A 53,067-nucleotide genomic window follows, 5' to 3' on the forward strand; every position below is an offset into this window, starting at 1 on the left:
CCGCTGAAAACAGATTTACTGTGAATGGCTGAATAGTATCAATAATTGACTTCTCCCCATATTCTCCATTCGGATATAACGCAACAGCCAATACACTGTACTGAATATCATGACCAGTTGCGCGTTGCCAATCGAGCAAATCATTTAGCGCAAAAGATTTATATTTAATTATTTTCTCTCTTGTTTTTTCCCACGTTGTTTTTATTCTGACTGGCTGTTTCTCAAAACCAAATTTCATACGCCACTTAGGCAGCAAACCCCTTAACTCACTAATTATGCGGTCATCACTACTGTAAAGATCAATTTTGCAAAAAACTTCACCGAACATACTCGCACCATCTATAAGCCCGTTAACATGACTATATTCATGGGCCATATTTTCACTATCTAATTCAATTTGTTCTAAGATATAGACAACATCACTCACACCCAGCGCAATTACTACCGACCCACTATCAATCAGCTTTTGCTTCGACCTCCATTCTTTTAAATTATCCTCCTGCATTAAATTCAAGCCAAATCCACTTTTCAAGTCATGCGTAAAATAATTATTATTTTCATATCTCTGCGTTAGTTTAGAATTATATCTACAACTAAGCTCATGAAATAAATCATCATCACTGTACTCCGCGAATTTCTCATAGTAATTCAGATCAAACCATGCAGGAAGATTTCTTTTAGATGTTATTTTCACTTCGCCACCTTAAATAAAACAACATTGTCATTATTATTTGCTAACACATCGAGGCGCTCCATCCAGATATTAAGAGCTTCCAGTTTTTCGGGTAAATACTGGCTTTTGTTATACACAGCCATTACACCGGGCATGGTGTGACCAAGGAGCTGCTCAACCACATGTGGAGCTATACCTAAATTATTTAACGTAGTGGAGAAAGTCCGGCGCAAGTCGTGAAGTGACCACGGCGTCTTATGGCCTAGCCGTTTATAAATACCTCGTCCCCACTGACTCACTGCGGATGATTCTTTTACTTCACCGAGTAGAAAACCACTTTTTTTGTGCTGTACATGTAGCGCCTCAATAAATGGCCGCACCGCTTCAGGTATTGGCCTGATAATTTTTGCACCACCCTTGCTATGCACTTTTGGAACCGTCCAGACCCATTTCTTTAAATCCCACTCATCCCATGTAGATAAGCGCGGCTCCTGAGAACGGCACCCAAAAACCACCAGCAAACGCAAAATATTTGCGTAATAGGGTTTAAATTTTCTCTCAGCACATGAGCGCCAAATGTCAGCGATCTCGTCTTCGTCATGCTCCCTGTCGCCTACCTCCTGTTTTTTCCCCACATCTGGAATAGTCAGATCGTCCAGGGCGTTACTGGTGGCATATCGGCGAACCCGGCAAAACTTTAGCGCCTGTTTACTCATCTGTAGGATGTAACCGGCTGCAACGGGGGATTCTTTCTTAATTCTGTCAAAACACTCTAACCAATGATGTGTTTCACACATGGTTAACGGCAGAGAGCCAATGTATGGATAAATATGTTTTTCTAACTGTGCCTGGTGGCGCACCACGTTTGCGCGATGTGCTGTTGCGTACTCTTTTATCCAATACTTGAGCGCATCGCTCACGGTAACAGGCTTAAGCGTTTCCTGAACCGTTACATTGAGCTGGTGCTTTGGATTGCTCCCCTCGGCTAGCCAAGTCCTGCATTGCTCCCGCTTCTCTCTGGCAACTTTAAGAGAAAGCTCTGGGTAGTTGCCCAACTTGATCCGCTGCGGCGTTGCTTCTCTTCCACCAGTTCGATATGTGAAGAACCAAGTCATTAGCCCTGCTTTTGAGACTTTTACACTCAGCCCTTCACCATCGGCATAAAAATTATCTCCTGGACTATTTCGGCCATTCATCTTACGTAATGACGCATCACTTAACTTATTCGTTCCACCAGCCATATCAGACCCAAAAAAATCAGTTCATATGCAAAATAGACTACACCATAGACTACACATGCGCATGAACCCCCATAAACAGAGGTGAACGAATTTAAACCAATAATTATGATATTTGTTTTATATTCAATAAATTATGTGAACATAAAGGAACAAGGAAAAACTGCAAAAAACACTATTTTGCAAAATACGGCATGAACTGATATTAATCAGTTAAGTTGTTGTTTAAAAAGGCGCTACTCGGCATGGGGAAGCGCCTTTTTTAATTTTGGTGATGCGCGTGTGTAGAAACTCACACTAGCGCTCTGAGTTCTTCCCGCATATAGGAAGAAAAGTATTCAGGGTTTTTAATAACAATACGATTTTCGGACTCAACTTTTTCAGCCCAACCGGCCACCTTTTTCGTGAACTCAGTATTCCATCCCTCCTGATCACCGCGAGCCGTCACATCGGCAGCACTAACCGGTACGCCCAACTCTTTCAGATACTTAAAAATTCCTTTAGTTGTACTTTCGTCCATAGAATCTGGCGTTGATGCGGATGTATTCATACCGCCAATGTAGTCCAATGCTTTTTCAATGACAGTTGGCATATTCTTGTCCTTAAAATTGTCCATGTTTTAAACGAGTCGGTGCATGCACCGACTCCCTCAGTTAACCATATGATTTAAAAGGTTACCATTATGGGTGAGCACCCTTTTAAATAGTTGTGACACACTGAACGCTTCCTGAGGAAATGGTCACTTTTAAATCTGAAAAGTGGTTGCTGCTGGTGCAAGAACGAGCATGGCTGGAAGCGTTGCCTGTTGAATTATAGGCACGCCTTGAGAAGCACTGTGTGAACCACGATAACTTTACTTTGCTATGCCGGATTAAAATCCGAAAATGCTCAAATTCATTTTCTCTCCACATTTATTTGCTTTTGCCCCCTTCTCTCCACTTTGTTTACACAGCACATGAATTGCAATTATTCCCTTCTCTCGCAAGGGTGATGACGGTGATAAAATCACCATATTCACGCCGGTTCAGGTTTGTAGATTTCCCGTAGCCCACAGCGCGAGTTATCCCTCACCGGGGTTTGCTTCAATGAGGTTCCAAATGAAAAAGCTAATTGCTGCTGCGTTGCTTTCAACACTTCTGGCAGGTTGTGCAACCGAGTCACCTTGCGTGCCTGTTTATGATGATCAGGGTCGCCTGGTGCACACCAATACCTGCATGAAAGGGACGACTCAGGATAACTGGGAAACCGCAGGCGCAATCGCCGGTGGTGCCGCTGCGATTGCAGGCTTAACGCTTGGTATCGTTGCATTAACTAAATAAGCATTCCGTTCGAATTACAAAAAGCGCGCCCAATCAGGGCGCGCTTTTTTATTGAGAAAATCCCTCTGCATCTTTTAAGTGCAAGCAAAGATACCCCCCTTCCTTTTTAGGTCGCCCCTGCAGCCCTTTTAGCGTGAAACGAATCACTCAGTTTCGTGCTTTTTTGTTTTGTTGCATCAAGAGCCGTGATGCTTCTCACACCCCAACATTAATAGCACCCAAGCTAATATTAACGTCAGAAACTACTTCTTTTCATATGATCTAAAACTGAAACTTTTTTGTGCTGAAATGTGGCGTAGGTTTCATTTTTGCACCGTTTCAGGGCGCTGCGAGCGATTTTTCCTGTCTACACTCAGCTAACTGCGACGAGTGGTACACGCATACCGCGACTCGCAATCTTGGCACTCCCTTTGCTTTAACAAGACTGGCAGATGCCACAGACAGGAAAACGGCGCCACGCAAGCGCCAATACTTATAACGATAATTTCGCCACACAGGATGCATTATGAAAAAGACGCTACTCTCCACTCTGGTCGCAGCCGGTGCATTATTCGCAATCGTCGGCCATGCTCACGCAGGGACCACGTTTGAAGCGGTAAAAAAGAAAGGTTTTGTGCAATGCGGGATTAGCGATGGCCTGCCAGGTTTTTCCTATGCTGATGCCAACGGGAAGTTTACCGGCATTGATGTAGACGTTTGTCGCGGTGTTGCTGCTGCGGTATTTGGGGATGCCTCGAAAGTTAAATACACCCCGCTGACAGCAAAAGAGCGTTTCACCGCCCTCCAGTCTGGCGAAGTGGACATTCTGTCGCGTAATACCACCTGGACGTCCTCTCGTGATGCTGGCATGGGCATGATGTTTACTGGCGTCACTTATTACGATGGTATCGGCTTCCTGACGCACAACAAAGCAGGTCTGAAGAGTGCGAAAGAGCTGGATGGCGCAACAGTTTGTATTCAGGCTGGGACAGACACAGAGTTGAACGTGGCTGACTACTTCAAAGCCAACAACATGAAGTACACCCCAGTGACCTTCGACCGTTCTGATGAATCAGCCAAAGCGCTGGAATCAGGCCGTTGCGATACGCTGGCTTCTGATCAGTCTCAGCTTTACGCCCTCCGTATCAAATTGAGCACGCCAGGCGAGTGGCTCGTTCTTCCTGAAGTCATCTCCAAAGAACCTCTTGGCCCGGTAGTTCGTCGCGGTGATGAAGATTGGTTCTCCATCATACGCTGGACGCTGTTCGCTATGCTGAATGCCGAAGAAATGGGCGTTGACTCTAAAAACGTTGACCAGATGGCCGCTAACCCGACAACACCAGATATGGCGCATCTGTTAGGCAAAGAAGGCGATTTCGGTAAAGACCTCAAGCTCGATAACAAATGGGCTTATAACATCGTTAAGCAAGTGGGTAACTACGCTGAAATCTTTGAGCATAACGTGGGTTCTGATAGCCCACTGAAGATTAAGCGCGGGCAAAATAATCTGTGGAATAAAGGTGGCATTCAGTACGCACCACCGGTTCGCTAAGCGAGACGTCAAAATGGGCACTGCCGCGGTAGTGCCCAGGGTTTGAGTTCATGTTATTGAGGTTCGCTTATGTCCCATCGCCGCCCACTCCTAAAAGGAGATATCTCCTTTTCAAATCCTGCGGTTCGTGCGTGGCTGTATCAGATTATTGCGGTCATCATCGTCGCTGGCATTGCCATTTACCTGATACACAACACCGTCACCAACCTTAGCAATCGTGGCATTACCTCCGGTTTTGCATTCCTGGATCGCAGCGCAGGCTTCGGTATTGTTCAGCATCTCATTGATTATGAGCAGGGTGATACTTATGGCCGGGTGTTTATGGTCGGCCTGCTGAATACCCTTTTGGTTTCTGCGTTATGCATCGTGTTTGCTTCATTTATCGGCTTCTTCCTCGGTTTAGCCCGGCTTTCCGATAACTGGCTTCTACGCAAACTTTCTACTTTTTATATCGAGACGTTCCGCAATATCCCTCCTTTATTACAGATTTTCTTCTGGTATTTTGCAGTACTGCGCAACTTACCCGGCCCCCGTCAGGCGGTTAATGCCTTTGATCTTCTCTTTCTGAGCAACCGTGGGCTCTACATCCCTTCTCCGCAAATAGGTGAAGGAATACTGGCCTTTATTGCTGCTATTGCGGCTGCATTGATCCTTTCTGCGGGCCTGTTTCGCTACAACAAAATGCACCAGATAAAAACTGGGCAATTGCGCCGTACATGGCCCTTTGCTTTGTGTTTATTGATATTGCTGCCGATTGCTGCTCAATGGATTTTCGGCGCGGCACTGCACTGGGATGTCCCAGCTTTGCGTGGGTTCAACTTCCGCGGAGGTATGGTGCTTATTCCTGAGCTTGCGGCATTAACTCTCGCATTGTCGGTTTATACATCCGCTTTTATTGCCGAAATTATTCGTGCCGGAATCCAGTCAGTGCCTTATGGCCAGCACGAAGCGGCGCGCTCATTAGGCATACCTAACCCGGTCACATTACGCCAGGTCATCATTCCTCAGGCAATGCGCGTCATCATTCCACCGCTTACGAGTCAGTATCTCAATATCGTGAAAAACTCCTCTCTGGCGGCCGCTATTGGATATCCGGATATGGTTTCTTTATTTGCCGGAACGGTGCTGAATCAGACGGGTCAAGCCATTGAAACTATTGCCATAACGATGTCGGTATATCTGATTATCAGCCTGACAATATCTCTCTTGATGAATATCTATAATCGGCGAATAGCCCTGATTGAGCGCTAAGGAACCACGATGACAAAAGTATTGATGTCACATCACACGCGCCCAAAAGCTGTTCGGTCCGGAGCTGTGCAGTGGGCACGCAAGAATCTCTTTTCAAGCTGGTCTAATAGCTTACTGACTATTTTCTGTTTGTGGATGATGTGGAAGCTGATCCCGCCATTGTTAAACTGGACGATTTTCCAGGCGAACTGGATAGGTGATAGCCGTGCTGATTGCACCAAAGAAGGTGCTTGTTGGGTGTTTATTCATGCACGTTTTGGGCAATTTATGTACGGACTTTATCCTCATGATCAACGCTGGCGTATCAACCTGGCGCTTTTGATTGGCCTGGCTTCCATCATTCCTATGTTCTGGAATGCGATGCCGCGCCGGGGGCGTTATATCGCGGTGTGGGCTGTCGTCTATCCATTAGTTGTTTGGGGTTTATTGTACGGTGGGTTTTTAGGGTTGGATCGTGTCGAAACACGTCAGTGGGGAGGGTTAACTTTAACGTTAATCATTGCATCCGTTGGGATCGCCGGAGCATTGCCGCTGGGGATCTTATTGGCATTAGGCCGCCGTTCAACAATGCCTGTCGTCAGAATTTTGTCGGTGGTGTTTATTGAATTCTGGCGCGGTGTGCCGCTAATCACCGTATTGTTTATGTCATCCGTCATGCTGCCGTTATTTCTATCCGAAGGGACAAGCATTGATAAATTGATCCGCGCATTGGTTGGTGTGATTTTGTTCCAGTCGGCCTATGTGGCAGAAGTCGTACGTGGCGGCTTACAGGCGCTACCAAAAGGGCAGTATGAAGCGGCGGAATCTCTGGCGCTAGGATACTGGAAAACACAGGGGCTGGTTATCTTACCTCAAGCCCTAAAAATGGTCATTCCAGGCCTGGTTAATACCATTATCGCCCTATTCAAAGACACCAGTCTGGTGATCATTATTGGCTTGTTTGATCTCTTCAGTAGCGTGCAACAAGCCACGGTTGATCCCGCCTGGCTAGGCATGTCGACCGAAGGATATGTTTTTGCCGCGCTTATCTACTGGATTTTCTGCTTCAGTATGTCGCGCTACAGCCAGCATCTTGAAAAACGTTTTAACACCGGAAGAGCACCGCACTGAGGATGAATAAATGAGCCAAATGACTATGCAACCCGCTGATGCGATGATCATGCTGGAGAATGTTAATAAGTGGTACGGGCAATTTCACGTACTGAAAGATATTAATCTGAAGGTCAAACAAGGTGAACGTATTGTTCTATGCGGCCCTTCCGGTTCAGGTAAATCAACAACAATTCGTTGTATAAACCACCTGGAAGAGCATCAACAAGGGCGTATTGTCGTTGATGGAACCGAGCTGAATGATGATTTGCGCAATATTGAGAAAGTGCGGACTGAGGTTGGCATGGTATTTCAGCACTTTAACCTTTTCCCACATCTGACCGTACTGCAAAACTGCACGCTTGCCCCAATTTGGGTGCGCAAAATGCCCAAGAAAGAGGCCGAAGCACTCGCAATGCATTACCTGGAACGCGTGCGAATTGCCGAGCACGCGCATAAATTCCCAGGACAAATCTCTGGTGGGCAACAGCAGCGCGTGGCGATTGCTCGCTCGTTATGTATGAAGCCCAAGATCATGCTGTTTGATGAACCCACTTCTGCACTCGATCCTGAGATGGTTAAAGAAGTGCTTGATACGATGATTGGCCTGGCAGAATCTGGCATGACGATGTTGTGTGTAACGCACGAAATGGGCTTTGCACGAACGGTAGCTGATAGAGTTATCTTTATGGATCGAGGGGAAATTGTTGAACAAGCGCCCCCCGATGAGTTCTTTGCACATCCGAAGTCAGAGCGTACCAGAGCTTTCTTGTCGCAGGTTATTCATTGATATTCAAAGATAAAGGCCACAATAGTGGCCTTATTTTCCTGACAAAAGTCCATAACAAAAAGGCCATCCTTTCGGATGGCCTTTTTGTTTATTTGAAGCCTGGCAGTTCCCTACTCTCGCATGGGGAGACCCCACACTACCATCGGCGCTACGGCGTTTCACTTCTGAGTTCGGCATGGGGTCAGGTGGGACCACCGCGCTACTGCCGCCAGGCAAATTCTTTATCCAGCGCCGAACTTTAAACCTAAAAACTGGTGCTGATACCCAGAGTCGAACTGGGGACCTCACCCTTACCAAGGGTGCGCTCTACCAACTGAGCCATATCAGCACACTTTAATTTGGAGCCTGGCAGTTCCCTACTCTCGCATGGGGAGACCCCACACTACCATCGGCGCTACGGCGTTTCACTTCTGAGTTCGGCATGGGGTCAGGTGGGACCACCGCGCTACTGCCGCCAGGCATATTCTGTTTCATCAACCGTTATGCTGTTCACACAACCATTGACTTAAAATCTCGGTTCAAGCTGAAAATTAAATATCTTAGTCTCTCAACCAAAACACCTTCGGTGTTGTAAGGTTAAGCCTCACGGATCATTAGTACTGGTTAGCTCAACGTATCGCTACGCTTACACACCCAGCCTATCAACGTCGTAGTCTTCAACGTTCCTTCAGGACCCTTAAAGGGTCAGGGAGAACTCATCTCGGGGCAAGTTTCGCGCTTAGATGCTTTCAGCGCTTATCTTTTCCGCATTTAGCTACCGGGCAATGCCATTGGCATGACAACCCGAACACCAGTGATGCGTCCACTCCGGTCCTCTCGTACTAGGAGCAGCCCCCCTCAATTCTCCAGCGCCCACGGCAGATAGGGACCGAACTGTCTCACGACGTTCTAAACCCAGCTCGCGTACCACTTTAAATGGCGAACAGCCATACCCTTGGGACCTACTTCAGCCCCAGGATGTGATGAGCCGACATCGAGGTGCCAAACACCGCCGTCGATATGAACTCTTGGGCGGTATCAGCCTGTTATCCCCGGAGTACCTTTTATCCGTTGAGCGATGGCCCTTCCATTCAGAACCACCGGATCACTAAGACCTGCTTTCGCACCTGCTCGAGCCGTCACTCTCGCAGTCAAGCTAGCTTATGCCTTTGCACTAACCTCACGATGTCCGACCGTGATTAGCTAACCTTCGTGCTCCTCCGTTACGCTTTAGGAGGAGACCGCCCCAGTCAAACTACCCACCAGACACTGTCCGCAACCCGGATCACGGGTCTACGTTAGAACATCAAACATTAAAGGGTGGTATTTCAAGGTTGGCTCCATGCAGACTGGCGTCCACACTTCAAAGCCTCCCACCTATCCTACACATCAAGGCTCAATGTTCAGTGTCAAGCTATAGTAAAGGTTCACGGGGTCTTTCCGTCTTGCCGCGGGTACACTGCATCTTCACAGCGATTTCAATTTCACTGAGTCTCGGGTGGAGACAGCCTGGCCATCATTACGCCATTCGTGCAGGTCGGAACTTACCCGACAAGGAATTTCGCTACCTTAGGACCGTTATAGTTACGGCCGCCGTTTACCGGGGCTTCGATCAAGAGCTTCAGCTTGCGCTTAACCCCATCAATTAACCTTCCGGCACCGGGCAGGCGTCACACCGTATACGTCCACTTTCGTGTTTGCACAGTGCTGTGTTTTTAATAAACAGTTGCAGCCAGCTGGTATCTTCGACTGCCTTCAGCTCCATCCGCGAGGGACTTCACCTACCGACAGCGTGCCTTCTCCCGAAGTTACGGCACCATTTTGCCTAGTTCCTTCACCCGAGTTCTCTCAAGCGCCTTGGTATTCTCTACCTGACCACCTGTGTCGGTTTGGGGTACGATTCGTTGTTACCTGATGCTTAGAGGCTTTTCCTGGAAGTGCGGCATTTGTTACTTCAGCACCGTAGTGCCTCGTCATCACACCTCAGCGTTAGATAAGAGTCCGGATTTACCTAAACTCTCCGCCTACATGCTTAAACCGGGACAACCGTCGCCCGGCTAACATAGCCCTCTCCGTCCCCCCTTCGCAGTAACACCGAGTACAGGAATATTAACCTGTTTCCCATCGACTACGCCTTTCGGCCTCGCCTTAGGGGTCGACTCACCCTGCCCCGATTAACGTTGGACAGGAACCCTTGGTCTTCCGGCGAGCGGGTTTTTCACCCGCTTTATCGTTACTTATGTCAGCATTCGCACTTCTGATACCTCCACCAGACCTCACAGTCCAGCTTCAACGGCTTACAGAACGCTCCCCTACCCAACAACGCATAAGCGTCGCTGCCGCAGCTTCGGTGCATGGTTTAGCCCCGTTACATCTTCCGCGCAGGCCGACTCGACCAGTGAGCTATTACGCTTTCTTTAAATGATGGCTGCTTCTAAGCCAACATCCTGGCTGTCTGTGCCTTCCCACATCGTTTCCCACTTAACCATGACTTTGGGACCTTAGCTGGCGGTCTGGGTTGTTTCCCTCTTCACGACGGACGTTAGCACCCGCCGTGTGTCTCCCGTGATAACATTCTTCGGTATTCGTAGTTTGCATCGGGTTGGTAAGCCGGGATGGCCCCCTAGCCGAAACAGTGCTCTACCCCCGAAGATGAGTTCACGAGGCGCTACCTAAATAGCTTTCGGGGAGAACCAGCTATCTCCCGGTTTGATTGGCCTTTCACCCCCAGCCACAAGTCATCCGCTAATTTTTCAACATTAGTCGGTTCGGTCCTCCAGTTAGTGTTACCCAACCTTCAACCTGCCCATGGCTAGATCACCGGGTTTCGGGTCTATACCCTGCAACTTAACGCCCAGTTAAGACTCGGTTTCCCTGCGGCTCCCCTATACGGTTAACCTTGCTACAGAATATAAGTCGCTGACCCATTATACAAAAGGTACGCAGTCACCCCATAAAAGAGGCTCCCACTGCTTGTACGTACACGGTTTCAGGTTCTGTTTCACTCCCCTCGCCGGGGTTCTTTTCGCCTTTCCCTCACGGTACTGGTTCACTATCGGTCAGTCAGGAGTATTTAGCCTTGGAGGATGGTCCCCCCATATTCAGACAGGATACCACGTGTCCCGCCCTACTCTTCGAGTTCACAGCATGTGCATTTTTGTGTACGGGAGTATCACCCTGTACCCTGCGACTTTCCAGACGCTTCCACTAATACACAAACTGATTCAGACTCTGGGCTGCTCCCCGTTCGCTCGCCGCTACTGGGGGAATCTCGGTTGATTTCTTTTCCTCGGGGTACTTAGATGTTTCAGTTCCCCCGGTTCGCTTCGTTAAGCTATGTATTCACTTAACGATAGTGCAACGAATTGCACTGGGTTTCCCCATTCGGAAATCGTCGGTTATAACGGTTCATATCACCTTACCGACGCTTATCGCAGATTAGCACGTCCTTCATCGCCTCTGACTGCCAGGGCATCCACCGTGTACGCTTAGTCGCTTAACCTCACAACCCGAAGATGTCTCGTGAGACACAATCGATGTTGTGAAAATTTGAGAGACTCGAACATATCGTATTCCCATTCCTTATTACGGAGGAATGAGACGACATGTCGTTTCAATTTTCAGCTTGTTCCGGATTTTTAAAGAGCAAATACTTCTCAGCACACTGTTAAACAGTACACTTAGAAGTATTGGGTGAGCATGAAATGATGGTGGAGCTAAGCGGGATCGAACCGCTGACCTCCTGCGTGCAAGGCAGGCGCTCTCCCAGCTGAGCTATAGCCCCATCGATTTCGTAAAACCTTTGATTTACCGTGAATTATTCGCTAGTCAAGGCGCAGCGTCACGAAGCATATTGAAATATGCGAGTGATGCTGTAACGCAGGATAGCGGAGAATCTGGTAGGCCTGAGTGGACTTGAACCACCGACCTCACCCTTATCAGGGGTGCGCTCTAACCACCTGAGCTACAAGCCTATAAGGTTTTACTGCTCGTTTTCTATCAGACAATCTGTGTGAGCACTACGCAAGTTCGTATCTTTCAGGTAAGGAGGTGATCCAACCGCAGGTTCCCCTACGGTTACCTTGTTACGACTTCACCCCAGTCATGAATCACAAAGTGGTAAGCGCCCTCCCGAAGGTTAAGCTACCTACTTCTTTTGCAACCCACTCCCATGGTGTGACGGGCGGTGTGTACAAGGCCCGGGAACGTATTCACCGTAGCATTCTGATCTACGATTACTAGCGATTCCGACTTCACGGAGTCGAGTTGCAGACTCCGATCCGGACTACGACGCACTTTATGAGGTCCGCTTGCTCTCGCGAGGTCGCTTCTCTTTGTATGCGCCATTGTAGCACGTGTGTAGCCCTACTCGTAAGGGCCATGATGACTTGACGTCATCCCCACCTTCCTCCAGTTTATCACTGGCAGTCTCCTTTGAGTTCCCGGCCGAACCGCTGGCAACAAAGGATAAGGGTTGCGCTCGTTGCGGGACTTAACCCAACATTTCACAACACGAGCTGACGACAGCCATGCAGCACCTGTCTCACGGTTCCCGAAGGCACTAAGGCATCTCTGCCGAATTCCGTGGATGTCAAGAGTAGGTAAGGTTCTTCGCGTTGCATCGAATTAAACCACATGCTCCACCGCTTGTGCGGGCCCCCGTCAATTCATTTGAGTTTTAACCTTGCGGCCGTACTCCCCAGGCGGTCGACTTAACGCGTTAGCTCCGGAAGCCACTCCTCAAGGGAACAACCTCCAAGTCGACATCGTTTACGGCGTGGACTACCAGGGTATCTAATCCTGTTTGCTCCCCACGCTTTCGCACCTGAGCGTCAGTCTTTGTCCAGGGGGCCGCCTTCGCCACCGGTATTCCTCCAGATCTCTACGCATTTCACCGCTACACCTGGAATTCTACCCCCCTCTACAAGACTCTAGCCTGCCAGTTTCGAATGCAGTTCCCAGGTTGAGCCCGGGGATTTCACATCCGACTTGACAGACCGCCTGCGTGCGCTTTACGCCCAGTAATTCCGATTAACGCTTGCACCCTCCGTATTACCGCGGCTGCTGGCACGGAGTTAGCCGGTGCTTCTTCTGCGAGTAACGTCAATCACTGCGGTTATTAACCACAATGCCTTCCTCCTCGCTGAAAGTACTTTACAACCCGAAGGCCTTCTTCATACACGCGGCATGGCTGCATCAGGCTTGCGCCCATTGTGCAATATTCCCCACTGCTGCCTCCCGTAGGAGTCTGGACCGTGTCTCAGTTCCAGTGTGGCTGGTCATCCTCTCAGACCAGCTAGGGATCGTCGCCTAGGTGAGCCATTACCTCACCTACTAGCTAATCCCATCTGGGCACATCTGATGGCAAGAGGCCCGAAGGTCCCCCTCTTTGGTCCGAAGACGTTATGCGGTATTAGCTACCGTTTCCAGTAGTTATCCCCCTCCATCAGGCAGTTTCCCAGACATTACTCACCCGTCCGCCGCTCGTCACCCAGGAGCAAGCTCCCTGTGCTACCGCTCGACTTGCATGTGTTAGGCCTGCCGCCAGCGTTCAATCTGAGCCATGATCAAACTCTTCAATTAAAAGCTTGATTTGCTTCAACTCGTGAAGCGGTGCTCAAAAATTAACTTTCGTAATAATTCAACTAAATGAATTACTGCTTGGTCACTCTTCAAGACTTGATATTTTTTTGATACCCGAAGGTATCTGAGATATCAATCCTGCGAGTGCCCACACAGATTGTCTGATAAATTGTTAAAGAGCAGTGAGTTACGCGCTTTCGCTTGCTAACTCGAGGTGGCGTATATTACGCTTTCCTCTTTCAGAGTCAACCCTTAATTTCAGGATATTTGACTCTCATCGCCGCCGTGACTCTGTGATGTTGTTCACATGTTCCGTGTCGATGGAGGCGCATTATAGGGATCTCTTTTTATTGCACAACCCTTTTTTCGATCTTTTCAACTGACTGATTAGTTTTCGCCCTTTTCGCTGCGATCGTGTTCGATCCGCCCTGTTTTTGACGGTTTCCCTCCTTGCCATCGGTTAAGAAAGCAGCCACAGTCTATCTACGAAGAGAACTTCCAGAGGTGTTTATGTCCGCAGTATTACGACCTTTTCAAAAAACTTACCCTAAAGTCGGCCAACGAGTGATGCTTGATAGTTCAAGTGTAGTAATTGGCGATGTACATCTTGCCGATGATGTGAGTATCTGGCCGCTAGTCGCCATTCGTGGTGACGTTAACTATGTCGCTATTGGTGCTCGTAGCAATATTCAGGATGGCAGTGTTCTACACGTCACGCATAAATCCGCCTACAACCCGGAAGGCAATCCGCTAGTTGTCGGCGAAGATGTAACTGTTGGACACAAGGTCATGCTGCATGGCTGCACTATTGGCAATCGCGTGCTTGTCGGTATGGGGTCGATTTTGCTGGATGGTGTAGTAATAGAAGATGACGTAATGATTGGTGCGGGAAGTCTGGTGCCACAACACAAGCGACTTGAAAGTGGCTACCTTTATTTGGGCAGTCCGGTTAAACAGATTCGCCCGCTCACACCAGAAGAACGGGAAGGCTTAAAATACTCAGCCAATAACTACGTACGATGGAAAGATGAATACCTCGCTCAGGAAAGCCATACCCAGCCTTGATCGTCATCTTCGCCTTCGGCAATCATAGCATCAGCTTCTTCTTCCAGGTCCCAACGATGAAGACGAAAGTGCTCGAGCCATGATTCCTTATTATCGCCACCATAACGGCTGGCGATAATCTTCCCGGAAATGCCACACATCACTTGAAACCCATTTACTACCGCTGGAAAGCATATCGCCTGGAGCTGATCGTCCCACCATTCACGATCGGGAAACTGGATCGCCTGGTTCACTGCGACATTTCCTGTTTTAGCTTCTCTATTACGGGTGCGATTTCAGGTAATCTTCCATGCCACAGTAAAAATGCATGGGCAGCTTGCCCCACCAGCATTCCCAAACCGTCAGCGTAGTGCTGAACACCGTGTTGTTTGCACCAAAGCAGGAAGGGTGTTTCACCTTTTTGGTAGAACATGTCGTAGCAATAAACGTTGTGCGAAAGCAGAGACGCCGGAATCGCTGGAATGTCACCGGCGATTCCGCTCGAAGTCGCATTGATAATGAGATCAAATTCATGACCATCGAGGTCACACTGCGCCAACGCCTTAACGCTGCCGGTGTGGCTAAATAGCTGCGCGAGTTCTTGTGCTCGGGAAAGAGTTCGGTTAACTATCGTTACTGCGCAATCAAGCGAAAGCAACGGCAATAACACCCCTCTTGCCGCGCCACCAGCACCTAACAACAAAATACGCTGCCTCGGTTTAATGAAGGACAACCGTTCAAGGTCGGTTAACAACCCAATACCGTCAGTGTTGTCCCCCAACAGGCGGCCATCGTCCAGCCGTTTGAGAGTATTCACCGCTCCGGCTAATGCTGCACGTTCAGTCAGTTCATCTGCCCGAGCGAATGCCTGCTCCTTAAAAGGAACGGTAATGTTGATGCCTTTGCCGCCAGCCTGGAAAAATTGCTCCAGTGTTTCAATAAAAGCATCAACAGGTGCCAACACACGGCCATATGAATGCTCGATAGTTAGTTGCTCAGCAAACATCTTGTGTATTTGCGGTGATTTGCTGTGCTGAATTGGGTTACCAAAAACGGCAAAGGTTTCCATTAATTAAATTACCCCTGGCGGAAAAGTTGGCCGGTCAAAGCGTCACGAATTTCAGAAGGATTCTGGCGGCCTCCGGTATCACCACGCAATACCGGGAAGTTATCGCCAAATTGCAGCGACACTTCATCAGCAGTGCGACACGGAGGCAGGCCGGATAAATTGGCACTGGTGGAAACCAAAGGTTTGCCAAACGCCTCGCATAAATCGCGGACTAAAGGATGGTCCGTGACTCTCACAGCCAGGGATTCAAACCGCCCTGTCAGCCAGCGCGGCGTTGAAGGAAGTGCAGGAAAAACAAAAGTCACAGGTCCTGGCCAGCAAGAAAACACATTGTCTCGCTGCTTTTGTGAAAGTGCGGAGCTATCTATATAAGGAACAAGTTGCTCGAAATTCGCAGCAATCAGAATAAGGCCTTTGTCGACAGGGCGATGTTTTAACTCAAGCAAACGCGTAACGGCTAATTCACTGTCAGGATCACAACCGACACCGAATACAGCTTCGGTTGGATAAGCGATGACTTGTTGTTCTTTTAAGGCGGCAACGATCTCTACGAGTTGCTCTTTTTGCAGGTTTGTCTTCACAAGCTTTTATTCCGCCGTTACCGGCTTTCCACATTGTTTACTGGCACAAAGATGTTTTAAGCCCTGTGCGGTTTTCTTTTCGATAAGTAAAGAATAGTGACATGCAGGGCATTCGCCCGCTACCGGTTTGCTGTTGATAACAAACTGACATGTCGGGTAGCTATCACAAGACCAAAATGTTTTGCCAAATCGGGAACGGCGCTGGACTAATTTACCCTGCTGGCACTGGGGACAATTGATTGCCGTTTCATCTGGTTTGTCGATAACTTCCGTGTGCTCGCAGGAAGGATAGTTGCTACAACCAATGAACATACCAAAACGCCCCTGGCGTAGAACAAGGTTCTCCTGGCATAACGGGCAGAGCTGGCCTTCCAGTACTTTAACTATATGGCCGTCAGCCTGGTTTTTTAGCGGACGCACATAATCGCATTCCGGGTAATGAGAACAGCCAAGAAAAGGGCCATGTTTACCGGAACGAATCACTAACCCTGCCCCGCATTGAGGACAGGGTTCATTTTTAGGCACAGTGAACAGTGCTGATTTGGTCATAACATCTCATGCTGCGACTTTAATTTAGTGCAGCATACCTTCATTTACTTCGAAGAGTAATTCTTCCATTTGTTGATATGCGTTTTCGCAACCCGGAATATTGAACAGTACCATTAGCACCACCCACTTTAAGTCTTCCAGCTCAAACTCAGCGGTGTCTAGCGCCAATACTCGTTCAATGACCATTTCACGGGTTTCGAGGTTCAGCACCTGAATCTGTTCCAGGAACAGTAAAAACCCCCGACAAGTTGCATCAAGTCGCTGGCATTCTTCTGCGGTATACATACGCATAGAAAGAGGATCAGCGGCCAGTTGCATGGGTTCAGTCAGACCATCTTGATAGTCCGCCAGCTTTTCAAGCCATACAAGAGCGTTATAAATGTCTTCGTGATCAAAACCAGCATCGGCGAGATCACGCGTCAATTTATCTTGATCAACTCGCATTTCCACTTCGTTGTGGATGTAGGTTTCAAATAAGTACATTAGTACGTCGAACATGGCATGCCCTCCTCAATCGGACATAGCCGCCGGGTACAGCTGCGATCCATCCTGCTAACTCCAGTTCGAGTAGCTGGGCTACCGTAACTGGCACAGGTTGGCCGGCACGTTCAGCGACGACGTCAACAGGTGTAACCTCATCTCCTACGTTAGCCAACAGCTCAGGAAATGGCAATGTGCGATCCCCTTCATTGTGTGAATATATTAATGCGTTGTGAGGTGACGGAAGCCATTGCAGTTCGTTTTCGAGATACTCGAGAATATCTGAAGGATGGCTCACAAGAGTTGCCCCCTGCTTAATCAACCAATGCGGGCCTTCGCTCCCCGGGCTTCCCACGGCCCCAGGTAACGCAAACAATTCACGGCCTTGTTCGAGGGCATAACGCGCTGTCACCAACGAACCGCTGCGCTCACTCGCCTCCACAACAAATACTGCCCGGCTTAGACCACTAATGATGCGATTTCTGCGAGGGAAGTTACCGGGATACGGCGAGGTCGCAAGTGGAAACTCACATATTACCGCTCCCCCTTCAGCAATGATCTGCTGACCCAACTGCTTATGTCGTTTGGGGTAGATATCTGCCAGACCGTTTCCCAATACCGCGACGGTTTTCCCATGAACATTGAGTGCTGCGCGGTGTGCTACCGCGTCAATACCCAAAGCCAGGCCACTGGTTATTGTTAATCCAGCTGTAGCGAGTGGCTCACAAAACATCCGGCACCAACGTTCGCCGTAAAGAGTAAGGCCACGATTACCCACTACAGCAAGCTGATTACTGGAAAGAAGCGCCACATCACCCGCGACAAATAGCGCTGCGGGGTAACAGTCTATTGCTCGTAGTTGCTCGGGATATGCTGGGTCATATGCGGTCAGGAGATGATGATTAGGTTGTTCAAGCCAACTGAATGATGCTTCCAGCTCTTTATTACTGAGTGCCAGAAACTGAGATATCTGTGGAGCAGACAACCCCGCTTTAGCCAGCGAGAATGCCGAATACTCCGGCTCACTCATTAAGAAATGGGCAATTTTTAATAGCTTATCGCCACTCAAGCTTTGAACAGCCATAAGGCGTAACCAAATCTCTGTTGTTGGCATAACTTCCCCCTGCCATAAGCTATAAAAGCAATCCTTGCGATTGGTCACTGATGCTGTCAATCAGGCGGGGAAATGTCTAGAATAGAGGTAATAATCTTTCTATCAATTGAACACAGCTCTGGATATTTATGTCAGTTTTGCAGGTATTACATTTTCCGGACGAGCGCCTTCGCACTGTTGCGACGCCGGTTAAAGAGGTGAATGCGGAGATTCAGCGGATTGTCGATGACATGTTCGAGACAATGTACGCAGAGGAAGGTATCGGCCTGGCAGCAACGCAGGTGGATATCCATCAACGTATTATCGTGATTGATGTTTCCGAGAATCGCGATGAACGCCTGGTGTTGATTAACCCTGAACTGCTGGAAAAAAGCGGTGAAACAGGTATCGAAGAAGGTTGTCTGTCTATTCCTGAACAACGTGCGTTGGTTCCACGTGCGGAAAAAGTCAAAATCCGCGCGCTCGATCGTGAAGGTAAGCCGTACGAACTCGAAGCTGATGGCCTGCTGGCTATCTGTATCCAGCACGAGATGGATCACCTGGTTGGTAAACTTTTCGTCGATTATCTTTCGCCGTTGAAACGTCAGCGTATTCGTCAGAAACTGGAAAAAATGGCTCGCCTGAATAAGAGCGCCTAATCCATCACAAAAGGGAATAATGTGTCTGATTCACTACGTATTATTTTCGCTGGCACACCTGACTTCGCAGCGCGTCATCTAGACGCGCTGTTGTCTTCTCAGCACCAGGTTGTTGGCGTATTTACACAACCCGACAGGCCCGCTGGACGTGGTAAAAAGCTGATGCCGAGTCCGGTCAAAGTGTTGGCGACGGAAAAGAGTATCCCCATTTTTCAACCTGCGTCATTGCGCCCTGCTGAAAATCAGGAATTGGTTTCCAACCTGGATGCCGATGTGATGGTTGTCGTGGCTTACGGTTTGATTCTGCCAAAAGCAGTACTTGATATGCCTCGCCTGGGTTGCATTAATGTGCACGGGTCACTGCTGCCACGCTGGCGCGGTGCGGCACCTATCCAGCGTTCGTTATGGGCAGGTGATGCTGAAACTGGCGTAACCATCATGCAGATGGATGTTGGTCTGGATACTGGCGATATGCTGGTTAAACTCGCATGCCCGATTGAAGCGACAGATACCAGTGCAACGTTGTACGATAAACTGGCAGATCTTGGTCCTCAGGGATTACTGGAAACATTAAGCCAGTTAGCAGCAGGCACTGCAAAACCTGAAACTCAGAATGAAGAATTAGTGACTTACGCTGAAAAGCTCAGCAAGGAAGAGGCCCGCGTCGATTGGTCACTTTCTGCGGCACAGCTCGAGCGCAATATCCGTGCATTTAACCCGTGGCCAATGAGTTGGCTGGAAATTGACGGTCAACCTGTCAAAATCTGGCAAGCATCCGTGATTAACCAGCCCGCTAAAGCAACTCCTGGAACAATCATCGAAGCCAATAAGCAGGGTATTCAGGTGGCAACAGCTGAAGGAATTTTAAGTCTGGAATCGCTTCAACCTGCAGGTAAAAAAGCAATGAGCGCTCAGGATCTTCTGAACTCTCGCAGTGAATGGTTTAAGCCTGGCGCGCTTCTCGCCTGATAAAAGAAATTCTTTGCGCCCAGGTCATACACCTGGGCATTTTTGTTTTTAAGCGCCGGAAAACCAGAGCGTTGTTATGAAAAAAACACTAAATCTTCGCAGTATGGCCGCACAGACGATTGAACAAGTTGTGGAACAGGGACAGTCGCTCAGCAATGTCCTACCAGCCATGCAACAAAAAGTCTCTGACAAAGATAGAGCCTTACTACAAGAACTTTGCTTTGGTGTAATACGCACCTTGCCACAGCTAGAATGGCTGATTGGCAAATTGATGTCCCGTCCAATGACCGGCAAGCAACGCACCATCCACTATCTGATTATGGTGGGTTTTTATCAGCTGCTTTATACCCGAATTCCTGCCCATGCCGCTCTGGCAGAAACAGTTGAAGGCGCAATGGCAATTAAACGCCAGTCGCTGAAAGGTCTGATTAATGGCGTTCTACGCCAGTTCCAAAGGCAGCAAGCAGAATTAATGGCGGAAGCGGCTAAACACGAAAGTCGTTTTTTACATCCTTCCTGGTTGCTGCAACGTTTGAAAAAAGCTTACCCCAATCAGTGGCAATCCATCATTGAGGCTAACAATCAGCGTCCACCAATGTGGCTACGCGTGAACCGTCAGCATCAAACGCGTGAAGAGTGGATGGCATTACTGGCTGAAAAAGGTCTTGAAGGTCATGCTCACCCGCAATATCGCGACGCTGTGCGTCTGGAGGCTCCAGCTCCAGTGCATGCACTGCCTGGATTTGAAGAGGGCTGTGTTACTGTTCAGGATGCTTCGGCTCAGGGTTGTGTTGATCTACTTGATCCGCAAAACGGCGATACGATCCTGGATTTGTGTGCGGCACCGGGCGGAAAAACGACACATATTCTGGAAGCTGCTCCAAAAGCGCATGTCATGGCAGTAGACATTGATGAACAGCGCCTGAAACGAGTCCACGAAAATCTACAACGTTTGGGAATGACCGCTGATGTGAAAAAAGGCGATGGTCGTTACCCTGAGCAGTGGTGTGGCAACCAGCAATTTGATCGTATTCTTCTTGATGCTCCATGTTCAGCAACAGGGGTTATTCGACGCCATCCAGATATCAAATGGCTGCGTCGTGACCGTGACATCGCTGAATTAGCCGTGCTGCAAAAAGAGATTCTTGAAGCTATCTGGCCAAAATTGAAAACAGGTGGAACACTGGTCTACGCGACCTGCTCTATCCTGCCGGAAGAGAATTGCCAGCAAGTCGCCGCGTTCCTTGCTCTGCATCCAGAAGCAAAACTGGTTGAAACGGGTACAACTGAAAAGCCGGGGATCCAGAATCTACCTTCCCAGGAAGACGGTGACGGCTTCTTTTACGCTAAGCTAATTAAGAGCTGATTCAGTTTGCTGAGTCTTAGGTTTCATCACCCATGAAGCTATAAAAAATGAAAATAATAATTCTCGGTGCTGGCCAGGTTGGCGGCACTCTGGCAGAAAACCTGGTTGGTGAGAACAACGATATTACCGTTGTTGATACTAATCAGGACCGCCTACGCAGCTTGCAGGATAAGTTCGATTTACGTGTTGTGCAGGGGCACGGCTCGCATCCACGTGTTTTACGTGAAGCAGGTGCTGACGATGCCGATATGCTGGTTGCTGTTACCAGTTCTGATGAAACGAATATGATCGCCTGCCAGGTGGCGTATTCGTTGTTTAACACGCCAAACCGAATTGCGCGTATCCGTGCGCCAGATTACGTGCGTGACGCCGAGCGTTTGTTTAACGCTGAAGCTGTGCCAATTGACCATCTTATCGCGCCAGAACAATTAGTTATCGACAATATTTATCGTCTGATTGAGTATCCTGGTGCGCTTCAGGTAGTGAATTTTGCAGAAGGGAAAGTCAGTCTTGCGGTAGTGAAAGCCTATTATGGTGGTCCATTAGTAGGGAATGCCCTTTCGACGATGCGTGAGCATATGCCGCATATTGAAACTCGAGTCGCCGCTATTTTCCGTCACGACCGACCTATTCGCCCGCAAGGTTCAACCATCGTTGAAGCTGGGGATGAAGTCTTCTTCATTGCCGCATCTCAGCATATTCGAGCAGTGATGAGTGAGCTACAGCGTCTGGAAAAACCGTATAAGCGCATCATGCTCGTTGGTGGCGGCAATATTGGCGCAGGTCTGGCGCAACGCCTTGAAAAAGATTACAGCGTTAAGCTTATTGAACGCGATCCACAGCGCGCAGCCGAACTTGCGGAAATGCTGCAAAATACCATCGTATTTTATGGCGATGCTTCCGATCAGGAGCTGCTGGCTGAAGAGCATATTGAGCAGGTAGATTTGTTTATCGCCGTCACCAACGATGATGAAGCAAATATTATGTCTGCTATGTTGGCTAAACGTATGGGAGCCAAAAAAGTTATGGTTCTTATTCAACGTAAAGCTTACGTGGACCTTGTGCAGGGCAGCGTAATTGATATTGCAATTTCACCGCAACAAGCCACCATTTCGGCACTTCTGGGGCACGTGCGGAAAGCTGATATCGTGAGCGTTTCATCTTTGCGTCGTGGTGTAGCCGAAGCGATTGAAGCCGTTGCGCACGGTGATGAGAGTACTTCACGTGTAGTAGGACGCTCTATTGATGAGATAAAGCTTCCACCAGGGACGATTATCGGTGCAGTAGTTCGTGGTAATGACGTTATGATCGCAAATGACAATTTACGCATCGAACAAGGTGACCATGTCATTATGTTCCTGACAGATAAGAAATTTGTTAGCGATGTAGAACGTCTGTTCCAGCCAAGTCCATTCTTCCTGTAGTCACTTTTGGGCAGAATACTTTACTGCCCATTTCATTTTCAATCTCGATAAACCTTACTAAAGCTATTGAATTAGCGGGAAATTCTTATTTCCTGATGTAATGGCAATCGAGTCATCATTTGTTAGACTTATTAACGTCAGCCGGTACAAGGAGAGAAAAATGAGCATGTTAAAAGAATTTCGCGAATTCGCGATGCGCGGAAATGTAGTTGATTTGGCAGTGGGTGTCATTATTGGTGCAGCATTCGGGAAAATCGTTTCGTCTCTGGTCGCAGATATTATTATGCCACCATTGGGGTTATTGATTGGTGGCGTTGATTTTAAACAATTCGCTATAACGCTAAGACCCGCAGTTGGAGATATTCCGGCAGTGGTAATGCATTACGGCGTATTTATTCAAAATATTTTTGACTTCGTGATCGTTGCGTTCGCAATCTTCATGGCAATCAAAGCGCTAAACCAACTGAATCGTAAGAAAAAAGAAGAACCTGCAGCGCCACCGGCGCCAACCAAAGAAGAAATATTACTCAGCGAAATCCGCGATCTGCTTAAACAGCAGAATGAGCGAATCTGATTGCGCTAGTTAAAACAGGAAGGCCAGTGGTAAAAAAGCAATTTGCTTGTTTGCCACTGGCCTCCCAGTTACCTCGTTTTGCATGTTTTGCTGTTCGTTGATAACTACCCTTCCCTTTCTTATTCTGCTCAACTCGTTGGCGAAACAGCGGATCATGCAGCAAAGCCTCGATAGCATTATCCCTGATGACACCTTTTTTATGCTGATACTTACTCATAAAAACTCCAGATAGATTAAAATAACGGCATTATACTATGCCTGCACATATCGGACTGCAATTTATTCTTTTCGCTGCCTCGCACCTTGCTCAAGCGCCTCGAGAATTGAACAATACTCACTGCTATGAGCGCTGCCACAGCAGGCATCATTCAGTCTTTGTAATGACCTTTTCATATGCTGTAATTCTCTAATTTTGGACTCAACTTCGAGCAGCCTCGACTGCACAATGCTCTTTGATTCCTGGCATGTATGATGTACAGGATCAACTCGGATAGACAAAAGTTCACGGATCGTTTCAAGAGTGAAGCCCAACTGCTTGGCATAACGGATGAATTTCAAACGCTGTAAATCACTTTCGCAGTAAAGTCTGAATCCGCCTTCAGTCCTGACTTCATGAGCCATCATTTGCTGCTTTTCGTAATAACGAATGGTATCAGGTGTAACGTCCGCCAGTTTGGCCAACTCTCCAATACGAAACATGATCATTCCTCATCAATTTTATGAAGTAACGTATGTTGCTCTTGCTGGTAAGAGATACAACAAAGATACGATGAATTAATGCCGGAGGGGAATTTCAGATATAAAAAAACCGGGCAAGCCCGGTTTTTTCACGTTACTACAGATTACTCTGCAGCAGCTTCTGTTTGAGATTCGGCGCGGTCAACCAGCTCGATGTAAGCCATCGGAGCGTTATCACCAGCACGGAAGCCACACTTAAGAATACGAGTGTAACCACCAGTACGCGCTGCAAAGCGCGGACCCAATTCATTAAACAGTTTTGCCACGATCTCGTTATCACGAGTGCGGGCGAATGCCAGACGACGATTAGCAACGCTATCAGTCTTGGCAAGAGTAATCAGCGGCTCAACTACGCGACGCAGCTCTTTCGCTTTAGGCAGAGTCGTCTTGATGATCTCATGACGAACCAGTGAACCTGCCATGTTGCGGAACATAGCCTGGCGATGGCTGCTGTTGCGGTTCAGTTGACGACCACTCTTACGATGGCGCATGACCTTATCCTTCTCAGTAAAACCTTAACCTGTGATCCGGTTACTCGTCAGCGATGCTTGCCGGTGGCCAGTTTTCCAGGCGCATGCCCAGAGACAAACCACGGGAAGCCAGCACGTCTTTAATCTCAGTAAGAGATTTTTTACCCAAGTTAGGCGTTTTGAGCAGCTCAACTTCGGTACGCTGTACCAGATCACCGATATAGTGGATAGCTTCTGCCTTAAGGCAGTTAGCAGAGCGGACAGTCAATTCCAGATCGTCAACAGGGCGCAGCAGGATCGGATCGAATTCTGGTTTCTCTTCTTTAACTTCTGGTTGACGTACATCACGTAAATCAACGAAAGCTTCAAGTTGTTCAGCCAGAATGGTTGCCGCACGACGAATCGCCTCTTCAGGATCGATTGTGCCGTTGGTTTCCATTTCGATGACCAGCTTATCCAGGTCGGTGCGCTGTTCTACACGCGCAGCTTCAACATTGTAGGCAATTCGCTCTACAGGGCTGTAGCAAGCGTCGACCAGCAAACGTCCGATTGGGCGCTCATCTTCTTCCGAATGAATTCGGGCAGAGGCCGGCACATAACCGCGACCGCGCTGAACTTTGATACGCATGCTAATAGATGCGTTCTCATCGGTCAGGTGGCAGATCACATGCTGCGGCTTGACGATTTCGACATCACCATCATGGGTGATATCGGCTGCAGTCACAGGGCCAATGCCAGACTTATTCAGAGTAAGAATAACATCATCTTTACCTTGAACTCTCACCGCCAGCCCTTTCAGGTTGAGCAGGATTTCCAGGATATCCTCCTGAACGCCTTCTTTGGTGCTGTACTCATGTAGTACACCATCAATCTCAACCTCTGTCACCGCGCAACCCGGCATCGATGAGAGCAGAATACGGCGCAGTGCATTACCAAGAGTATGGCCAAAGCCACGCTCTAAAGGCTCAAGGGTCACCTTGGCGTGCGTCGAACTCACTTGCTCGATATCTACCAGGCGCGGTTTTAGAAACTCTGTCACAGAACCCTGCATTGTGTCCTCTCTTTGGTACTAAGCCTTACTTGGAGTAAAGCTCGACGATCAGGTGTTCGTTAATGTCCGCAGACAGATCTGTACGCTCAGGCTTACGCTTGAACACACCTTCCATCTTAGCAGCATCAACTTCCAGCCAGGTTGGCTTTTCACGCTGTTCAGCCAGCTCCAGAGCGGCCTTCACGCGAGATTGCTTTTTGGCTTTCTCACGGATGCTAACTACGTCATTCGGAGTTACCTGATAAGAAGCGATGTTAACAACGCGACCATTTACCATTACTGCTTTGTGGCTAACGAGCTGACGTGATTCTGCACGAGTAGCACCGAAGCCCATACGGTAAACAACGTTGTCAAGACGACCTTCCAGCAGAGCCAACAGGTTTTCACCGGTGTTGCCTTTCAGACGAGCTGCTTCTTTATAGTAGTTACGGAACTGACGCTCCAGAACACCGAACATACGGCGAACTTTTTGCTTTTCACGCAACTGCACACCATAGTCAGACAGGCGCGGTTTACGCGCACCGTGCTGGCCAGGAGCTTGTTCAATTTTACACTTGGTATCGATCGCGCGAACACCAGACTTCAGGAACAGGTCTGTGCCCTCGCGACGGCTCAGCTTGAGCTTAGGACCCAAATATCTTGCCATTTTCTTTCTCCAACATTCCTAAAAACGAGCGTTATACGCGACGTTTTTTCGGCGGACGACAACCGTTGTGAGGGATCGGAGTCACATCAGTAATATTAGTGATGCGGAAACCAGCGGCGTTCAGAGCACGAATAGTAGATTCGCGGCCTGGACCCGGTCCCTTAACCATAACTTCAAGGTTCTTGATACCGTATTCTTTCACAGCTTCTGCGCAACGCTCTGCTGCAACCTGAGCTGCGAACGGAGTAGACTTGCGAGAGCCACGGAAACCGGAACCACCGGCAGTTGCCCAACCCAATGCATTACCCTGACGATCAGTAATAGTAACGATTGTGTTGTTGAAAGAAGCATGGACATGAGCCACGCCGTCAGAGACTTGTTTTCTTACACGCTTACGTGCACGAACTGGTGCCTTTGCCATTATTCAATCACCCCGATTATTTCTTGATCGGTTTGCGCGGACCCTTACGGGTACGTGCGTTGGTCTTCGTACGCTGACCGCGCACTGGCAGACCACGACGATGACGCAAACCGCGATAGCAACCAAGGTCCATCAGACGCTTGATGCTCATACTCACTTCACGGCGTAGATCACCTTCAACGACAAATTTGGCAACTTCGTCACGCAGCGTGTCGATTTGTTCTTCAGACAGCTCTCTGATCTTAACATCTTCAGCGATACCCGCCGCAGCACAAATGGCCTTTGAACGAGTCTTGCCTACACCGTAGATCGAAGTTAAAGCGATCACGGTATGTTTTTGATCAGGAATGTTAATGCCTGCTATACGGGCCACTATGCACTCCTACTATTTAGATTATGCGTCCCATACCGAAAAGCCCGTTTTCAGGATACTCAAATGGAAACGCATAGACATACAAAAGATTGGCTGGCTAATCTAGCCAGCTCAACCCAACTTTGCAAGAAAAATATGCGAGATAATCAGCCTTGACGCTGTTTATGCTTCGGTTCGGCGCTGCAAATCACGCGAATAACACCGTCGCGCTTAACGATTTTGCAGTTACGACATAATTTCTTGACGGAAGCACGAACTTTCATTTTTACTCTCCGTAACTTCTCAAGCGACTATTAACGGCCGTAGCCTTTCAGATTCGCTTTCTTCAATGCAGACTCGTACTGACTTGACATCATTAGAGTTTGCACTTGAGCCATAAAGTCCATGATAACCACGACAACAATGAGCAGTGAGGTTCCACCGAAGTAGAAAGGCACTTTCATTGCGTCACGCATGAACTCCGGGATTAGGCAGATAAAGGTAATGTACAACGCACCAACCAAGGTCAGGCGGGTCATTACTTTATCAATATACTTCGCCGTTTGTTCTCCCGGACGAATTCCTGGTACAAATGCACCGGACTTCTTCAGGTTATCTGCTGTTTCACGAGGGTTGAAAACCAACGCCGTATAGAAGAAACAGAAGAAGATGATTGCAGACGCATAGAGTAACACATAAAGCGGTTGCCCAGGCTGCAAATACAGCGAAATTGTAGTCAGCCAGTTCCAACCGGTTCCGCCCCCGAACCACGATGCAATCGTCGCAGGGAACAGAATAATACTGGAAGCAAAGATTGCTGGAATAACACCAGCCATATTCACTTTCAGCGGTAAATGCGTGCTCTGCGCAGCATAGACACGACGACCTTGTTGACGTTTTGCGTAGTTTACCACAATGCGGCGTTGACCACGTTCAACAAAAACAACGAAGAAGGTCACTGCGAATACTAGTACTGCAACCAACAGCAACAGAAGGAAGTGCAGGTCGCCTTGCCTTGCTTGTTCGATAGTATGGCCAACGGCCGGCGGCAAACCCGCAACAATACCAGCGAAGATTATGATTGAGATACCGTTACCGATACCACGCTCAGTAATCTGTTCGCCCAGCCACATAAGGAACATCGTTCCCGTGACAAGACTCACAACAGCTGTGAAGTAGAATGCAAAGCCTGGGTTTAACACCAGGCCCTGCATACCAGGCATATTCGGTAAACCGGTAGCAATACCGATTGACTGGAATATTGCCAGCACCAGAGTTCCGTAACGGGTGTACTGACTAATCTTACGACGGCCAGATTCCCCTTCCTTCTTCAACTCTGCTAACGCTGGATGAACCACCGTTAACAGCTGGATAATAATCGATGCCGAAATATACGGCATGATACCCAATGCAAAGATAGAAGCACGGCTGAGAGCACCACCAGAGAACATGTTAAACATTTCAATGATAGTGCCTCGCTGTTGCTCAAGCAGTTTGGCAAGTACAGCGGCATCAATACCAGGGATCGGAATAAAAGAGCCAATGCGGAAAACAATCAGCGCACCGATAACAAACATCAGTCTGCGTTTCAGCTCACCTAGCCCGCCTTTAGCACTTTGAAAATCTAATCCCGGTTGCTTTGCCATCTGCTACTTATTCCTCGATTTTACCGCCAGCAGCTTCGATAGCAGCACGAGCGCCTTTAGTGACACGCAGGCCGCGAACAGTTACCGGACGAGAAACCTCGCCAGACAGAATCACTTTCGCGAATTCAATCTGAATACCGATAATGTTTGCTGCTTTCAGCGTGTTCAGGTCAACTACGTCGCCTTCAACTTTCGCCAGATCAGAGAGACGAATCTCACCGGTGATCATTGCTTTGCGAGAGGTGAAACCAAACTTCGGCAGACGACGGTACAACGGCATCTGACCACCTTCAAAACCACGACGTACGCCACCGCCAGAACGAGAATTCTGACCTTTGTGACCACGACCAGCGGTTTTACCGAGGCCAGAACCGATACCACGACCCAGACGCTTGGAAGCGTGCTTAGACCCTTCGGCCGGAGACAGAGTATTTAAACGCATCTCTTACTCCTCAACTTTAACCATGTAGGAAACCGCGTTGACCATACCACGTACAGCAGGAGTATCCTCGCGCTCTACGGTGTGGCCAATACGACGCAGACCCAGGCCAAGCAGCGTTGCCTTGTGTTTCGGCAGACGACCGATTGCACTGCGGGTTTGTGTAATTTTAATAGTCTTTGCCATGGTCAATTACCCCAGAATTTCTTCAACGGATTTACCACGCTTGGCAGCGACCATTTCCGGAGACTTCATATTCGCCAGGCCATCAATAGTTGCACGAACCACGTTAATCGGGTTGGTGGAACCATATGCTTTAGCCAAAACGTTATGAACTCCAGCGACTTCCAGAACGGCGCGCATTGCACCACCGGCAATAATACCGGTACCCTGGGAAGCCGGCTGCATGAACACACGAGAGCCTGTGTGCACACCTTTAACAGGGTGCTGCAGGGTGCCGTGGTTCAGCGCGACGTTAATCATGTTGCGACGGGCTTTTTCCATCGCTTTCTGGATAGCTGCTGGAACTTCACGCGCTTTTCCGTAACCAAAACCAATGCGACCGTTACCATCGCCAACCACTGTCAGAGCAGTGAAGGAGAAAATACGACCACCTTTAACGGTTTTAGATACGCGATTTACCGCGATCAGCTTTTCCTGCAGTTCGCCAGCTTGTTTTTCGATGTGAGCCATCTTACACCTCTACCTTAGAACTGAAGGCCAGCATCACGGGCAGCATCTGCCAGTGCCTGGACACGACCATGATATTGGAAACCAGCACGGTCAAAGGATACTTTCGTAATACCTTTTTCCAGTGCGCGCTCTGCAACAGCTTTACCCACAGCTGTAGCGGCGTCTTTATTTCCAGTGTACTTCAGTTGCTCAGCGATAGCTTTCTCTACAGTAGATGCAGCTACCAGGACTTCTGAACCGTTCGGTGCGATAACCTGTGCATAAATATGACGAGGCGTACGGTGAATCACCAAACGAGTCGCACCCAGTTCTTTGAGCTTGTGACGTGCGCGGGTCGCACGACGGATACGAGCAGATTTCTTATCCATAGTGTTACCTTACTTCTTCTTAGCCTCTTTGGTACGCACGACTTCGTCGGCGTAACGAACACCCTTGCCTTTATAAGGCTCAGGACGACGGTAGGCGCGAAGATCAGCAGCCACTTGTCCAATCATCTGCTTATCAGCGCCTTTCAGCACGATTTCAGTTTGAGTTGGACATTCAGCAGTGATTCCCGCTGGCAGAGCATGTTCAACAGGATGAGAGAAGCCCAGGGCCAAACTCACCGCATTGCCTTTAACTGCTGCACGATAACCTACACCAACCAGCTGCAGCTTCTTAGTGAAGCCTTCGGTAACACCGATAACCATTGCATTTAACAGCGCACGAGTGGTACCCGCTTGGGCCCACGCGTTAGCAAAACCTTCGCGTGGAGCGAAAGTCAGTGCATTATCAGCGTGTTTAACTTCAACAGCATCGTTGATTGTACGAGTCAGCTCGCCGTTCTTACCTTTGATCGAAATAACCTGACCGTTGAGTTTTACCTCTACGCCAGCAGGAATAACGACCGGTGCTTTAGCAACACGAGACATTTTATTCCTCCAATTAGGCTACGTAGCAGATAATTTCGCCACCAAGACCAGCTTGGCGCGCTGCACGATCAGTCATAACACCTTTAGAGGTAGAAACGACAGCAATACCCATACCGGCCATAACTTTAGGCAGCTCATCTTTTTTCTTATAGATGCGCAGACCTGGGCGGCTGACTCGCTGAATGCTCTCTACCACAGCCTTGCCCTGGAAATACTTAAGAGTCAGTTCCAGTTCAGGCTTGATGTCGCCTTCGATTTTAAAATCTTCAATATAGCCTTCTTCTTTCAGCACGTTGGCAATTGCCAATTTCAGCTTGGAGGAAGGCATGGTGACCGCAACTTTATTCGCGGCTTGACCGTTACGGATACGGGTCAGCATATCCGCGATCGGATCTTGCATGCTCATCTGTCTTTACTCCCGTGATTCAATTGGATATTACCAGCTAGCCTTCTTCAAGCCAGGTACTTCACCGCGCATAGCGGCTTCACGAAGCTTGATACGGCTCAACCCGAATTTGCCCACATAACCATGCGGACGACCAGTTTGGCGGCAGCGGTTACGCTGACGGGACGGGCTGGAATCACGCGGCAGAGACTGCAGCTTAAGAACAGCATCCCAACGATCTTCGTCGGATGAGTTCACACCAGAGATGATAGCTTTCAATTCCTCGCGTTTAGCGCGGTATTTGTCGGCCAGTTTCACGCGAACGACTTCGCGTGCTTTCATCGATTGCTTAGCCATTAGTAACCCTACCTTACTTACGGAATGGGAAGTTAAAGGCTGCCAGCAGAGCACGGCCTTCATCATCAGATTTCGCAGTAGTGGTAATGGTAATATCCAAACCACGAACGCGATCGACTTTGTCATAGTCGATTTCTGGGAAGATGATCTGCTCACGGACACCCATGCTGTAGTTACCACGACCATCGAATGACTTAGCGGACAAGCCACGGAAGTCACGGATACGCGGTACAGCAATGGTGATCAGGCGCTCAAGAAACTCCCACATGCGTTCGCCACGCAGAGTTACTTTACAGCCGATCGGATAGCCCTGACGGATTTTGAAGCCTGCAACTGATTTGCGTGCTTTGGTGATCAACGGCTTTTGACCGGAGATTGCTGTCAAGTCAGCTGCTGCGTTATCCAGCAGTTTCTTGTCAGCGATCGCTTCACCCACACCCATGTTCAGGGTGATCTTCTCGACCCGAGGGACTTGCATGACAGAATTGTAGTTAAACTCAGTCATGAGTTTTGTAACTACTTCGTCTTTGTAGTAATCATGCAGTTTCGCCATCGTACTACTCCAAATTACTTGATAGTTTCGCTGTTAGACTTGAAGAAACGGACTTTTTTGCCCTCTTCGAATCTAAAGCCTACACGGTCAGCCTTGCCGGTTGCCGCATTGAAGAGTGCAACGTTAGAAACTTGAATAGCAGCTTCTTTTTCAACGATGCCACCTGGTTGGTTCAGGGCCGGAACCGGCTTCTGATGTTTCTTAACCAGGTTAATACCTTCAACAATTAGCTTGCCGGAAGACAAGACATTCTTAACTTTACCGCGCTTACCTTTATCTTTACCGGTTAACACGATAACTTCGTCATCACGACGGATTTTAGCTGCCATGATTCGCTCCTTAGAGTACTTCTGGTGCCAGAGAGATAATTTTCATGAACTTTTCATTACGCAGTTCACGAGTTACCGGCCCAAAAATACGCGTGCCGATTGGTTGCTCGCTGTTATTATTTAAAATAACGCATGCATTACCATCGAAGCGAATGACAGAACCGTCCGGGCGACGAACACCCTTCCTGGTGCGCACCACTACCGCTTTCAGGACATCGCCTTTCTTCACCTTACCACGAGGAATTGCTTCCTTGATGGTAATTTTGATGATGTCGCCGACGCCTGCGTAGCGACGGTGCGAGCCACCCAGAACCTTGATACACATTACGCGACGCGCGCCGGAGTTGTCGGCTACGGTCAGCATAGTCTGTTCTTGGATCATTTCAGTGCTCCGCTAATGTCAACTACTACTTCGGGACCCATAATTAGGTCGTTAAAAAGCCCCATAAACGAGGGCGCGGCATTATAACACCGGTTCCTGAATATGGGTAGAAAAAATAAACGGCTCATTTACTGAGCCGTTTATTCGTTAGACAAAGCTCACTGTATTACAGAACAGCTTTATCTACAACGCGAACAAGCGTCCAGGACTTAGTCTTGGACAGTGGACGGCATTCGCGGATTTCAACCACGTCACCGATACCACATTCATTGCTCTCGTCATGTACGTGCAGTTTGGTCGTACGTTTGATGAATTTACCGTAAATCGGGTGTTTCACCACACGTTCGATAGCAACAACGATGGACTTCTCCATTTTGTTGCTAATCACGCGACCTTGCAGAGTACGGATTTTATCGGTCATTACGCACCCGCCTTCTGAGTCAATAAAGTCTTAACACGTGCAACATCACGACGCACTTGCTTCAGCAGGTGAGTCTGTTGCAGCTGGCCACTTGCTGCTTGCATACGCAGATTGAACTGCTCACGCAGCAAATTCAGCAGCTCGGTGTTCAGCTCTTCAACACTCTTTTCACGCAGCTCTTTTGCTTTCATTACATCACCGTCTTAGTTACAAAGGTGGTTTTAATCGGCAGTTTCGCTGCTGCCAGCTTGAATGCTTCACGGGCCAGCTCTTCTGGTACGCCGTCCATTTCATACAGGACTTTGCCAGGCTGAATCAAGGCAACCCAATACTCTACGTTGCCTTTACCTTTACCCATACGCACTTCAAGCGGCTTTTCGGTGATCGGTTTGTCCGGGAATACACGGATCCAGATCTTACCCTGACGCTTAACTGCACGGGTCATTGCACGACGTGCTGCTTCGATCTGACGTGCAGTCAGACGACCACGGCCAACAGCTTTCAGACCGAAAGTGCCGAAGCTAACATCCGTACCGGCAGCCAGACCACGGTTGCGGCCTTTGTGCACTTTACGGAATTTTGTACGCTTTGGTTGTAACATCAGCGACTCTCCTTACTTACGGCCTTTACGCTGCTGCTTTTTAGGTTGAGCAGCCGGTTTTTCCGGTTGTTCAACAGCAGCCATCCCACCCAGGATCTCACCTTTAAAGATCCACACTTTAACGCCGATTACACCATAAGTGGTGTGCGCTTCAGAGGTGTTGTAGTCAATGTCAGCACGCAGTGTGTGCAATGGCACGCGACCTTCACGATACCATTCGGTACGTGCGATCTCAGCGCCACCCAGACGGCCGCTAACTTCAACTTTGATACCTTTAGCGCCCAGACGCATGGCATTCTGTACAGCACGCTTCATAGCACGACGGAACATAACACGACGTTCCAGCTGTGAAGTGATGCTATCAGCAACCAATTTTGCGTCCAGTTCAGGCTTACGAACTTCGGCGATATTGATCTGTGCAGGAACGCCGGCGATATCCGCTACGACCTTGCGCAGTTTTTCTACGTCTTCGCCTTTCTTACCGATTACGATGCCAGGGCGAGCAGTGTGAATAGTCACACGGATGCTCTTAGCTGGACGCTCGATAACGATACGAGATACAGACGCCTTCGCCAGTTCCTTAGTCAGGTACTGACGAACTTTAAAATCGCTGTCCAGGTTGTCAGCGAATTCTTTGGTGTTCGCAAACCAAGTAGAGTTCCAAGGTTTTACAATACCCAGGCGAATACCATTAGGATGTACTTTCTGACCCATTGCTAGTCTCCAGAGTCTCAGCGATCGGACACAACCACAGTAATGTGGCTGGTGCGCTTCAGGATGCGATCTGCACGACCTTTTGCACGTGGCATAATGCGCTTCATGCTTGGGCCTGCGTCTACGAAGATTTTCGCGACTTTCAGATCGTCAATGTCAGCGCCATCGTTGTGTTCAGCGTTAGCAATGGCAGATTCCAGAACTTTCTTGACCAATACCGCAGCTTTCTTGTTGGTGAAGGTCAAAATTTCCAGTGCCTGCGACACTTTCTTACCGCGAATAAGGTCTGCAACAAGGCGAACCTTTTGAGCAGAAGAACGAGCGTGGCGATGTTGAGCTAAAGTTTCCATCTCTTCCTCCTACTTATTTCTTCTTGGCTTTTTTATCAGCAGCGTGGCCGCGATAAGTACGTGTCGGTGCAAATTCACCCAGTTTGTGACCGACCATTTCGTCGGAAACAAATACCGGAACATGCTGACGACCATTATGGACAGCGATGGTCAAACCGATCATGTTAGGAAAGATCGTTGAACGACGGGACCAAGTGCGCAGGGGCTTCTTGTCACCGCTTTCCACCGCTTTCTCTACCTTCTTCAGCAAGTGCAGGTCAATAAAAGGACCTTTCTTGAGAGAACGTGGCATGGCTTATCCTCTAAAATTATTTGCTACGGCGACGTACGATGAATTTATCAGTACGCTTGTTGCTGCGGGTCTTCTTACCTTTGGTCTGAACGCCCCACGGAGTTACCGGGTGCTTACCAAAGTTACGACCTTCACCACCACCATGTGGGTGGTCGACTGGGTTCATCGCAGTACCGCGAACGGTAGGACGAACACCACGCCAGCGTGCAGCACCTGCTTTACCCAGAACGCGGAGCATATGCTCAGAGTTACCGACTTCGCCCATGGTTGCACGGCAGTCAGCTTCGACTTTACGCATTTCACCAGAACGCAGACGCAGGGTAACGTAAGCACCATCACGTGCAACGATCTGCACATAGGTACCAGCAGAACGTGCAAGCTGACCGCCTTTACCTGGTTTCATTTCTACGTTATGAACGGTAGAACCAACCGGGATATTGCGCATCGGCAGGGTGTTACCTGCTTTGATTGCAGCATCAACGCCAGATTGAATCTGGTCGCCAGCTTTCAGGCCTTTAGGGGCCAGGATGTAACGGCGTTCGCCATCTTTGTACAGAACCAGTGCGATGTTCGCAGAACGGTTCGGATCGTACTCAAGACGTTCAACAATTGCCGGGATACCGTCTTTGTTGCGTTTAAAGTCAACAATACGATAAGCCTGCTTGTGACCACCACCGATGTGACGAGTAGTGATACGACCATTGTTGTTACGGCCACCGGATTTGCTGTTTTTTTCAACCAGCGGAGCAAATGGTTTGCCCTTATGCAGCTCAGGGTTGACCACTTTAACTACGTGGCGACGACCCGGAGATGTCGGTTTACATTTAACAACTGCCATTGTTTTTCTCCTCCGACTTACTCAGCGCCGCCGACGAAGTCCAGATTCTGGCCTTCCTTCAGGGTGACGTAAGCTTTTTTCCAGTCGCTACGACGACCGATACGCTGTCCATGACGCTTAGTTTTACCTTTAACAACCAAGGTATTAACGCCTTTAACTTCAACTTCGAACAGTTTCTCAACAGCAGCAACGATCTCTGCTTTGGTCGCGTCTTTTGCAACTTTGAGAACGATGGTATTTGTTTTTTCCATCGCCATAGATGCTTTTTCAGATACGTGCGGCGCGCGCAGTACTTTCAGCAGACGTTCTTCACGGATCATGCCAGCATCTCCTCAACTTGCTTAACTGCATCAGCAGTCATAACGACTTTGTCGAAGGCGATCAGGCTAACTGGATCGATTGTTGCTGCATCGCGCACGTCAACCTTATGCAGGTTACGCGCAGCCAGGAACAGATTCTCATCCAGTTCGCCAGTTACGATCAGCACATCTTCCAGAGCCATGTCTTTCAGTTTCTGAGCAAGCAGCTTAGTTTTAGGCGCTTCTACAGAGAACGTCTCGACAACGATCAGACGATCCTGACGTACCAGTTCGGACAGAATGCTTTTCAGCGCTCCGCGGTACATCTTTTTGTTAACTTTTTGACTGTGGTCCTGCGGGCGAGCAGCGAAGGTTACGCCACCGGAACGCCAGATCGGGCTCTTGATAGAACCTGAACGCGCACGGCCGGTACCTTTCTGGCGCCACGGCTTTTTACCGGAACCAGTTACTTCAGCACGGGTCTTCTGAGCACGAGTACCTTGACGGGCACCAGCTGCATAAGCAACTACAACCTGGTGTACCAGCGCTTCGTTGAAATCACGACCGAAGGTAGTTTCGGAAACAGTCAGCGCGCTTTGCGCGTCTTTCAATACTAATTCCATTGCTATCTCCTCACGCCTTCACAGCTGGTTTAACAATAAGGTCGCTACCGGTTGCACCCGGAACTGCACCCTTAACCAGCAGCAGGTTGCGCTCAGCGTCAACGCGTACTACATCCAGGCTCTGAACAGTTACACGTTCGTTGCCCAGTTGGCCTGCCATTTTCTTGCCTTTGAACACTTTGCCCGGAGTCTGGTTCTGACCGATAGAACCCGGAACGCGGTGAGACAAGGAGTTACCGTGTGTAGCGTCCTGGGTACGGAAGTTCCAGCGCTTAACGGTACCTGCGAAACCTTTACCTTTAGAGGTGCCAGTTACGTCAACTTTTTTAACTTCAGCAAACAGCTCAACGCTAATGTCTTGACCTACAGTGAACTCTTCGCCTTCTGCAAGACGGAATTCCCAAAGGCCACGGCCAGCTTCTACGCCAGCTTTAGCGAAGTGACCAGCTTCCGGCTTAGTTACACGGCTAGCTTTTTTAGCGCCAGTGGTAACTTGAACAGCACGGTAGCCGTCGTTAGCCAGGTCTTTAACCTGAGTAACACGGTTTGCTTCTACTTCGATCACGGTTACTGGGATAGAAACGCCGTCTTCTGTGAAGATACGGGTCATACCCACTTTTTTACCGACTAAACCAATCATTGTTTCAACCTCTCAATCGTCAATGACCTGATTAACCCAGGCTGATCTGCACGTCAACACCAGCAGCCAGATCCAGACGCATCAGAGCATCAACGGTTTTCTCAGTTGGCTCAACGATGTCAACCAGACGCTTGTGAGTGCGAATTTCGTACTGATCACGCGCGTCTTTGTTGACGTGCGGAGAGATCAGAACGGTAAAGCGCTCTTTGCGGGTCGGCAGCGGGATCGGACCACGTACTTGCGCACCAGTGCGCTTAGCAGTCTCGACGATTTCCGCAGTTGATTGATCGATCAGACGATGATCAAACGCTTTAAGGCGGATACGGATTCTTTGGCTCTGCATGAGACCATAGCTCCAATTATTTTATAGACGAAAAAAATCACTACTCGCACCCATTACGATTGATGGGGGAGTGTAATCGTTCATACATAGTTCCCCAATTGGGAACATTGTCGACAGCAGCTTCACTGTCAGGCTCATATCGAGCCAGCCATCGATTAAGACAGGCCCGCGCATTATACGTAAATCTGCACCTTAAGCAAGCCATGGATACGAATTAAACAATCTTTTGTGTGGGAATACGATTCTCTTTGCAGGGTAAATGTCTTCAATGATGCCCGAGAGAACTTTTTGGGAAGATCCCTCGTAAATCAGCAATTGTCATTTTGCTTTGACCCATTCATTTCACTAGCCTGGGGAGACATCTTTTTGAAGAGTATTTTACGTAATGTTTATCTCCTCTACCCTGGTCCTTTTACTTTTTATTGTCCTGCATATTGGACTTTTACTGCGCCTGGCCTGGATTGATTATCGAAGCATGTTGCTACCGGATAGACTGAACTATCCTCTTCTATGGTCTGGATTACTATTTCAAATCTGTTTAGCACCTGAACACTTATCTGACTGTGTACTTGGAGCCATTATCGGCTATTTGAGTTTGTGGATGCTCTATTGGGCTTACTATTACTGGCGAGGTTGGGAGGGAATTGGATACGGTGATATGAAATTGTTAGCGGCTTTGGGGGCGTGGCATGGTTGGCAGAATTTAGGATGGATAACATTAGCGGCGGCAACATCCGGATTGCTATGTGCCTTGATATCAAAACTGTTACTGACGAATCGTCTTTCACTTGCTACCACTCCGCTACCTTTCGGACCAAACCTTGCGATAGCGGGTGGTTCTGTAGGATGGATTTGCTCTTCCTTCCCACAGTTTAAAGAACTCAGTTTCCTTCTTTGATTTGCGATTGTAGATAGTTTTGCAAACCAATTTTTGAAATGAGGTCCAATTCAGTTTCTAACCAGTCGATGTGATGCTCTTCTTCGGCAAGAATTTGTATCATCATATCCCGACTAACATAGTCATGAATGGTATCTGCGTACGCAATGGCTTCACGTAAATCTTTAGCGCCATCCATTTCTAAGTTGAGATCGGACTGAAGCATTTCTTCGACATCCTCTCCGATGTGAAGTTTGCCTAAGTCTTGTAGGTTAGGAATGCCTTCGAGGAACAAAATTCGCTCGATATATTTATCGGCGTGTTTCATTTCATCGATGGATTCGTGGTATTCCACTTCGTTGAGGCGCATTAAGCCCCAGTTTTTGAACATTCTCGCATGGAGAAAATACTGATTGATCGCGACAAGCTCGTTTCCCAATAATTTATTGAGATAATTTATTATCTTAATATCACCTTTCATTTTTTACTCCCTCCGCTTCCACTACATGAAGCGTAGATGTAGCACGGAGTAAGTCAAAAAAAAGTGACTGGCTTAGGCAATCTCTTTAAATTCTGGGATCTGCAATAACTCTTCTTGCATGATTTCTCTTGCTGCGCGAATGCATTTGCCACATTGGTTTCCCACAGGCACAAACTTGCGAAGCTGCTGGAAAGATTGTGGATGAAACTGGCGTACAGCCTGCCGAATTTTTTTATCACTTACACCATTACACAAACAAACGTACATAAGCACTCCCGTTCAAATTACGCGCAAAGTGTAAATGAGAATAGTTATGATTACAATAGCACACGAATGTTTGATGCAAGTGAGAAGCGGTAAAATATGCAAAAAAAAAGAGCGCCTAAGCGCTCTTTTTTCATATAAAGGTATCAGCGATTAAGCGATAACTTTAGCAACAACACCAGCGCCTACAGTACGGCCGCCTTCACGGATTGCGAAACGCAGACCGTCGTCCATTGCGATTGGGTGGATCAGGGTAACAACCATTTGAATGTTGTCGCCCGGCATTACCATCTCAACGCCTTCTGGCAGTTCGATGGTGCCAGTAACGTCAGTTGTACGGAAGTAGAACTGTGGACGGTAGCCTTTGAAGAACGGAGTATGACGGCCGCCTTCATCTTTGGACAGGATATAAACTTCTGATTCGAACTGAGTGTGCGGCTTGATAGAGCCTGGCTTAGCCAGAACCTGACCACGTTCGATATCTTCACGTTTAATACCACGCAGCAGAACACCAACGTTCTCACCAGCACGGCCTTCGTCCAGCAGTTTGCGGAACATTTCAACGCCAGTACAGGTAGATTTCACGGTATCTTTGATACCAACGATTTCTACTTCTTCGCCCACTTTAACGATACCACGCTCTACACGACCGGTAACAACAGTACCACGGCCGGAGATGGAGAATACGTCTTCGATTGGCAGCAGGAATGGCTTGTCGATAGCACGCTCTGGTTCTGGGATGTAGTTATCCAGGTGACCAGCCAGCTCGATGATTTTAGCTTCCCACTCTGCTTCGCCTTCCAGCGCTTTCAGAGCTGAACCACGAACCACTGGGATGTCGTCGCCCGGGAAATCATAAGCAGACAGAAGTTCACGAACTTCCATTTCTACCAGTTCCAGCAGCTCTTCGTCATCAACCATGTCACATTTGTTCATGAACACGATCATGAATGGAACGCCAACCTGGCGACCCAGCAGGATGTGCTCACGAGTCTGTGGCATCGGGCCATCAGTCGCAGCAACAACCAGGATAGCGCCGTCCATCTGAGCAGCACCGGTGATCATGTTTTTAACGTAGTCGGCGTGCCCTGGGCAGTCAACGTGCGCGTAGTGACGAGTCGGGGTGTCATATTCAACGTGGGAAGTGTTGATGGTGATACCACGAGCTTTTTCTTCTGGTGCGTTATCGATCTGGTCGAATGCGCGTGCAGAACCGCCGTAGGTTTTAGCCAGAACGGTAGTGATTGCTGCAGTCAGAGTAGTTTTACCATGGTCAACGTGGCCGATAGTACCGACGTTGACGTGCGGTTTTGTACGTTCAAATTTTTCTTTAGACACGGCTATATTCCTTACTGTTGCGCTCTCCCCTTCTGGAGAGAGCACGGGATCAATGTTTTTTAAAACCCGGGGCTTATTTACCGCGAGCTTCGATTACGGCCTGAGCTACGTTGTTTGGCGCGTCATCATACTTCAGGAATTCCATGGAGTAAGATGCACGACCTTTGGTCAGTGAACGCAGTTGAGTTGCGTAACCGAACATTTCAGACAACGGAACTTCAGCGTGAATCTGAACGCCAGTAGCGTTAGATTCTTGACCTTTCAGCTGACCACGACGACGGCTAAGGTCACCGATAACGTCACCGGTGTTCTCTTCCGGAGTTTCAACTTCAACCTTCATGATAGGCTCAAGCAGAACTGGTTTCGCTTTCTTAAAGCCATCTTTGAAGGCAATAGAAGCGGCCAGTTTAAACGCCAGTTCAGAGGAGTCAACGTCGTGGTAAGAACCGAAGTGCAGACGCACGCCGAGATCTACTACTGGGTAACCCGCCAGAGGACCAGACTTCAGCTGCTCCTGGATACCTTTATCAACAGCAGGGATGTATTCCGTTGGGATCACACCACCTTTGATGTCGTTGACGAACTCGTAACCTTTCGGATTCGAGCCCGGCTCCAGTGGGTACATGTCGATAACAACATGACCGTACTGACCACGACCACCAGACTGCTTAGCGTGTTTACCTTCAACATCGGTAACTTTCGCGCGAATCGCTTCACGGTAAGCAACCTGAGGTTTACCAACGTTAGCTTCAACGTTGAATTCACGCTTCATACGGTCAACGATGATGTCGAGGTGAAGCTCACCCATACCAGCGATGATAGTCTGGTTGGTTTCTTCATCAGTCCATACGCGGAATGATGGATCTTCTTTAGCCAGACGACCCAGAGCCAGACCCATTTTTTCCTGGTCAGCTTTGGTTTTTGGTTCAACTGCGATCGAAATTACTGGCTCAGGGAATTCCATGCGCTCCAGAATGATCACATTGTCCTGGTCACACAGGGTATCACCGGTTGTCACTTCTTTCAGACCGATAGCTGCAGCGATGTCGCCCGCGCGAACTTCTTTGATCTCTTCACGTTTGTTAGCGTGCATCTGTACGATACGGCCCAGACGCTCACGTGCTGATTTCACCGGGTTGAACACGGTGTCACCAGAGTTAACAACGCCAGAGTAAACGCGGAAGAAGGTCAGGTTACCAACAAACGGGTCAGTTGCGATTTTGAACGCCAGAGCAGCAAACGGCTCGTTGTCGTCAGAGTGACGAACAGCCGGAGTGTCTTTACCGTCGTCCAGCATACCGTTAATCGCAGTAACGTCAGTTGGAGCTGGCAGGTATTCAACTACCGCATCCAGCATCGCCTGAACACCTTTGTTCTTAAATGCAGAACCACAGGTAACCAAGATAATTTCGTTGTTCAGTACGCGCTTACGCAGAGAAGTTTTGATCTCTTCTTCAGTCAGCTCTTCGCCACCAAAGAATTTCTCCATCAGTTCGTCAGAACCTTCAGCAGCGGCTTCAACCAGTTTCTGGCGCCATTCTTCGGCCAGTTCCTGCATATCAGCTGGGATCTCTTCGTATTCGAAGGTCACGCCCTGATCGGCTTCGTTCCAGTTGATGGCTTTCATTTTCACCAGGTCAACAACACCGGTGAATTTCTCTTCCGCGCCGATAGCCAATTGCAGAGGCACCGGAGTTGCGCCCAGACGTTTTTCAATCTGATCAACAACTTTCAGGAAGTTAGCACCCATACGGTCCATTTTGTTAACGAACGCGATACGTGGAACTTTATATTTGTTTGCCTGACGCCATACGGTCTCAGACTGTGGCTGAACACCACCAACAGCACAGTAAACCATTACCGCACCATCAAGAACACGCATGGAACGTTCAACTTCGATGGTGAAGTCAACGTGCCCTGGGGTGTCGATGATGTTGATGTGGTGTGGTTCGAACTGTTTAGCCATACCTGACCAGAAACAGGTGGTCGCAGCAGACGTGATGGTAATACCACGTTCCTGCTCCTGCTCCATCCAGTCCATAGTGGCTGCGCCATCATGAACTTCACCGATTTTGTGGTTTACACCGGTGTAGAACAGAACACGTTCGGTAGTAGTTGTCTTACCGGCGTCGATGTGAGCACTGATACCAATGTTACGGTAACGCTCAATGGGTGTTTTACGAGCCATTTGATTCCTCTATATCCTAGGACGTTCATTTAAGTAACCCAAAGCGGGCAGCTCACATGAAGCGCCCGCTTGGTGACTAACACTCCGAAGGGATTACCAACGGTAGTGAGCGAACGCCTTGTTGGCTTCAGCCATACGGTGAACGTCTTCACGTTTCTTAACTGCAGTACCTTTGTTCTCTGCAGCATCAGAAAGTTCGTTCGCCAGGCGAAGAGCCATGGATTTATCACCGCGTTTACGAGCAGCTTCTACGATCCAACGCATTGCCAGAGCATTACGACGAACCGGACGTACTTCTACTGGAACCTGATAAGTAGAACCACCAACACGGCGGGACTTAACTTCGACAGTCGGACGAACGTTGTCCAGAGCGACTTCGAAAGCTTCCAGTGCTTGTTTACCAGAACGCTGAGCCAGGGTCTCCAGCGCGGTATACACGATAGATTCAGCAGTAGATTTCTTACCATCTACCATCAGAATGTTTACAAATTTGGCCAGCAACTCTGATCCGAACTTAGGATCTGGAAGAATTTTACGTTGACCAATGACGCGACGACGTGGCATGGGAATACTCCGTTGTTAATTCAGGGTTGTCCAAAACTCTATTGAGTTTGACATTTATTTAAAACGTTTGGCCTTACTTAACGGAAACCATTAAGCCTTAGGACGTTTCACGCCATACTTGGAACGAGATTGCTTACGGTCTTTAACGCCGGAGCAGTCAAGTGCACCACGAACGGTGTGGTAACGAACACCTGGCAAGTCTTTTACACGACCACCACGGATCAGGATCACTGAGTGTTCCTGCAGGTTGTGACCTTCACCGCCGATGTAGGAGGTAACTTCAAAACCGTTAGTCAAACGCACACGGCATACTTTACGCAGTGCGGAGTTTGGTTTCTTAGGAGTGGTAGTATATACACGAGTACATACGCCACGTTTCTGCGGGCAGGCTTCCAGCGCTGGCACGTTGCTTTTTGCAACTTTGCGAGCGCGTGGTTTGCGAACCAGCTGGTTAACTGTTGCCATTAAATAGCTCCTGGTTTTAGCTTTTGCTTCGTAAACACGTAATAAAACGGCCTCATATAATATGAGGACGCAGAATTTTAGGGCTGAGCCGAAAAGGTGTCAAGAAATATACAACAATCCTGGATTTTACCAGGTAATCTGCTGTTCGTGTTTAACTGTCAATCCGACGAAATCAGTATAGCTGACCTTGCCTATGCCGTTCGAAATTTGAGCAGTTAAGCCACGAGCCTCGATATCTTCGTGCAGCGCGTAAATAGAAATGGGGGCGGACAGCAGCAAATCAAGGGCTTTGGTCCCTGATAACGCAGCGATGACCCCATCTTGTAGCAATAAAACATCGTCGCCAGGCTTCACACAGCGCAGCAACGCTTCAAGATCTGTTTGAAAAGGTGAGTGTTGTAAAATATGCAGCATGTCGCCTCAGAAAGTCAGAACTACATCAAACTGATGCAGCATTTCGCTCAGCGCCTCTGGCTCAAGAGGTTTTACATCAAGCACCCAGGTACCTTCTGGAGACAATCCTCTCTCGCGAATGGAGTCTGCACAGATATAACACTGTTCTATGTCGTACAGCGGCAGTACGCGAAAAGTTGCGATGTAATCTCTTGCGAGGACAAGTCCCGGCTGTTGGCCCGGAATCAATTGCAATACGCCATCACCAATGAAAAATACACCGATGTCTTCGCTTAGCGCAGATGTCGCCAGCAAAGCATCCAACCCTTCCCGGCCAGCAGCGCTTCCATGAGGCGGTGTCTTAAATATAAATGCCACACGCTTCATCAGAATTGCACCGTTCTATCACAGGTCAGAGATGCTTGTGCCAAAGCGCCCAGTCCACTCAGCGTGAAACCAGACTGCAAATTATGGCACGGTAAACCGAGTTGAATCGCTTGTTCTTCGTCTGTCACGCCGCGGCGTAACGCGGCAGCCACGCAAATATGCAGCTCGACTCCATGCTCTTGATGTAGATGTTGCCAGGCGCGCACTAAATCAAATTCATCGCTTGCAGGAGAGGTCAGCTGATTCGCGTTATAAACACCTTCTCGGTAGAAGAACACACTTTCCAACGTATGCCCCTGGCCGATAACAGCCCGTGAAAACTGCAACGCACTACTCGCTTGCTGCGTGCCATAAGCCGGCCCTGTCACCAGGATGGCAAAACGCATTATTTATCCTGCCCCTGGAAATCACCGTTTTTGAATTGACGGATGTAGAGATACACCGTGTGTTTAGAAATATTCAAACGGTCGGCAACCTGGTTGATAGCGTCTTTGATATCAAAGATGCCTTTCTCGTAAAGATTAAGGACAATCTGCCGATTCTTGGCGTTGTTGGACACATTACGATCAGCATTTACTTCTTCAATCGTGAATTCCAGCGCCTGCATAACCAAATCTTCTACGGAGGAAGCGAAGTTCACGGAAGAAGCCACTTCTGGCGTTTCCGGCGGAATAAACGTCGACATAATTTGCGAGAACGGCACATCAAGGTTGATGTTGATGCACAACAGTCCGATGACTCGCTCATCACGATTACGAATGGCGATAGTCTCTGACTTCATCAGTACGCCGCTTTTTGCGCGTGTGAAATAGCATTTAGAAACGCTACTGTCCGCACCGGTCATATCATGCAGCATTCGTAATGCGAGATCGGTAATTGGCGAGCCAATTTTGCGCCCGGTATGTTCACCATTCGCGATACGGATGGCGGAACATTTTAAATCTTGCAGCGAGTGCAACACAATTTCACAATGAGAACCAATCAGCATCGCTAACCCGTCCACTACCGCTTCGTAGGATTTTAATATTTCAAAGTCGGTTTGTTCAAAAGGACGCTGGTCCAGTAAGTCGAGCTCACTGGTTTCATTGGTTAAAAGCGAATTGGACATTTAAAGATACCACCCTCTACAGAGAGCCTGTCGCGCTTAAATGGTGTCAGGGCAGACTCATACTCGTTGTTGCGCAGTCTGCTAAGGTAATACAGCGTAAGATGCGCTTTCCAGCTTTTATTATACCCTGCCTCAAATAAAAAACCGCCGCCCATGTGGGCGGCGGTTAATCATACCTTACTTGCTCTTAGCTGCTTCAGCTTCTGGAGCAGGAGCGGCATCTGGTTTAGCGTCTGCTTTAGGTGCTGGTTTAATATCCAGCAGCTCAACGTCAAACACCAGCGTGGAGTTAGCAGGGATCCCTGGAACGCCAGTTTTTCCGTATGCTAATTCTGGTGGAATAACCAGTTTGATTTTCCCGCCTTTCTTCAGGTTTTTCAGGCCTTCAGTCCAGCCAGGGATAACACCGTCAAGACGGAAAGACAGCGGCTCGCCACGGGTGTAAGAGTTATCAAACTCTTTACCGTCAATCAGCGTACCTTTGTAGTTCACAACAACAGTGTCGCTATCAGTTGGTGCTTCACCCGTACCGGCTTTGTCGATTTTGTACATCAGACCAGTTGGAGAGGTTTTAACACCTTTCTCTTTTGCGAAAGTATCACGGAAGGCTTTGCCTTTATCCGCGTTTTCTTTAGCGTCTTTTTCCATTTTCGCTTGAGCAGAAGACTTCACGCGAGCTTCAAAAGCTTGCAGAGTCTGCTCGATTTCCTGGTCAGATAATTTGCTCTTGTCAGCAAATGCATCCTGAACACCAGCGATAAGCTGAGTTTTATCAAGAGTGATACCCAGCTTTTCTTGTTCTTTCAGAGAGTTTTCCATATAACGGCCCAGCGAAGCACCTAATGCGTACGCAGATTTCTGGTCGTCATTTTTGAATGCCGTGTTGCTGGCAGCAGCAGGAGCCGCAGCATCTTTAGCGGCAGCAGCCGGGGCAGCGAACGCCGGAGCGCTCAGGGCAACGGCCATCGTGGTCGCCAGTAGCGTTACTTTAAACAGTGATTTCATCCATTTCTCCAGGGCCGGGGCCTCTAACCCCAAGGTTATTATCAACTAAGAGACGTACTATAACGTCGTGGAAGAAATCTACACAATCTCTCCGCGTCTTATCGAGACAAATTCAGACTCTTTTTGTTTAAAGAAGTTTCGTCCAGCGCAAAACGGCACTGTATCGAGCGAGATTTTTCAGTAGAATCGCCGGGAATTGTCCATCCGCAGGCCAGGAGTCATTAGCCATGCAACAAAAATCGACCGAACAACGGCTGGAAGAACTTGAGAGTCGTCTCGCTTTCCAGGAGATTACAATAGAAGAGTTAAATCAGACGGTAACGGCTCACGAATTGGAGATGGTCAAACTGCGCGAGCATTTCCGTTTGTTGGTTGAAAAACTAAAAGCGAGCCAACCTTCGATGGTAGCTTCAGAAGCCGAAGAAACACCGCCCCCGCATTACTAATTTTACAAAAAGAAAAGGCGTGTCACAGACACGCCTTTTTTATTCTTAACGGCATCCTTAACGGATTAATGGCAACCGCAGCCACCATTACCGCCGCAACCACCTTTACCATGTTCATGGTCGCCGTGATCGTGGCCGTGACCACCGCAGCAGCCATCTTCACCATGGTCGTGGTGATGATCGTGTTCGCCGTGAACGTGACCATGAGCCAGTTCTTCAGCAGTCGCTTCACGAATAGCGATAACTTCTACATTGAAGCTCAGGTTCTGACCTGCCAGCATGTGGTTGCCATCGACAACAACGTGCTCATCTTCAACTGCGGTAATTTCAACAGGTACTGGACCCTGGTCGGTATCAGCCATGAAGCGCATGCCAACTTCCAGCTCGTCAACGCCCATGAAGACGTCTTTCGGTACACGCTGAACCAGGTTTTCGTCGTATTGGCCGTAAGCGTCATTTGCGCCAACGTTCACGTCGAAACGATCACCAACAACGTGACCTTCCAGAGCGGTTTCCAGACCAGAAATCAGGGAGCCGTGACCATGCAGATAGTCCAGCGGCGCACTCACCGGAGACTCATCAACCAACACACCGTCTTCTGTACGTACCTGATAAGCCAGGCTGACCACCAGGTCTTTTGCTACTTTCATGATATCTCCTGAGCGAGCGTGAGAAAAAAACTGGCGCCGATTGTAGCGGAATTTAGCGCCGGTGTACCCCTAAGCTTAAAAAAAGCTGGCGCATCTCGCTAGTCCGGATGAAAAATCCCGATCACTTGCTCTTGTTCGCGAGCACGGTCCCGAGGTTGCTTATCCTCTTCACGCATTTGATGACCGCACTTAACACACTCAACAATATCGACATTATTCTCACGCCACATCGCGAGGGAATCCCGCGTCTGGCATTCAGGGCAAACAGCCCCGGCAATAAAACGTTTACGCACCGGCATTGGCTTCACCTTAATTATTCAAAATCGTCCCAACCATCGAACTGCCGACGCTCTTGCTGCATCTCGCGTTCGAAGATTTCTTCTAACTCACGACGCGCTTCCCGAACCCTGGAAATTTGTGCGTTATCGGTATGAATCGGCATTAATTCACGCAGCATGCTCATGTCCAGGCGTCGGAAATGAAGCTGCGCACGATGTGCCTGATGGGGATGCATTCCTAGCGTCATCAACGCCTTACGCCCCAGCTCGAGCGCACTGGAAAACGTCTCGCGGGAGAACTGCGTGACGCCAGCCTGCAATAATTCATGCGCCTCCACACGGCCCCTGGCACGCGCCAGTATCGCCAGATGTGGAAAGTGTTGTTGACACAAATGAACGACTTTCATCGTGTCTTCCGGTTCATTACAGGTAATCACAATCGACTTTGCCGTCTCAGCGCCCGCCGAACGTAACAACTCAAGTTCGGTGGCATCACCATAATAAACTTTGTAGCCATATTTACGCATCAGGCTCACGGAACTGATATCACGCTCCAGCACCGTAATACGCATTTTGTTCGCCATCAGTAAGCGCCCAATCACCTGCCCGAAACGTCCGAAGCCGACAATAATCACCTGCGGCTGGTCGTCTGCCACGTAGGGCTTTTCATCGTTTTCGTCATCAACAATATTAAACCGTCGCGCAAGAATGGCATCGACACCTTTCATCAACAGCGGTGTGGTCATCATCGATAACGTAACGGTCACAAGGAGTAGCGGCATTTGGTCACCGCTGAACAGCTTTTGTGATGAAGCGGTTGAAAATAGTACGAAAGCAAACTCTCCGCCCTGGCTGAGTACGCCAGAAAACTGCAAACGCTCGGAGCTGCGCAAGCCGAAAAACCATGACAGGCCATACAACACACCGGCTTTCACCGCCACCAGCACTACAACGCCCAGGACAACCCAGAAAAGATGGGTGTAAAGCACGCCAAGGTTTAGTGCCATGCCGACGGAGATAAAGAACAGTCCGAGCAACAATCCTTTAAAAGGATCAATCGCGATTTCCAGTTCGTGCCGGTATTCACTTTCAGCCAATAACACGCCTGCGATGAATGTCCCTAGTGCCATTGAGAAACCCAGCGCATCCATAAATAACGCCGAGCCCAACACTAATAACAGTGCCGCAGCGGTAAAGACTTCCCGCACGCCGGAGCCTGCAATAAAGCGGAACAGAGGCTTTAAAAGGTAACGGCCGCCAATCAACATGCCCGCAAATGCCAGCACTTTGAAGCCGATCTTTATCCAGTCGGTGTGCCCGCCGTCATTACCGGCCAACAGCGGTACCAAAGCAATCGCCGGAATGACGGCTAAATCCTGGAACAACAACACAGAAAATCCGAGCTGGCCGGATTCATTGCGGTTCATGCCTTTATCGCGCATTAACTGCAATGCCATCGCGGTCGAGGACATCGCCAGCCCTATTCCGCCGATGACCGCCGCTTGCCAGGAGAACTGCGTTAGCATCAACAAACCAGCAAGTACCACCGCACTGAGCAATACCTGTGCGGCACCGACACCAAAAATAGAACGCCGGAGCTGCCATAACTTTGAAGGATTAAGCTCCAACCCAATGATAAACATCAGGAACACAACACCCAGTTCCGAGAAGTGTAGGATTTCATCTACGTCACTGATAAACCCTAAACCCCACGGCCCAATGGCGATTCCCGCCAGCAAATAGCCGAGCACCGCGCCAATCCCTAATCGAGCAGCGATAGGGACAGCAACCACTGCTGCAAACAAAAACAGCACTCCCGCCAGCAATACGTCAGAACCTTCCATCAGCGGCCTCCTGGCAGGGTTGGTGATGCCAACCACTCGCCATACGCCTTCGCGTGGCTGGCAAGCTCTTGGGGAGACTGGCGACGCGCCCAATAAACAATCATTGGATTCATCCAGTGCATACGGCACATCGCGGCAGTCAGTTCAAAGGGCCGTAAAATATCGGTCAGTGGGAAGCGATTAAAACCATCGTGGCGATAGGCACCTTCTGGTTCCCCGGTGGTTATCACACTACGCCAGTACTTTCCCGCAAGGGCTGTACCTCCAACACCACTGGCAAAGCCACGGCTGAGCACACGATCCAGCCACTCTTTGAGTAACGCCGGGCAGCTATAAGTATAAAGAGGGTGCTGAAAGACGATGACATCGTGCTCTTGCAGCAATGCCTGCTCGCGATAGATATCAATAAAAAAGTCAGGATAGTGCGCATAAAGGTCATGCACAGTGACATTAGCAAGCTTCTGCGCAGGCTGGAGTAAGACGCGGTTTGCGACCGAATCTTGTGACTCCGGATGGGCATATAGCAGCAAAACTTTCGGCGGCTGCGACATCATTACCCTCCAGGGCGTCGTCATAGTCTTTAAATTGGGCTACCATGCAGCCCGACGCGGTGCCGTAAGCATCACGTTACCTTAATATAATGACAATTTAACATACTCTGAACATACGGCGCTTTATGATTGTTTTCTCCTCGTTACAAATTCGTCGCGGCACACGCGTTCTGCTGGATAACGCCACCGCTACCATCAATCCAGGCCAAAAAGTGGGTCTGGTGGGTAAAAACGGCTGCGGTAAATCCACGCTGCTGGCGCTTCTGAAGAACGAGATCAGCGCCGATGGTGGCAGCATGACCTATCCGGGAAACTGGGCGCTGGCTTGGGTAAACCAGGAAACGCCAGCACTGGCAATGCCTGCCATTGAATATGTTATTGATGGCGACCGCGAATTCCGACTGCTTGAAGCGGAGCTGGCAAAAGCCAATGAGCGCAACGATGGCCACGCTATTGCACTGATTCACGGTAAGCTTGATGCCGTAGATGCCTGGACGATTCGCTCCCGCGCTTCAAGTTTGCTGCACGGTTTAGGCTTCAGCAATGAGCAACTCGAACGCCCGGTGAGTGATTTCTCCGGTGGCTGGCGTATGCGTCTGAACCTCGCGCAAGCCCTGATTTGCCGTTCCGATTTACTGCTGCTCGATGAACCGACTAACCACCTGGACTTAGATGCGGTTATCTGGCTCGAGCGCTGGCTGAAAAGTTATCAGGGCACGTTAATTCTGATTTCCCACGACCGAGACTTCCTCGACCCGGTGGTCAGTAAAATTATTCACATCGAACAAGAGCAGATGTTTGAGTACACCGGCAACTACTCGTCGTTTGAAGGCCAACGCGCCACTCGCCTGGCGCAACAGCAGTCGATGTATGAAAGCCAGCAGGAGCGTGTCGCGCATCTGCAGGGTTTTATCGACCGTTTTAAAGCAAAAGCCAGCAAGGCGAAACAGGCGCAAAGCCGCGTGAAGATGCTTGAGCGCATGGAGCTGATTGCCCCAGCGCACGTTGATAACCCGTTCCATTTCAGCTTCCGCGCTCCGGAAAGCCTGCCAAACCCGCTGCTGCGTATGGAAAAAGTCAGCGCCGGTTATGGGGATCGCGTGATTCTGGATTCCATCAAACTGAATCTGGTTCCTGGTTCACGCATCGGCCTGCTGGGTCGCAACGGCGCCGGTAAATCAACGCTGATAAAATTGTTAGCGGAAGAAATTAAGCCATTACAGGGTGATATCGGCCTGGCAAAAGGTATCAAGCTCGGCTATTTCGCGCAGCATCAGCTCGAATACTTGCGCGCTGACGAGTCGCCGTTGCAGCACCTGGCGCGTATTGCACCAAAAGAGTTGGAACAACAACTGCGTGATTACCTGGGTGGTTTTGGTTTCCGGGGCGACAAAGTCACCGAACAAACCGCGCGTTTCTCCGGTGGTGAAAAAGCACGCCTGGTACTGGCGCTGGTTGTCTGGCAGCGCCCTAACCTGCTGCTGCTCGATGAACCGACCAACCACCTTGATCTCGACATGCGTCAGGCGCTGACCGAAGCGTTGATTGATTTTGAAGGCGCACTGGTAGTGGTTTCGCACGACCGTCACTTGTTGCGTTCGACTACCGATGATTTGTATCTGGTCCACGACGGTAAAGTCGAAGCGTTTGATGGCGATCTGGAAGATTATCAGCAGTGGCTTGTCGATCTGCAAAAGCAGGAAAACCAGCCGCTCGATTCTGCAAAAGATAACGTCAACAGCGCACAGGCTCGTAAAGATCAAAAACGCCGTGAAGCAGAATTGCGCACGCAAACTCAGCCCCTGCGTAAGCAAATCACCACGCTTGAAAAGCAGATGGAAAAGCTGAATGCCCAGCTTGCGCAAGTGGAAGAAAAACTGGCTGACAGCGCTATTTACGACCAAAGTCGTAAAGCAGAAATGACCGAATGTCTGCAAACTCAGGTGAAAGTGAAGTCAGCACTGGAAGAGTGCGAGATGGAATGGCTGGACGCGCATGACAAGTTAGAGCAGATGATGCAGGCCGAGTAACCGTTTTGCCTCAACCTTATCGAAAACTAAGGATGAGGCCCGCGAACTTAATGCCAAATCAACAGGGCACACGCCGCCGTCAGCAACCCCATAAAGACATTGAAGATTGTCCAGGAGCGGCGGCTGCGCAGCAGTTTGCCGATCATGCTGCCAAACGCAATCCAGATAATACCTGCAACAATGTTAACCAGCGCAATCCCGATACTGATTAACGCCACGGAATGCAGGTACTGAGCACCGGCAAGGCTAAAACTTGCCACTGCACCCAATGCCATCAACCAGGCTTTAGGGTTGATAACCTGAAGTAAACCGCCCTGCCAGAATGGAATAGGAGCCGGAGGCGGCGCATCCGTTTCCAGTTTTTCATAGGTCGCGGTGCCGATTTTCCATGCCAGCCATAATAGGTAAGCACTCCCGGCAATCTTCAGGATAAGGTGCAAAGC

69 protein-coding genes, 3 tRNA genes and 4 rRNA genes (2 of these 76 cut by a window edge) are annotated in these 53,067 nt (G+C 49.0%); 14 read left to right on the top strand and 62 right to left on the bottom strand.

Features of this window, described 5'->3' with window-relative positions; translation table 11 throughout:
* From AC0IWZ_RS18965 to AC0IWZ_RS18975, 3 genes are all read right to left on the bottom strand, one after another.
* Window positions 1-694 carry the 5' portion of a DUF6387 family protein gene (locus AC0IWZ_RS18965; RefSeq protein ID WP_471678699.1) on the bottom strand. 65 nt of this gene lie to the left of the window's left edge, so 694 of the gene's 759 nt are visible here — the first part of the coding sequence; it begins with the start codon at window positions 692-694; its stop codon lies off the left edge, out of view.
* Window positions 691-1,914, bottom strand: coding sequence for a tyrosine-type recombinase/integrase (locus tag AC0IWZ_RS18970; RefSeq protein ID WP_471678698.1), 1,224 nt, complete (start codon window positions 1,912-1,914; stop codon window positions 691-693). The genes AC0IWZ_RS18965 and AC0IWZ_RS18970 overlap by 4 nt, the downstream gene beginning before the upstream one ends.
* Window positions 1,915-2,203: 289 nt before the next feature.
* Window positions 2,204-2,527, bottom strand: coding sequence for a DUF1889 family protein (locus AC0IWZ_RS18975; RefSeq protein ID WP_072011214.1), 324 nt, complete (start codon window positions 2,525-2,527; stop codon window positions 2,204-2,206).
* Between the two features lie 481 nt (window positions 2,528-3,008).
* On the opposite strand from AC0IWZ_RS18975, the gene AC0IWZ_RS18980 reads away from it, so the two are divergent.
* The 5 genes from AC0IWZ_RS18980 to AC0IWZ_RS19000 all read left to right on the top strand — a co-directional run bounded on the left by AC0IWZ_RS18980 (window position 3,009) and on the right by AC0IWZ_RS19000 (window position 7,891).
* Entirely contained in the window at window positions 3,009-3,230 is a 222-nt protein-coding gene (locus AC0IWZ_RS18980) for a hypothetical protein (protein WP_034498932.1), read from the top strand.
* Window positions 3,231-3,735: 505 nt separating this feature from the next.
* Window positions 3,736-4,761, top strand: a complete 1,026-nt coding sequence (locus AC0IWZ_RS18985; protein WP_471678697.1) for an amino acid ABC transporter substrate-binding protein — start codon at window positions 3,736-3,738, stop codon at window positions 4,759-4,761.
* Between the two features lie 69 nt (window positions 4,762-4,830).
* Window positions 4,831-6,012 (top strand): amino acid ABC transporter permease, encoded by a 1,182-nt coding sequence (locus AC0IWZ_RS18990; RefSeq protein ID WP_471678696.1) that lies wholly within the window; start codon window positions 4,831-4,833, stop codon window positions 6,010-6,012.
* 9 nt (window positions 6,013-6,021) lie between these two features.
* Window positions 6,022-7,122, top strand: a complete 1,101-nt coding sequence (locus AC0IWZ_RS18995) for an amino acid ABC transporter permease (protein WP_471678695.1) — start codon at window positions 6,022-6,024, stop codon at window positions 7,120-7,122.
* A 10-nt stretch (window positions 7,123-7,132) separates the two neighbouring features.
* Window positions 7,133-7,891 carry an amino acid ABC transporter ATP-binding protein gene (locus AC0IWZ_RS19000; RefSeq protein WP_034498941.1) on the top strand — a complete coding sequence of 253 codons (759 nt, stop codon included), beginning with the start codon at window positions 7,133-7,135 and terminating at the stop codon, window positions 7,889-7,891.
* A 97-nt stretch (window positions 7,892-7,988) separates the two neighbouring features.
* Here the strand turns inward: AC0IWZ_RS19000 and rrf (AC0IWZ_RS19005) are convergent.
* The 7 genes from rrf (AC0IWZ_RS19005) to AC0IWZ_RS19035 form a co-directional block, all read right to left on the bottom strand.
* Window positions 7,989-8,104 (bottom strand): 5S ribosomal RNA (rrf, locus tag AC0IWZ_RS19005).
* A gap of 39 nt (window positions 8,105-8,143) precedes the next feature.
* Window positions 8,144-8,219 (bottom strand) — tRNA-Thr (locus AC0IWZ_RS19010).
* 15 nt (window positions 8,220-8,234) lie between these two features.
* Window positions 8,235-8,350: ribosomal RNA gene (rrf, locus tag AC0IWZ_RS19015) — 5S ribosomal RNA — on the bottom strand.
* Between the two features lie 113 nt (window positions 8,351-8,463).
* Window positions 8,464-11,372 (bottom strand): 23S ribosomal RNA (locus AC0IWZ_RS19020).
* Between the two features lie 206 nt (window positions 11,373-11,578).
* A tRNA-Ala gene (locus AC0IWZ_RS19025) sits at window positions 11,579-11,654 on the bottom strand.
* A 113-nt stretch (window positions 11,655-11,767) separates the two neighbouring features.
* Window positions 11,768-11,844 (bottom strand) — tRNA-Ile (locus AC0IWZ_RS19030).
* Between the two features lie 69 nt (window positions 11,845-11,913).
* Window positions 11,914-13,453: ribosomal RNA gene (locus AC0IWZ_RS19035) — 16S ribosomal RNA — on the bottom strand.
* Together the 16S, 23S and 5S rRNA genes with 3 tRNA genes alongside form the textbook arrangement of a ribosomal RNA operon.
* A gap of 510 nt (window positions 13,454-13,963) precedes the next feature.
* Between AC0IWZ_RS19035 and AC0IWZ_RS19040 the strand changes: the two genes are divergently transcribed.
* Entirely contained in the window at window positions 13,964-14,518 is a 555-nt protein-coding gene (locus AC0IWZ_RS19040) for a gamma carbonic anhydrase family protein (protein WP_410374348.1), read from the top strand.
* On the opposite strand, the gene AC0IWZ_RS19045 is transcribed toward AC0IWZ_RS19040, so the two are convergent.
* From AC0IWZ_RS19045 to dprA, 6 genes are read right to left on the bottom strand one after another with little or no spacing between them, the layout of a single operon-like run.
* Entirely contained in the window at window positions 14,494-14,751 is a 258-nt protein-coding gene (locus AC0IWZ_RS19045) for a DUF1488 family protein (protein WP_410374349.1), read from the bottom strand. The genes AC0IWZ_RS19040 and AC0IWZ_RS19045 overlap by 25 nt on opposite strands.
* Window positions 14,748-15,566, bottom strand: a complete 819-nt coding sequence (gene aroE / locus AC0IWZ_RS19050) for a shikimate dehydrogenase (RefSeq protein ID WP_034498987.1) — start codon at window positions 15,564-15,566, stop codon at window positions 14,748-14,750. Before aroE ends, AC0IWZ_RS19045 begins: the two co-directional genes overlap by 4 nt.
* A gap of 8 nt (window positions 15,567-15,574) precedes the next feature.
* Window positions 15,575-16,147, bottom strand: a complete 573-nt coding sequence (tsaC, locus tag AC0IWZ_RS19055; protein WP_471680516.1) for an L-threonylcarbamoyladenylate synthase type 1 TsaC — start codon at window positions 16,145-16,147, stop codon at window positions 15,575-15,577.
* A gap of 6 nt (window positions 16,148-16,153) precedes the next feature.
* A complete protein-coding gene (locus AC0IWZ_RS19060) occupies window positions 16,154-16,696 on the bottom strand; it encodes a DNA topoisomerase family protein (RefSeq protein WP_471678693.1) in 543 nt (180 codons plus the stop codon).
* A 24-nt stretch (window positions 16,697-16,720) separates the two neighbouring features.
* Window positions 16,721-17,194, bottom strand: a complete 474-nt coding sequence (gene smg, locus AC0IWZ_RS19065; RefSeq protein WP_034461751.1) for a DUF494 family protein Smg — start codon at window positions 17,192-17,194, stop codon at window positions 16,721-16,723.
* Window positions 17,166-18,290, bottom strand: coding sequence for a DNA-protecting protein DprA (gene dprA, locus AC0IWZ_RS19070; protein ID WP_471678692.1), 1,125 nt, complete (start codon window positions 18,288-18,290; stop codon window positions 17,166-17,168). Before dprA ends, smg begins: the two co-directional genes overlap by 29 nt.
* 128 nt (window positions 18,291-18,418) lie before the next feature.
* Between dprA and def the strand changes: the two genes are divergently transcribed.
* From def to mscL, 5 genes are all read left to right on the top strand, one after another.
* Window positions 18,419-18,928 (top strand): peptide deformylase, encoded by a 510-nt coding sequence (gene def / locus AC0IWZ_RS19075; protein ID WP_034498997.1) that lies wholly within the window; start codon window positions 18,419-18,421, stop codon window positions 18,926-18,928.
* 21 nt (window positions 18,929-18,949) lie between these two features.
* Complete coding sequence (fmt, locus tag AC0IWZ_RS19080) at window positions 18,950-19,897, top strand: methionyl-tRNA formyltransferase (RefSeq protein ID WP_471678691.1); 948 nt, start codon at window positions 18,950-18,952, stop codon at window positions 19,895-19,897.
* Window positions 19,898-19,973: 76 nt separating this feature from the next.
* A complete protein-coding gene (gene rsmB, locus AC0IWZ_RS19085; RefSeq protein ID WP_471678690.1) occupies window positions 19,974-21,263 on the top strand; it encodes a 16S rRNA (cytosine(967)-C(5))-methyltransferase RsmB in 1,290 nt (429 codons plus the stop codon).
* Between the two features lie 47 nt (window positions 21,264-21,310).
* Window positions 21,311-22,687 (top strand): Trk system potassium transporter TrkA, encoded by a 1,377-nt coding sequence (gene trkA / locus AC0IWZ_RS19090; protein WP_034499005.1) that lies wholly within the window; start codon window positions 21,311-21,313, stop codon window positions 22,685-22,687.
* A 160-nt stretch (window positions 22,688-22,847) separates the two neighbouring features.
* Window positions 22,848-23,261: a large-conductance mechanosensitive channel protein MscL gene (gene mscL / locus AC0IWZ_RS19095; RefSeq protein WP_034499006.1), complete on the top strand. Its 414-nt coding sequence runs from the start codon at window positions 22,848-22,850 to the stop codon at window positions 23,259-23,261.
* Here the strand turns inward: mscL and AC0IWZ_RS19100 are convergent.
* The 30 genes from AC0IWZ_RS19100 to rpsJ form a co-directional block, all read right to left on the bottom strand.
* Window positions 23,236-23,478, bottom strand: coding sequence for an alternative ribosome-rescue factor A (locus tag AC0IWZ_RS19100; RefSeq protein WP_172893072.1), 243 nt, complete (start codon window positions 23,476-23,478; stop codon window positions 23,236-23,238). The two genes, mscL and AC0IWZ_RS19100, sit on opposite strands and share 26 nt — an antisense overlap.
* A gap of 62 nt (window positions 23,479-23,540) precedes the next feature.
* Complete coding sequence (gene zntR / locus AC0IWZ_RS19105) at window positions 23,541-23,960, bottom strand: Zn(2+)-responsive transcriptional regulator (protein ID WP_471678689.1); 420 nt, start codon at window positions 23,958-23,960, stop codon at window positions 23,541-23,543.
* Between the two features lie 143 nt (window positions 23,961-24,103).
* Window positions 24,104-24,490: a 50S ribosomal protein L17 gene (gene rplQ, locus AC0IWZ_RS19110; RefSeq protein ID WP_034461760.1), complete on the bottom strand. Its 387-nt coding sequence runs from the start codon at window positions 24,488-24,490 to the stop codon at window positions 24,104-24,106.
* A gap of 40 nt (window positions 24,491-24,530) precedes the next feature.
* A complete protein-coding gene (locus AC0IWZ_RS19115) occupies window positions 24,531-25,520 on the bottom strand; it encodes a DNA-directed RNA polymerase subunit alpha (protein WP_034461761.1) in 990 nt (329 codons plus the stop codon).
* Window positions 25,521-25,545: 25 nt separating this feature from the next.
* Window positions 25,546-26,166, bottom strand: coding sequence for a 30S ribosomal protein S4 (rpsD, locus tag AC0IWZ_RS19120; RefSeq protein ID WP_034461762.1), 621 nt, complete (start codon window positions 26,164-26,166; stop codon window positions 25,546-25,548).
* A gap of 31 nt (window positions 26,167-26,197) precedes the next feature.
* Entirely contained in the window at window positions 26,198-26,587 is a 390-nt protein-coding gene (gene rpsK, locus AC0IWZ_RS19125; RefSeq protein WP_004138423.1) for a 30S ribosomal protein S11, read from the bottom strand.
* Between the two features lie 16 nt (window positions 26,588-26,603).
* On the bottom strand, window positions 26,604-26,960 hold the full coding sequence (gene rpsM / locus AC0IWZ_RS19130; RefSeq protein WP_034461763.1) for a 30S ribosomal protein S13: 357 nt from the start codon (window positions 26,958-26,960) through the stop codon (window positions 26,604-26,606).
* Window positions 26,961-27,106: 146 nt separating this feature from the next.
* Window positions 27,107-27,223 (bottom strand): 50S ribosomal protein L36, encoded by a 117-nt coding sequence (gene rpmJ, locus AC0IWZ_RS19135; RefSeq protein WP_000868187.1) that lies wholly within the window; start codon window positions 27,221-27,223, stop codon window positions 27,107-27,109.
* Window positions 27,224-27,253: 30 nt separating this feature from the next.
* Window positions 27,254-28,585 carry a preprotein translocase subunit SecY gene (secY, locus tag AC0IWZ_RS19140; protein WP_034499015.1) on the bottom strand — a complete coding sequence of 444 codons (1,332 nt, stop codon included), beginning with the start codon at window positions 28,583-28,585 and terminating at the stop codon, window positions 27,254-27,256.
* 7 nt (window positions 28,586-28,592) lie between these two features.
* On the bottom strand, window positions 28,593-29,027 hold the full coding sequence (gene rplO, locus AC0IWZ_RS19145) for a 50S ribosomal protein L15 (protein ID WP_034499019.1): 435 nt from the start codon (window positions 29,025-29,027) through the stop codon (window positions 28,593-28,595).
* Between the two features lie 3 nt (window positions 29,028-29,030).
* Window positions 29,031-29,210 carry a 50S ribosomal protein L30 gene (rpmD, locus tag AC0IWZ_RS19150; protein WP_004846568.1) on the bottom strand — a complete coding sequence of 60 codons (180 nt, stop codon included), beginning with the start codon at window positions 29,208-29,210 and terminating at the stop codon, window positions 29,031-29,033.
* 6 nt (window positions 29,211-29,216) lie between these two features.
* Window positions 29,217-29,717: a 30S ribosomal protein S5 gene (gene rpsE / locus AC0IWZ_RS19155; RefSeq protein WP_034461766.1), complete on the bottom strand. Its 501-nt coding sequence runs from the start codon at window positions 29,715-29,717 to the stop codon at window positions 29,217-29,219.
* Window positions 29,718-29,731: 14 nt separating this feature from the next.
* A complete protein-coding gene (gene rplR / locus AC0IWZ_RS19160) occupies window positions 29,732-30,085 on the bottom strand; it encodes a 50S ribosomal protein L18 (protein ID WP_034461768.1) in 354 nt (117 codons plus the stop codon).
* A gap of 9 nt (window positions 30,086-30,094) precedes the next feature.
* The gene (gene rplF, locus AC0IWZ_RS19165) at window positions 30,095-30,628 is read right to left on the bottom strand and encodes a 50S ribosomal protein L6 (protein WP_034461769.1); all 534 of its coding nucleotides are present in this window, start codon (window positions 30,626-30,628) and stop codon (window positions 30,095-30,097) included.
* Between the two features lie 13 nt (window positions 30,629-30,641).
* Window positions 30,642-31,034 (bottom strand): 30S ribosomal protein S8, encoded by a 393-nt coding sequence (gene rpsH / locus AC0IWZ_RS19170; RefSeq protein WP_034461770.1) that lies wholly within the window; start codon window positions 31,032-31,034, stop codon window positions 30,642-30,644.
* A 30-nt stretch (window positions 31,035-31,064) separates the two neighbouring features.
* A complete protein-coding gene (gene rpsN / locus AC0IWZ_RS19175) occupies window positions 31,065-31,370 on the bottom strand; it encodes a 30S ribosomal protein S14 (protein WP_034499021.1) in 306 nt (101 codons plus the stop codon).
* Between the two features lie 13 nt (window positions 31,371-31,383).
* Complete coding sequence (gene rplE, locus AC0IWZ_RS19180) at window positions 31,384-31,923, bottom strand: 50S ribosomal protein L5 (RefSeq protein WP_034461772.1); 540 nt, start codon at window positions 31,921-31,923, stop codon at window positions 31,384-31,386.
* Between the two features lie 14 nt (window positions 31,924-31,937).
* Window positions 31,938-32,252, bottom strand: a complete 315-nt coding sequence (gene rplX, locus AC0IWZ_RS19185; protein WP_034461774.1) for a 50S ribosomal protein L24 — start codon at window positions 32,250-32,252, stop codon at window positions 31,938-31,940.
* A 10-nt stretch (window positions 32,253-32,262) separates the two neighbouring features.
* A complete protein-coding gene (gene rplN / locus AC0IWZ_RS19190; RefSeq protein WP_002438705.1) occupies window positions 32,263-32,634 on the bottom strand; it encodes a 50S ribosomal protein L14 in 372 nt (123 codons plus the stop codon).
* Window positions 32,635-32,800: 166 nt separating this feature from the next.
* Window positions 32,801-33,055, bottom strand: a complete 255-nt coding sequence (gene rpsQ, locus AC0IWZ_RS19195) for a 30S ribosomal protein S17 (protein ID WP_034499024.1) — start codon at window positions 33,053-33,055, stop codon at window positions 32,801-32,803.
* A complete protein-coding gene (rpmC, locus tag AC0IWZ_RS19200; RefSeq protein WP_008457158.1) occupies window positions 33,055-33,246 on the bottom strand; it encodes a 50S ribosomal protein L29 in 192 nt (63 codons plus the stop codon). Before rpmC ends, rpsQ begins: the two co-directional genes overlap by 1 nt.
* Entirely contained in the window at window positions 33,246-33,656 is a 411-nt protein-coding gene (rplP, locus tag AC0IWZ_RS19205; protein ID WP_008927134.1) for a 50S ribosomal protein L16, read from the bottom strand. Before rplP ends, rpmC begins: the two co-directional genes overlap by 1 nt.
* Window positions 33,657-33,668: 12 nt before the next feature.
* A complete protein-coding gene (rpsC, locus tag AC0IWZ_RS19210) occupies window positions 33,669-34,370 on the bottom strand; it encodes a 30S ribosomal protein S3 (RefSeq protein ID WP_000529945.1) in 702 nt (233 codons plus the stop codon).
* Between the two features lie 17 nt (window positions 34,371-34,387).
* The gene (gene rplV / locus AC0IWZ_RS19215) at window positions 34,388-34,720 is read right to left on the bottom strand and encodes a 50S ribosomal protein L22 (protein ID WP_034461779.1); all 333 of its coding nucleotides are present in this window, start codon (window positions 34,718-34,720) and stop codon (window positions 34,388-34,390) included.
* A 13-nt stretch (window positions 34,721-34,733) separates the two neighbouring features.
* Complete coding sequence (gene rpsS, locus AC0IWZ_RS19220) at window positions 34,734-35,012, bottom strand: 30S ribosomal protein S19 (protein ID WP_001138115.1); 279 nt, start codon at window positions 35,010-35,012, stop codon at window positions 34,734-34,736.
* Between the two features lie 16 nt (window positions 35,013-35,028).
* The gene (gene rplB / locus AC0IWZ_RS19225; protein ID WP_034499027.1) at window positions 35,029-35,850 is read right to left on the bottom strand and encodes a 50S ribosomal protein L2; all 822 of its coding nucleotides are present in this window, start codon (window positions 35,848-35,850) and stop codon (window positions 35,029-35,031) included.
* Between the two features lie 17 nt (window positions 35,851-35,867).
* Complete coding sequence (gene rplW / locus AC0IWZ_RS19230) at window positions 35,868-36,170, bottom strand: 50S ribosomal protein L23 (protein WP_034499029.1); 303 nt, start codon at window positions 36,168-36,170, stop codon at window positions 35,868-35,870.
* Window positions 36,167-36,772 (bottom strand): 50S ribosomal protein L4, encoded by a 606-nt coding sequence (gene rplD / locus AC0IWZ_RS19235; protein WP_034499031.1) that lies wholly within the window; start codon window positions 36,770-36,772, stop codon window positions 36,167-36,169. Before rplD ends, rplW begins: the two co-directional genes overlap by 4 nt.
* A gap of 10 nt (window positions 36,773-36,782) precedes the next feature.
* Window positions 36,783-37,412 carry a 50S ribosomal protein L3 gene (gene rplC, locus AC0IWZ_RS19240; protein ID WP_034461783.1) on the bottom strand — a complete coding sequence of 210 codons (630 nt, stop codon included), beginning with the start codon at window positions 37,410-37,412 and terminating at the stop codon, window positions 36,783-36,785.
* 31 nt (window positions 37,413-37,443) lie between these two features.
* Entirely contained in the window at window positions 37,444-37,755 is a 312-nt protein-coding gene (rpsJ, locus tag AC0IWZ_RS19245; RefSeq protein WP_034461784.1) for a 30S ribosomal protein S10, read from the bottom strand.
* A 385-nt stretch (window positions 37,756-38,140) separates the two neighbouring features.
* On the opposite strand from rpsJ, the gene AC0IWZ_RS19250 reads away from it, so the two are divergent.
* Window positions 38,141-38,653: a prepilin peptidase gene (locus AC0IWZ_RS19250; RefSeq protein ID WP_072011218.1), complete on the top strand. Its 513-nt coding sequence runs from the start codon at window positions 38,141-38,143 to the stop codon at window positions 38,651-38,653.
* Here AC0IWZ_RS19250 and bfr read toward each other — a convergent pair.
* The 11 genes from bfr to fkpA all read right to left on the bottom strand — a co-directional run bounded on the left by bfr (window position 38,637) and on the right by fkpA (window position 46,825).
* Complete coding sequence (gene bfr / locus AC0IWZ_RS19255) at window positions 38,637-39,113, bottom strand: bacterioferritin (RefSeq protein WP_034499033.1); 477 nt, start codon at window positions 39,111-39,113, stop codon at window positions 38,637-38,639. The two genes, AC0IWZ_RS19250 and bfr, sit on opposite strands and share 17 nt — an antisense overlap.
* Window positions 39,114-39,185: 72 nt before the next feature.
* Window positions 39,186-39,380 carry a bacterioferritin-associated ferredoxin gene (gene bfd, locus AC0IWZ_RS19260; RefSeq protein WP_034461786.1) on the bottom strand — a complete coding sequence of 65 codons (195 nt, stop codon included), beginning with the start codon at window positions 39,378-39,380 and terminating at the stop codon, window positions 39,186-39,188.
* A 150-nt stretch (window positions 39,381-39,530) separates the two neighbouring features.
* The gene (gene tuf, locus AC0IWZ_RS19265) at window positions 39,531-40,715 is read right to left on the bottom strand and encodes an elongation factor Tu (protein ID WP_115627101.1); all 1,185 of its coding nucleotides are present in this window, start codon (window positions 40,713-40,715) and stop codon (window positions 39,531-39,533) included.
* A gap of 73 nt (window positions 40,716-40,788) precedes the next feature.
* Entirely contained in the window at window positions 40,789-42,903 is a 2,115-nt protein-coding gene (fusA, locus tag AC0IWZ_RS19270; RefSeq protein WP_034499038.1) for an elongation factor G, read from the bottom strand.
* A gap of 93 nt (window positions 42,904-42,996) precedes the next feature.
* Window positions 42,997-43,467, bottom strand: a complete 471-nt coding sequence (gene rpsG / locus AC0IWZ_RS19275; RefSeq protein ID WP_034499040.1) for a 30S ribosomal protein S7 — start codon at window positions 43,465-43,467, stop codon at window positions 42,997-42,999.
* Between the two features lie 90 nt (window positions 43,468-43,557).
* Entirely contained in the window at window positions 43,558-43,932 is a 375-nt protein-coding gene (rpsL, locus tag AC0IWZ_RS19280) for a 30S ribosomal protein S12 (RefSeq protein WP_003023654.1), read from the bottom strand.
* 126 nt (window positions 43,933-44,058) lie between these two features.
* A complete protein-coding gene (tusB, locus tag AC0IWZ_RS19285; protein ID WP_471678687.1) occupies window positions 44,059-44,346 on the bottom strand; it encodes a sulfurtransferase complex subunit TusB in 288 nt (95 codons plus the stop codon).
* A gap of 6 nt (window positions 44,347-44,352) precedes the next feature.
* Window positions 44,353-44,712, bottom strand: coding sequence for a sulfurtransferase complex subunit TusC (tusC, locus tag AC0IWZ_RS19290; protein WP_471678686.1), 360 nt, complete (start codon window positions 44,710-44,712; stop codon window positions 44,353-44,355).
* A complete protein-coding gene (gene tusD / locus AC0IWZ_RS19295; RefSeq protein ID WP_471678685.1) occupies window positions 44,712-45,098 on the bottom strand; it encodes a sulfurtransferase complex subunit TusD in 387 nt (128 codons plus the stop codon). The genes tusC and tusD overlap by 1 nt, the downstream gene beginning before the upstream one ends.
* Window positions 45,098-45,820, bottom strand: a complete 723-nt coding sequence (locus AC0IWZ_RS19300) for a helix-turn-helix transcriptional regulator (protein WP_034460202.1) — start codon at window positions 45,818-45,820, stop codon at window positions 45,098-45,100. The genes tusD and AC0IWZ_RS19300 overlap by 1 nt, the downstream gene beginning before the upstream one ends.
* A 177-nt stretch (window positions 45,821-45,997) precedes the next feature.
* A complete protein-coding gene (fkpA, locus tag AC0IWZ_RS19305) occupies window positions 45,998-46,825 on the bottom strand; it encodes an FKBP-type peptidyl-prolyl cis-trans isomerase (protein WP_471678684.1) in 828 nt (275 codons plus the stop codon).
* Between the two features lie 227 nt (window positions 46,826-47,052).
* Here fkpA and AC0IWZ_RS19310 point away from each other — a divergent pair, with 227 nt between their 5' ends.
* A complete protein-coding gene (locus tag AC0IWZ_RS19310; RefSeq protein WP_034460204.1) occupies window positions 47,053-47,271 on the top strand; it encodes a protein SlyX in 219 nt (72 codons plus the stop codon).
* A gap of 65 nt (window positions 47,272-47,336) precedes the next feature.
* Here AC0IWZ_RS19310 and slyD read toward each other — a convergent pair whose 3' ends face one another.
* From slyD to kefG, 4 genes are all read right to left on the bottom strand, one after another.
* Window positions 47,337-47,921, bottom strand: a complete 585-nt coding sequence (slyD, locus tag AC0IWZ_RS19315) for a peptidylprolyl isomerase (RefSeq protein ID WP_034499051.1) — start codon at window positions 47,919-47,921, stop codon at window positions 47,337-47,339.
* 98 nt (window positions 47,922-48,019) lie between these two features.
* The gene (locus AC0IWZ_RS19320; RefSeq protein WP_034499052.1) at window positions 48,020-48,220 is read right to left on the bottom strand and encodes a YheV family putative zinc ribbon protein; all 201 of its coding nucleotides are present in this window, start codon (window positions 48,218-48,220) and stop codon (window positions 48,020-48,022) included.
* Between the two features lie 14 nt (window positions 48,221-48,234).
* Window positions 48,235-50,043, bottom strand: a complete 1,809-nt coding sequence (kefB, locus tag AC0IWZ_RS19325; RefSeq protein ID WP_034499054.1) for a glutathione-regulated potassium-efflux system protein KefB — start codon at window positions 50,041-50,043, stop codon at window positions 48,235-48,237.
* Complete coding sequence (gene kefG / locus AC0IWZ_RS19330; protein WP_034499057.1) at window positions 50,043-50,594, bottom strand: glutathione-regulated potassium-efflux system ancillary protein KefG; 552 nt, start codon at window positions 50,592-50,594, stop codon at window positions 50,043-50,045. The genes kefB and kefG overlap by 1 nt, the downstream gene beginning before the upstream one ends.
* A gap of 125 nt (window positions 50,595-50,719) precedes the next feature.
* On the opposite strand from kefG, the gene AC0IWZ_RS19335 reads away from it, so the two are divergent.
* Window positions 50,720-52,624 (top strand): ABC transporter ATP-binding protein, encoded by a 1,905-nt coding sequence (locus tag AC0IWZ_RS19335; protein WP_034499059.1) that lies wholly within the window; start codon window positions 50,720-50,722, stop codon window positions 52,622-52,624.
* 47 nt (window positions 52,625-52,671) lie between these two features.
* On the opposite strand, the gene AC0IWZ_RS19340 is transcribed toward AC0IWZ_RS19335, so the two are convergent.
* Window positions 52,672-53,067: the 3' portion of a LysE family translocator gene (locus tag AC0IWZ_RS19340; protein WP_034499061.1), read on the bottom strand. Its footprint extends 204 nt past the window's final position; only the last 396 of its 600 coding nucleotides appear in the window; the start codon falls outside the window, past its right edge; the stop codon is at window positions 52,672-52,674.

It is taken from the genome of Buttiauxella sp. AC142 (genome assembly GCF_979253435.1).

What these genes read in the sequence shown, in the direction of transcription:
- AC0IWZ_RS18970 (WP_471678698.1), bottom strand. Translation starts at nt 1,914, where the DNA reads ATGGCTGGTGGAACGAATAAGTTAAGTGATGCGTCATTACGTAAGATG.
- AC0IWZ_RS18975 (WP_072011214.1), bottom strand. Translation starts at nt 2,527, where the DNA reads ATGGACAATTTTAAGGACAAGAATATGCCAACTGTCATTGAAAAAGCA.
- AC0IWZ_RS18980 (WP_034498932.1), top strand. Translation starts at nt 3,009, where the DNA reads ATGAAAAAGCTAATTGCTGCTGCGTTGCTTTCAACACTTCTGGCAGGT.
- AC0IWZ_RS18985 (WP_471678697.1), top strand. Translation starts at nt 3,736, where the DNA reads ATGAAAAAGACGCTACTCTCCACTCTGGTCGCAGCCGGTGCATTATTC.
- AC0IWZ_RS18990 (WP_471678696.1), top strand. Translation starts at nt 4,831, where the DNA reads ATGTCCCATCGCCGCCCACTCCTAAAAGGAGATATCTCCTTTTCAAAT.
- AC0IWZ_RS18995 (WP_471678695.1), top strand. Translation starts at nt 6,022, where the DNA reads ATGACAAAAGTATTGATGTCACATCACACGCGCCCAAAAGCTGTTCGG.
- AC0IWZ_RS19000 (WP_034498941.1), top strand. Translation starts at nt 7,133, where the DNA reads ATGAGCCAAATGACTATGCAACCCGCTGATGCGATGATCATGCTGGAG.
- AC0IWZ_RS19040 (WP_410374348.1), top strand. Translation starts at nt 13,964, where the DNA reads ATGTCCGCAGTATTACGACCTTTTCAAAAAACTTACCCTAAAGTCGGC.
- aroE (WP_034498987.1), bottom strand. Translation starts at nt 15,566, where the DNA reads ATGGAAACCTTTGCCGTTTTTGGTAACCCAATTCAGCACAGCAAATCA.
- AC0IWZ_RS19060 (WP_471678693.1), bottom strand. Translation starts at nt 16,696, where the DNA reads ATGACCAAATCAGCACTGTTCACTGTGCCTAAAAATGAACCCTGTCCT.
- smg (WP_034461751.1), bottom strand. Translation starts at nt 17,194, where the DNA reads ATGTTCGACGTACTAATGTACTTATTTGAAACCTACATCCACAACGAA.
- dprA (WP_471678692.1), bottom strand. Translation starts at nt 18,290, where the DNA reads ATGCCAACAACAGAGATTTGGTTACGCCTTATGGCTGTTCAAAGCTTG.
- def (WP_034498997.1), top strand. Translation starts at nt 18,419, where the DNA reads ATGTCAGTTTTGCAGGTATTACATTTTCCGGACGAGCGCCTTCGCACT.
- rsmB (WP_471678690.1), top strand. Translation starts at nt 19,974, where the DNA reads ATGAAAAAAACACTAAATCTTCGCAGTATGGCCGCACAGACGATTGAA.
- trkA (WP_034499005.1), top strand. Translation starts at nt 21,311, where the DNA reads ATGAAAATAATAATTCTCGGTGCTGGCCAGGTTGGCGGCACTCTGGCA.
- mscL (WP_034499006.1), top strand. Translation starts at nt 22,848, where the DNA reads ATGAGCATGTTAAAAGAATTTCGCGAATTCGCGATGCGCGGAAATGTA.
- AC0IWZ_RS19100 (WP_172893072.1), bottom strand. Translation starts at nt 23,478, where the DNA reads ATGAGTAAGTATCAGCATAAAAAAGGTGTCATCAGGGATAATGCTATC.
- zntR (WP_471678689.1), bottom strand. Translation starts at nt 23,960, where the DNA reads ATGTTTCGTATTGGAGAGTTGGCCAAACTGGCGGACGTTACACCTGAT.
- rplQ (WP_034461760.1), bottom strand. Translation starts at nt 24,490, where the DNA reads ATGCGCCATCGTAAGAGTGGTCGTCAACTGAACCGCAACAGCAGCCAT.
- AC0IWZ_RS19115 (WP_034461761.1), bottom strand. Translation starts at nt 25,520, where the DNA reads ATGCAGGGTTCTGTGACAGAGTTTCTAAAACCGCGCCTGGTAGATATC.
- rpsD (WP_034461762.1), bottom strand. Translation starts at nt 26,166, where the DNA reads ATGGCAAGATATTTGGGTCCTAAGCTCAAGCTGAGCCGTCGCGAGGGC.
- rpsK (WP_004138423.1), bottom strand. Translation starts at nt 26,587, where the DNA reads ATGGCAAAGGCACCAGTTCGTGCACGTAAGCGTGTAAGAAAACAAGTC.
- rpmJ (WP_000868187.1), bottom strand. Translation starts at nt 27,223, where the DNA reads ATGAAAGTTCGTGCTTCCGTCAAGAAATTATGTCGTAACTGCAAAATC.
- secY (WP_034499015.1), bottom strand. Translation starts at nt 28,585, where the DNA reads ATGGCAAAGCAACCGGGATTAGATTTTCAAAGTGCTAAAGGCGGGCTA.
- rplO (WP_034499019.1), bottom strand. Translation starts at nt 29,027, where the DNA reads ATGCGTTTAAATACTCTGTCTCCGGCCGAAGGGTCTAAGCACGCTTCC.
- rpmD (WP_004846568.1), bottom strand. Translation starts at nt 29,210, where the DNA reads ATGGCAAAGACTATTAAAATTACACAAACCCGCAGTGCAATCGGTCGT.
- rpsE (WP_034461766.1), bottom strand. Translation starts at nt 29,717, where the DNA reads ATGGCTCACATCGAAAAACAAGCTGGCGAACTGCAGGAAAAGCTGATC.
- rplR (WP_034461768.1), bottom strand. Translation starts at nt 30,085, where the DNA reads ATGGATAAGAAATCTGCTCGTATCCGTCGTGCGACCCGCGCACGTCAC.
- rplF (WP_034461769.1), bottom strand. Translation starts at nt 30,628, where the DNA reads ATGTCTCGTGTTGCTAAAGCACCGGTCGTTATTCCTGCTGGCGTAGAG.
- rpsH (WP_034461770.1), bottom strand. Translation starts at nt 31,034, where the DNA reads ATGAGCATGCAAGATCCGATCGCGGATATGCTGACCCGTATCCGTAAC.
- rpsN (WP_034499021.1), bottom strand. Translation starts at nt 31,370, where the DNA reads ATGGCTAAGCAATCGATGAAAGCACGCGAAGTCGTTCGCGTGAAACTG.
- rplE (WP_034461772.1), bottom strand. Translation starts at nt 31,923, where the DNA reads ATGGCGAAACTGCATGATTACTACAAAGACGAAGTAGTTACAAAACTC.
- rplX (WP_034461774.1), bottom strand. Translation starts at nt 32,252, where the DNA reads ATGGCAGCTAAAATCCGTCGTGATGACGAAGTTATCGTGTTAACCGGT.
- rplN (WP_002438705.1), bottom strand. Translation starts at nt 32,634, where the DNA reads ATGATCCAAGAACAGACTATGCTGACCGTAGCCGACAACTCCGGCGCG.
- rpsQ (WP_034499024.1), bottom strand. Translation starts at nt 33,055, where the DNA reads ATGACCGATAAAATCCGTACTCTGCAAGGTCGCGTGATTAGCAACAAA.
- rpmC (WP_008457158.1), bottom strand. Translation starts at nt 33,246, where the DNA reads ATGAAAGCAAAAGAGCTGCGTGAAAAGAGTGTTGAAGAGCTGAACACC.
- rplP (WP_008927134.1), bottom strand. Translation starts at nt 33,656, where the DNA reads ATGTTACAACCAAAGCGTACAAAATTCCGTAAAGTGCACAAAGGCCGC.
- rpsC (WP_000529945.1), bottom strand. Translation starts at nt 34,370, where the DNA reads ATGGGTCAGAAAGTACATCCTAATGGTATTCGCCTGGGTATTGTAAAA.
- rplV (WP_034461779.1), bottom strand. Translation starts at nt 34,720, where the DNA reads ATGGAAACTTTAGCTCAACATCGCCACGCTCGTTCTTCTGCTCAAAAG.
- rpsS (WP_001138115.1), bottom strand. Translation starts at nt 35,012, where the DNA reads ATGCCACGTTCTCTCAAGAAAGGTCCTTTTATTGACCTGCACTTGCTG.
- rplB (WP_034499027.1), bottom strand. Translation starts at nt 35,850, where the DNA reads ATGGCAGTTGTTAAATGTAAACCGACATCTCCGGGTCGTCGCCACGTA.
- rplW (WP_034499029.1), bottom strand. Translation starts at nt 36,170, where the DNA reads ATGATCCGTGAAGAACGTCTGCTGAAAGTACTGCGCGCGCCGCACGTA.
- rplD (WP_034499031.1), bottom strand. Translation starts at nt 36,772, where the DNA reads ATGGAATTAGTATTGAAAGACGCGCAAAGCGCGCTGACTGTTTCCGAA.
- rplC (WP_034461783.1), bottom strand. Translation starts at nt 37,412, where the DNA reads ATGATTGGTTTAGTCGGTAAAAAAGTGGGTATGACCCGTATCTTCACA.
- rpsJ (WP_034461784.1), bottom strand. Translation starts at nt 37,755, where the DNA reads ATGCAGAGCCAAAGAATCCGTATCCGCCTTAAAGCGTTTGATCATCGT.
- AC0IWZ_RS19250 (WP_072011218.1), top strand. Translation starts at nt 38,141, where the DNA reads ATGTTTATCTCCTCTACCCTGGTCCTTTTACTTTTTATTGTCCTGCAT.
- bfr (WP_034499033.1), bottom strand. Translation starts at nt 39,113, where the DNA reads ATGAAAGGTGATATTAAGATAATAAATTATCTCAATAAATTATTGGGA.
- bfd (WP_034461786.1), bottom strand. Translation starts at nt 39,380, where the DNA reads ATGTACGTTTGTTTGTGTAATGGTGTAAGTGATAAAAAAATTCGGCAG.
- fusA (WP_034499038.1), bottom strand. Translation starts at nt 42,903, where the DNA reads ATGGCTCGTAAAACACCCATTGAGCGTTACCGTAACATTGGTATCAGT.
- rpsG (WP_034499040.1), bottom strand. Translation starts at nt 43,467, where the DNA reads ATGCCACGTCGTCGCGTCATTGGTCAACGTAAAATTCTTCCAGATCCT.
- rpsL (WP_003023654.1), bottom strand. Translation starts at nt 43,932, where the DNA reads ATGGCAACAGTTAACCAGCTGGTTCGCAAACCACGCGCTCGCAAAGTT.
- tusB (WP_471678687.1), bottom strand. Translation starts at nt 44,346, where the DNA reads ATGCTGCATATTTTACAACACTCACCTTTTCAAACAGATCTTGAAGCG.
- tusC (WP_471678686.1), bottom strand. Translation starts at nt 44,712, where the DNA reads ATGAAGCGTGTGGCATTTATATTTAAGACACCGCCTCATGGAAGCGCT.
- tusD (WP_471678685.1), bottom strand. Translation starts at nt 45,098, where the DNA reads ATGCGTTTTGCCATCCTGGTGACAGGGCCGGCTTATGGCACGCAGCAA.
- AC0IWZ_RS19300 (WP_034460202.1), bottom strand. Translation starts at nt 45,820, where the DNA reads ATGTCCAATTCGCTTTTAACCAATGAAACCAGTGAGCTCGACTTACTG.
- fkpA (WP_471678684.1), bottom strand. Translation starts at nt 46,825, where the DNA reads ATGAAATCACTGTTTAAAGTAACGCTACTGGCGACCACGATGGCCGTT.
- AC0IWZ_RS19310 (WP_034460204.1), top strand. Translation starts at nt 47,053, where the DNA reads ATGCAACAAAAATCGACCGAACAACGGCTGGAAGAACTTGAGAGTCGT.
- slyD (WP_034499051.1), bottom strand. Translation starts at nt 47,921, where the DNA reads ATGAAAGTAGCAAAAGACCTGGTGGTCAGCCTGGCTTATCAGGTACGT.
- AC0IWZ_RS19320 (WP_034499052.1), bottom strand. Translation starts at nt 48,220, where the DNA reads ATGCCGGTGCGTAAACGTTTTATTGCCGGGGCTGTTTGCCCTGAATGC.
- kefB (WP_034499054.1), bottom strand. Translation starts at nt 50,043, where the DNA reads ATGGAAGGTTCTGACGTATTGCTGGCGGGAGTGCTGTTTTTGTTTGCA.
- kefG (WP_034499057.1), bottom strand. Translation starts at nt 50,594, where the DNA reads ATGTCGCAGCCGCCGAAAGTTTTGCTGCTATATGCCCATCCGGAGTCA.
- AC0IWZ_RS19335 (WP_034499059.1), top strand. Translation starts at nt 50,720, where the DNA reads ATGATTGTTTTCTCCTCGTTACAAATTCGTCGCGGCACACGCGTTCTG.